Genomic DNA, 57,671 nt, shown 5'->3' with positions numbered 1-57,671 from the left:
CTTACAGTGCTACAGCCGGTGGATGCCGTCACCGTTACGGTATATGTATTTGGCGATAACCCCTGAATTGTGTACACACCAGTGGGCTGAGCTGTCAGCGGGTAGGAGCCAATCAGGGGGGGTGGCGTTACGTCAATATTGAAGTTGGTTCCTACTGTTACATCATTTGCATCCTGCTGTATGTCAACGGTAAACTCACCATCAGCCTGACTTAAGTCGCAGGTAGTGTTTGAACTAACTGTTCCTACAAGGGTAACCACAGGAGGCTGTGCATCAATCCCTACTTCTACTACCTCGTATACTATACAATTTTTTCCGGTATAAGTTTCCTCTGCCTCGATCAGATAGTATCCGGGAGCGAGGTTACTAAAGAATGGTTCGCTTCCGGGTGTAACCCCTGCAAAAGTGCCGCCTATTTGATTGGCAGGAATAGGGTTAGCGCCACTGTAAAATTTAACATCAAAAGATGCCCCTGGGGGTGCCGTACCAGGAGGTGTTATGGTAAAGGATACTTCTCCGTCTCCCGTGGTATAAGGACACTCTGCCGAATTTTGAACTGAAGATGTTATTTCGTGAGCATCAATAAATGGAAGGAAAATGGTTCTTAGCTCAGAACACCCGTCATCAATGTATGTTACCACCACTGTGTATGTACCTGTCCCTAAACCTCCTATAAACTGTGCTGTTGATATCGGCAAATCGGCAAATTGCGGAGGGTTAGTAAAAAAGTCGATATTATTATTTAGAGGTGCGCCTTCATACCACTCGTAGGTATAGTCAGCCGGGTCATTTGAAATTCCATTGTCCGGCTGAGCTGTCATTTGTCCATCATTAAGATCACAGGCAGTTGGGAACACTATGGGATTAATATCGATAACAATGTTGGCCGTAAGATCTTCAACTTCCGTAACGACCAGCGGTGAGATACATTGTGTTGTGTTATTGACAGCTACAACAGTGTAATCCCCGGGTATTAAGCCAGCATACAAGCCATCATCAACAGCCGTGTAATCTGCATTAGCAATTACAAAATTTTCATTAATGGCATCATTTCCATCGTACCAGTAAAATGTGAACCCTGCAGACACCCCTCCTACATCAGCGGTAAGCTGCCCGTTTGGTGCTCCGCAAGTAGTCACATCACTATTCTTGTTTACATTAACTACAGGTATTGTAATTAACTCAGGCAAATAAACTACCTCCTCATTTATACAACCGGTTGAAACCCTTTCAACTTCCAATCTGTAGTAGCCGCCTGGCAGTTGAGTAACAAGTTCTCCGTTAGTTCCCCCTACAGTACCTAAAGATAATGATGAGGACGTGTTGGTAGTATTATCATATTCATACCATGTAAAGATATAATCGTTGGGATCAGCCGGGTTTCCTCCCCCGATAGCCGTTTCATCTATGGTAGCTTCCAATTCTCCACTGGATCCCACGCAATACGTTTGATCTGTGACAGCAATATCGATTGCCGGAAGATAAAGTTGGTCAGAGATCGTGATCTGCAAGGGATCCGAGGTACATCCCAGGTTGGCGCTGCTTACCGTTACGGTATAAGTTCCACCATTTATGCCTGGCAAAGTTTCCGAGGTTTCCGGCAGCGTAGTTCCAAATGGATCTACCCATGTAAATGTATAATCAGGATCTCCCAAAACAGAGGCTGAGAAATGTGAGGCATCGACAGTGATGCTACCGTTATAACCCAGCGACACATCGCATATAGTATTATTCACTGAGTTGTTCAACGTCACCAGGGGTAATTCCTGAGCATCCGGAAGTATTGTTGTAACGGTATTTCTACAACCGGTAGCATTATTGATCACTTCAACTGTATATACCAAGGCTCCTTCCAATGCAGAATACGTGTTACCGGATTGATCAGGGGTACCTGTCACGGCATTGCCATTATACCAGTTAAAAGTATACCCGGTCGTAACTCCTGCCACACCCCCTATTGGAGATTCATCTACCGTGGCTGTTAACTGTCCGTTAGCTAAAGAAGCATCGCAAGCCGTATTGGGTATGGAGGCTACATCTATCTCAGGCAGCAGATCTTCATTATCTATAGTTATTCTTACAGGATCAGACGTACAACCCAATACAGTGTTGGTAACGGTGACTTCATAAGTTCCCCCAGGTACGTTGGATAACACTTCTGCAGGCGCTGTTGAGCCACTCACCTGGCTCAAAACATTATTTCCGGTAGCGACATCGATCCAGGTAAATGTATAGTTAGAAAAATCACTTACAACTCCTCCATTATTAAAGTCATCGACAGATGCTGTAACACTACCATCATAATTCACCCCGGCAAAAGCGGGGTCACAAACCGTGTTATCAATACCCGACAATGATAATATTGGCAGCAGACTATTGTCATCAAGAAAAACTGTCAGTGTGTTACTACAGCCGGTTGCGTCATTAACTACTTCTACTGTAAAATTCTCATTACCCTGGTACCCCGTGATCGCGCTGGAAGTACTAAGCAATGTACCGGAAGCAAAGTTCCCTTGATACCATGCAAAAGAATAGCCGGTAGTAACACCCCCGATATTAGCGCTTAATGATCCATTGGCAAGTGTCGCATCACAAGCAGTGTTTGGAGTTTCCACTACGGAAATAACCGGCAGATCATCCACATCATTCACGGTCACCTGTACCGGGTCAGACGTACATCCCAGCACTGTGTTGGTGACAGTCACTTCATAATCGCCTCCCGGAATATTCGACAACACATTGTCAACCTCACTGGATCCTGCCACCTGAGTGAGTACATTGTTTCCTGTATTTATATCAGTCCATGTAAAACTGTAGATTGAAAAATCGGTTACCGCACCCCCATTATTTTGATCATTGACTGAAGCTGTAATACCACCATTGTATGTAACAGAAGGATCAGTTCTGGAAGGGTCGCAGATATCGTTATCCTGGGGAGTGAGTGAAACCACCGGCAAGGATGACTCGTCAGGAACAGCAATAGTCATAGTGTTACTACATCCCGTGGAGTTATTGATCACCAGTACTGTATATTCATTATTGTTAAAAGCGCCATCCAACTGCTGAGCAATTTCTCCCTCTGAACCTGAAACAACCGAAACAGGTGTACCTGAAGCAGTATTACCAACATACCATTCAAAGGTGTACCCCGTAGTAGCGAAAATTCCACCTCCGAGGTTAACGCTAGCCGCAGCCTCTCCATTGGGCGTAGTGCCTGCACATGTAGTCATGGGTGTGATCACTACCTCAACATCAGGAAGATCTTCCACATCCAGCACCTCAATAGTCACAGGGACAGAAGTACAGAAAAGATCAGTTCGGGTTACCTCCACGGTATAATAACCGCCTGGCAAGGTACTCAGCATAGGATTGTTGTTGTCGGTAACAGCAATTACAGGATCAGAAGTAGTGGTGCCATCGTACCAGGTGAACTCATATAGTGGATCCGGTAGCGTAATTGGATCCCCTTTGAAGGTAACCGAAGCTGTAACTTGTCCATTGTAATCCGAAGAAGCCAAAGCAGGGTCACATATAGTATTATCACTCTTGGTCAATGTCACTACAGGAGTATTCACATCCTGGCTGATAATGTACTCTTCTGTTGAGAAGCAATTTGTAGCGTTTGTTACCTTGACAGTATAAGGTATTCCTCCACCTTCAACATTTTCCGCACGTTCTCCATTAACACCTGATGTAGAGGTGTGAAGATTGGCAGGTAATGTATTCTGCCCTCTAAACCACTCGATAGTATAGTTAGCGGGGCTATCACCACCATTAATCACTACTTCCAAAATACCATTGGGTTGCAAGGGATCGCATGAAGTTTGCGGGGCTATTTCATTGATCACTGGCACCGGGTAATCCCTTTGATCCGTTACCTGCACAATTTGTGGCGGGGAAGACTCGCAGCCAGAAATTATTTCATGGGCAATCACCGCATAATATCCTGCCGTGAGGCCACTTCTTGTAGCCCCTGAACCGGTAGCTGGAGGAAGAACACTACCTAATGTGCCCGTTCCATTGTTATATATGTACCACTCGAAGGTATAATCAGTTGTATCCTGTAAAACTGCATTGATAAATGGCTGAGCAGTAACCTTACCGTTGGTTAAGGCGCTGCAATCTGTAATATGTCTTACCACACTGGCAGTCACATCAGGCTCGGTAGGCCCGTTGATAGTCTGGGAAACCCTTTCGGTACAACCATCCTTGATCACATCAACGATCCATTCTCCTTCGGTAAGATCGCTGGCAATGGGTCCCGTAACACCAATGGAGTTTAGATTATTGTCATACCACTGGAAAGAAAATCCGGCCAGTCCGCCAACTATGGTTACTTCAAGTTCTCCATTCGGAGGTGAGCAGTGGGTTTGGTGAGAGTTGATCAAAATGGTAACATCAGGATCTACCCCTTGCCTCAATACTGTATCTACAACAGGCAAGCTGGAACAGCCTTTAGCCAAGTTGGTAACCACGAGTGTATAAGTACCTTCCGGCAGATCCATGAGCCGGTCGATGGTTCCCTCAGGCGCGGGGACAGCATTGGTTGTATCCGATCCGTAGTACCACTGAAAACCGTAAGGGCTGTAGTCGGCAACTTCCACACCATTTCTTTTTACCACACCACGAAGCTCGCCAGTGTCAGGCGCAGCGTCATCGCATTTAAAGTTGTCCGAAATATTCTCAATTTCAACCGTAAATGGCTCCGGGATAATATCAACAGCATAGATGTTGTTATCGAGCTTACATTCAGCAAAACCGGTAGAACTAGCGGTTGTATCAACGGGAAATTCGGTGCCATCATCGTTCAGTACGATGTAGAGTCTGGTCGGCTGGCCACTATAATCAAAGGTAACACCAGCGGTGGTCATTGTATCACCCACCTGAAGGCCCAAAACATTCAACGCATCGGCATGCAATAACGTAGCCGGGTTACCGGTGTCAGGGTCAACCGCTACAGTTGGGTTACCTTCCCAAAAGCTTACTGGAATTTGAGTAGAAATGGTCAGGGATCCGCTATTAACAATATTAAACAATACTTCCACGCCCAAATCGCCACAAGTTGGGGGGATAACTTCTACAGCGGGAAAATAATCAGGATCCAGAGGGTCCAATTCTCCCGGAGCATGTCCCACAAACGAAACATCCGGAGAAGGATAGAACGGACACCCATCAGGGCCAATAGAAGGCACCTGGTTCATAAAGGTATTGAATGGTCGCTGCGGACCGGGAAGGCCATTAGCGCATGGACTATCTGAAAAGACTGTACCCATGTCAAACTGAGGGCATGGTACCGACAGGTCATCAGCAATATTGGTTACGAAATACCCGGATTGGTTCCAAACCTGGCGAGTGGGTAGCCATGTATTATTTTGTGAAAAGAAACACCTCAATTCACCCAGGGCCTGCTGTTGGATGGGTGCAGTAATATCAAATGAATTGTTTGTATTACAGGTAGTGCACAGATCTGTCGCACCATCACCGTCAACATCAGCGATGATGGGTCCCTCCGTCATAGTGTGTGATTGACAGGATGAACTCCAAAGCACATTCTGTCCGGTTTCTCCATCGATCACCACCAGTTGTTGTGAGTCACGATAAACTATTTCCGGACTACCATCATTGTCAAAATCAAAAACAGTTGTAGCCACTATACCGGAGCGAGAATCATTAATGGTTCTTCTCCACTTCTCAGATAACTCACCGGTATTGGGGTCTACTTCAAGTGCAAATAATTGATTCCCGGCAATGAAGGTAATTTCTAATTGGCCATCACCATCTATATCACCTAGGTTCGGACGGCTGGTTCCCCATGGCCAGCCATTAGCATATACCGGATCATCAGGCAGGAAGCTACTGACAGTGCCATTGGTTACATCCCAAAAGAAAATGGCTGTGGGACCGTTTTTGCTTCCCTCTGCACCTGATAGCACCACATCGAGATGTCCGTCTCCATTCATATCAGCAACGCTGACACTACTGTAATTGTCGAATCCATACTCATTAGGATCAAATATCTCTTTGGGAAACCACTGATCACCTCCTAAAGTGTTCATATCAATAATCACACTCATGTCGGGATATGATAGTATCTGATTACCCATTACTATCTCCAGGTTGCCCCCTTCAAAAATATCGATAGCTACCGGAGCGGAAGTCACTTCTGTATTCCAGTCTCCAATATTCCCATCAGCCAGCAGTGTCCCTGTAGCGGCATCATACACATGGTCCTTCAAAATAATCTCTGCATTGCCATCGCAGTCCAGGTCGGAAATGGTCATTTGACCGGGTCTGTCCGGCCCTAATGAAACGGCATCAAAAAGCGGAACAAGGCTTGCATTGGAGGGGCTTGCATTGGCACGGAAGCCGACCAGGAAATATTCACTGGGCTCGTCATTAGCGTTTTTTCTTTTGCTGACTATGGAAAATATCTCAGCAGGGCAGCTACCGTCAATATCGGCAATAAGTACTTCAAGTTCAAAAAAGAAGTTTCCATTAGGAAATATCTTGGATCCCGGAGTTTTAAAGCTCTGAATGATATCACCTTTATCGGAGCCGTCCGGCTGATCATCCGAAGTAGCCACCACACGTATGGTCTGATTCCATTTAGAGGTGGTCACCACGTCAGGAATACCATCGCAGTTCACATCCCCAACAGCAATTTTAGACTGGGTGTCTACAGTATTTTGTCCTGAATTGGAAGGGTTTACAAAGTCAAACGTTCCAGAAGAGGGGTCAGGTGTAATGGAGCAGTCGCTGTCACCATCACCGATGAAAGTAAGGCCGTAGAAGCTGGCACAATCTGCGTCAGACTTATCAGTCCCTCCGTCACCATCATTATCAATACCATCAGCGCAATTACAGCCCCTTTCAATATTAGCAGCATACTGACAATCCGGATCATTACAGTCGATCAATCCATCACCATCGTCATCAATGCCATTATTACATTGCTCTGTCTGAGCAAAAGCAACACCACTGAATATTACAAACAGGATGATGCATACACGGTTGAGCACCCTTTTCATATAAAAAATCATTAAGGTTAATAACAACAGCCAACATACAGACAAAAGAAAGGGTAGACTCTTTTGCCATTTATACCTTGGCCACACCATTTGGTAACTATCCAGTGTCTATAAGAAAACTCACAATTTATCGTCATTGCGAACGAAGTGCGGCAATCCCCTCTTCGTTGTGCGCATTAATAGGTGATCGCTTCGATTCCTCCCTGTGGCAAGCCCGGAACAGACTGCGATGACGACAAGAGTTTTCTTGCAGACACTACCTAGTGTTTCCTTACAAACATTACCTAACCACCAGAACGGTACCTGTTTTAGGTTTCAGGGTCTCACATCCAAAAACGTAGTAGTACACACCCTTGGGGAGTTCTCCTCCCTTGTATGTAGCATCCCAGTCGTTGTTGTAGCCCTTCTTCCTAAACACGAGCGCTCCCCGTTCATCGAAGATGCTCATGGTACAATCCGGATAGTCTTGAATATTTTCAATGGTCCAGGTTGGATTAATGGTGCTATTAGGGGAGAAGGCTTTGAGTGGGGTTATATTCACTTCTCCTCCAGCGCTTACGATTATGGTAATTTCTGCAGTTGCGGAACAGCCATCGGTGAGTGTTCCTGTAACAATATATGTTGTAGTTATTTCCGGTGAAGCGATCGGGTTGGCAATATCAGGATCGCTTAAGCCGGTATCAGGGGTCCACAAGTAGCTGTCTGCTCCTGTTGCCGTCAGTTGCGCCTGATCACCCTGAGAAATGGAATTTCTGTCTGCCGTCACCTGTACATCGGGTACGGTTCCGGAGGTTATGGTAATATCTGATGTTGCATCACAGCCATTGGTATCATTTACCGTAACGCTATAAGTGCCCGCTGTATTAACAGTAATGTTATTCGAAGTCTCCCCGGTATCCCATAATATAGAATTAAAAGTACCAGTTATACCTAATGTTAACTCTTCATCAGGGCAAATTTCTTCACTTGACGCTTCTATTACCGGGGTCAATGGGTCACGGACGGTTATTCCTCTGCTTTGGCTATGAGTGCATCCGGTAATCCCGGTATAGGAAATCGATAACTGAACAGTATAATTTCCAGAAGAGGCGTATACGTGGGTTGGATTTTGATCTGCTGATGTATTTCCATCCCCAAAATTCCAGCTATATACTACGGGGGCAGTGCTATCTATTGTTGAATTATTGGTAAATGTAACTTCGCTGTTACTACATGCTGATGCGGGAACCGAAAAGCTGGCAGTTGGCGATGAGTATACATTTACCTCAATAATATTCGTGATTAAACTACAATTACTATTATTATCATCAATCAAGACACTATATTGTCCTGATTGAGTGGCGGAATACGAACTGGAAGTGGCCCCGGATATGGGGTTATTATCCCGTAACCATTGATAGCCAAATCCCGATCTGGATTGTGTACTTAAAGCCACGGTATTGCCTGCGCAAACGCTACTGGTTCCAGCTACAGAAGCTGTGAATTGCGGCAGGTCAACTACTTCGACCATTGTTGTAGATTCTGAGCTTCGGCAGTCTCCCGATTGAATGGTAACAGAATAGATGCCGGCTACATTATTACTTACACCGGTAATAACCGGATTTTGAACAGTGGATGTAAAACCGTTTGGTCCTGTCCAGTTGTAAGTTGCTCCATTTACAGTATTTACACTCAAAGTAAGCTCCCCACCTATACAGGCAGGTCCGTCATTACTTGCAGTTGGTGCACCCGGAATTGTGCCAGTTCCGTCTGCAATATTGATACTCGCTGTAGTATTACATGCCCCGGATTCTGTAATTGCCGTAACTTCATAAACTCCAAAGCTTGTTATGTCCAGGGTGTTATTCGTTCCCGCTATTGGCGTGTTATCTTTCGTCCAGCTAAAGGTGGCAGAAGGAGACTCCGGTACTGCTAAAGTTATGGTTTGCCCTGAACATATCGCCAAAGGTTGATCATTAAGGAATTGTGGCGTGTAACAATTTGTATTTCTTATTAACCGCACATCGAAACTTGTTGGTGGATTGGTTGCGTTTTGTGCGGTAATAACAAAGTCCGGTTTTGCATCACCGTCCAGGTCATTGACCCATACATTCCGTGACCTGTTGCCTATATCAATATTATGCTTTGTAAATGCCAGTGATCCACCTGAAGATGTATTTTGGAGCACTGCTACAAGGTTTTGGTTAACGCTGGTAGTCACTATATCGAGAGATCCATCACCATCTACATCACCGGTAGATATACCCCAGGGGCCATCATTAACAGTAAAAGGCTGAGGAGCCGCAAAATTGATGTTACCGGGGTCTGAGTTATTGGGAAATATAAAAACCTGGTCTGCAGCATTACCTATCACTGCAATATCCAACTTACCATTACCATTGAAATCACCTGTGGTTAAATTCAGCAAAGATTTACCTGAGAGACTCAAAACTTCAGCCTGTGCAAACGCAATAGAGCCTGTGCCTGTATTTCTAAGCACAAAAACATCATTACCAAAAAACTGACAAACGATAATATCAAGTCTGCCATCACCATCTACATCCTGAACATCCAGACCAGTAGTAGAGCTTGCTCCGGCTATGTTAAGAACAATAGGTGTCATGTTAAAACTAATGGTTGCTGTGCTGGTATTTTCAAATATGATCACCTGACCTGCTGCAGAGTTGGTGACAATAATTTCCGGTTTACCATCTCCATTCAAATCACCATGTGTCACCCTCCGGCTTTGCACGTCCGTAGCCATAGGTAAGGTCAGCATAGTTCCAAAGCTAATGCCAGCAGCGCTTGTGTTGGGAAGGACAAAAACATTAAACCGCGTAGTTCCACCTCTGCTCATATACAGGTCAGGCTTGCCGTCTCCATTAAAATCGGCACATTTTACATTAACTGTGGGTTGCCCAACGTTCACTGAGGTACTGCTAAATGAAAAATTTTCAGTGGTACTTTGGTTTTCCAGAATTAGCAAGTTGGTGGCATTATCAAATTTGGTTGATATTACATCAGGAAGGCCATCTCCATTAAGGTCGCAAGTACAAGGGTCATATACTTGCTTTGCATCAGGAATAATAACAGGGGGGGCTAATAAAGCCGGATCAAAACCGCTGCCGCTATATACCGGATAAAACTTCTCCATACTCTGCACCGAAAGACCTGTAGCCAGATTAACAACTGTGATGTTATCTGCCTGCGCTCCGGCAGGTACTGTAGCAATAATCAGATTATTAGCCACAGAAGCCACAGCACCTTTTGCGCTTCCAAACCAGACCACAACATCAGCCGGGTTAGTTCCAAAACCACTGCCTGTAATTATCACATCTGAACCTATGAAACCATGGGTAGGATCAATATTAGTAATAGCAGGCTGTGCATTAGACCTGCCCCATACCATTGCGAGTAAAGCTACTAAAACTACTAACTGCTTCATTTTGTTGGTTTCAATTAATTATTGCACAGATATTACCCATGCCCTTCTAAAAAGTGGCAACTTTCTGTGCTTGTCACGCTCCTGTCTGGCTTTGTCTATATCATCACCACGATATATGTAAACATACCAGTACCCTTTACCAGTAATATATCCAAACTTCGATTGGTAACCTTTAAAAAATAATTCATCAGAATATTCCTCTGCATGTTCATAACTATTGAAGGCCCCTACTATAACATACTCACCCTGAGTCAACTCCAATAGATGCCCTCCACGTTTCACCACTACTCTTTCATCTGTGGATTGCTCCTCTACAAGGTTTTTCTTAGGTGTTTCAACCGCTCTTTTTTCTTCTGCCAATTGCTGTTCTTTTTGATCCTCCATTTGCTTTCTTATTTCTTCCTGCTTCCTGGCTGCTTCTACCCGCTCTTCTGCAATGCGCTCCTCCTCAGCTAATTTCTGCTGACGCGTCTCTTCAGCAATTTTTGCCTCTTCAGCTTTTCTGGCTTCCTCTGCCTTCCTCACTTCTTCAGCTTTTCTGGATTCTTCCTCTTTTCTGGCCTCTTCAGCTAGCCGTTTTTGTTCTGCTTGCTCTTCGCGCTTCCGGGCTTCCTCTTCCCGCTTCTGCTCAATGGCCAGTTGCCGCTTCGACTTATGCACCGGTTTAGATGTATCTACAAAGGAATAATACACCCTGTCCTTGCCCCTTATGCCCAGAAGCAGGTTCAGTTGAATTTCATGTGTGGGGCTGTTAAGCTCATTAATACCCGTATTTTTCAAACTGTAGGCATACCCCAAGCCAAAGAATTTCTTCAGTTTTATACCACCAAACGCAGTGATACCAAAGTCCTGCTTATACGATCCCCCCAGCCACACTACATGGTTGAGATGCAGCACACCGGATGCTTCAAACTGGTGTGGCAAAACATCGCTGTAACGGTAAAGAATGTAAGGTTCGAATGCATGTTTGTCATCACCAAAGTAGAAACGGTTAGTGAGAAACAGAATGGCATTTTCGAAAGGTTTTACCTCTCCCAGGCTGAACTCTTCACCAGAAGTGTATTCATTACCAAACAAGTTGGGAATAGACACTCCAAAGTTTACATGCTTTACCTGAAGTGAAATACCTGCATTACCTATGAGGTAGATGTTATTATCCAACAATAGCTCTTGCAGAGCAGGATCAGTAATATTTTCAAGATCGGTAATATCCACACCGTTGTAAGCGGCTCCTCCCGATATTGCAAACCTCAACCGCACTAATTTTGATAAAGAGATACCATAAGATGTGGTGATATACCCACTTGTTGTATTCAGGACACTGCGTTGTGCATTAGCTACATTCAATCCAAACCCCATATTTTTACCGGTAGGTGTATGAAATGAAAAGTTGCTGATTACAGGAGCTCCCTCAATGTCGATCCACTGCTTTCTATACGTTAAGAAAAGAGAAGGCTTTCCATCAGTCCCGGCAAAGGACGGGTTAATGGAATAAGGATTCATAAAGTAATGGGTCAAGTTACTATTATCCTGCGAAAAGGATTTAGTAATAGACAGAAGAATAAAAATAAAAAAAATTGCAAATTGAAATCTCAAATGCATGAGTCAGTTTTAAAAGTGCCTTAGAAGTTAAAAAAATTTCTTCAATATATATATAGATTAGCTGTGTTGAAGTAACCAAACTTATTTTTAAATTGGCAATTGATTCCCATGTAGTTATACTTTTTTTCAGACAAATCTTGCACATGCAAGTTTAAACATGTTTTAGGTGATAAATCGGATTTTATTTGTTTGCACTGCTCTCCTCTTCCTGGCAACTGTTGAAGTTGCAGGGCAAAAGTTTAGTATCGGTCCTCTTGCAGGAGTACATGCTTATAAAGTCGCCTTTCATCATGACGAAGAACAAAGCCTCTTCGACTCGACAATAAAACTGGGATACAGAGGAGGCGCCTATATTGAATTCCCGTTGGAGAATAATTTTTCCTGGGCAACCGAAGTTTCTTATGCAAGAAAAGGTAGAAAGATTACATATGATGCTGAATCAATTACCAATGACGCAGCTTATAACTTTTTCGAAATATCCGTGCTTTTAAGAAAGAAGTACGATTTAACCATTTCTAAAGGTGTCCCTGGTAAATTTTTCTTTAACGTGGGGCCAAACATCAACTATTGGATCAATGGTAAGGGTACGCTCGATGCTGCTGTAGATCTTGATTATGCAGTCAAATTTCAAGAGTCGGACGGTAATATCAGGGTAAATGCTATAACCGATGCCAACCGCTGGTTATTTGGCCTCGAGGCGGGTGCGGGTTTGGAGACACGCGTATACGATACTCAGTTTTTCCAATTTGAATTCCGCTTTACTTACGGGCAGACGTACCTGGGGGGTAGAGATAGCTCCGAGATTCCCATTCTAGCCTTCCAGGACAGTTTGCGATCTAACTACCGAGTCATTAGCTTTATTGTGCGTTATGGCATTGATATAGATTTGAGAAATGCCAAAAAAGGAAAAAGTACAATTAAACACAATTAAGAATGGTCACCGAACCACTGAAAACGCTTTTTAACAGAGACCTGCACCAACTTAAGACGGAGATAGAGCTATTTCAAAAGACAGACCATCTTTGGGCTGTAAAAAACGGCATCAGTAATTCGGCTGGAAACCTATGTCTTCACCTTTGCGGCAACCTGCAGCATTTTTTTGGTACCGTTTTGGGCGACACGGGTTACGTGCGTCAAAGAGAAAGGGAATTTTCCACCAGAAATATGCCCACTCCTGAGCTTCTCCGGGAAATTGAAGAAGCCCAAAAGATTGTGAATCAGGTACTAAGTACATTGTCGCCATCAGATCTGCAGGAGATCTATCCTGTATCGTTGTGGAATCAAACTTTTACTACGGAATTTTTTATCATACACCTCCACTCCCACCTCAATTATCACCTGGGCCAGATCAACTATCTGAGAAGGATGCTTGAACCGGCATAAATCACCGCTGATGTTGCTAAAGCAATCCAATAGATGTAAATTTGCCCCTTCAATGAGAAAAGTAGCATTCTATACTCTTGGCTGTAAGCTCAATTTTTCAGAGACTTCTACCATTTCCCGCATGTTTGAAGAAAAGGGATACAAAAAGGTAGAGTTTACTGATACCCCCGATATTTTTATTATCAACACCTGCTCTGTTACTGAAAATGCTGACAAAAAATGCAGAAAGATAGTCCGGGAGGCAAGAAAGATATCTCCTGATGCATACATCACCATTATAGGGTGCTATGCGCAGCTCAAACCAAAAGAGATCTCTGAAATACCTGGGGTTGATGCCGTACTTGGCGCTGCTGAAAAATTTAGGCTGCTAGAGTTGCTGGATGGCTTTGTCAGAACTGAGGAGACAAAGGTTTTGGCTTCGGAAATTGAAGGAGCAACTACTTTTAACAATGCCTTTTCTATCAATGACAGGACACGGACCTTTTTGAAAATACAGGACGGCTGTGACTATAGTTGTACTTTCTGCACCATTCCGTTGGCACGAGGTAATAGCCGGAGCGATACTATTACCAATATTATTCAATCGGCTGAAGAAATAGCAGCCACAGGTGTTAAAGAAATAGTACTAACAGGAGTGAACACCGGAGATTTCGGCATTCGCAATGGCAAAAGAGAGGATAAGTTTATAGACCTTATCCGTGAGCTTGATAACGTACAGGGGATCGACCGGATCCGGATCTCTTCCATAGAACCCAACCTGCTTCACGATGAGGTTATAGAGTTTGTGGCTCAATCGAAGCGCTTTGTTCCGCATTTTCATATCCCCTTACAATCAGGGTCTGACAAGATCTTGAAAATGATGAGAAGACGCTACCTGAGTGATCTTTACGTGAGCAGGGTGGAAAAAATCAGGTCAGTTATGCCTCATTGCTGTATAGGGGTGGATGTAATAGTAGGTTTTCCTGGAGAAACGGATGAAGATTTTCTTGAGACATATCGATTCCTGAATGAATTAGACATTTCATACCTTCATGTATTTACCTACTCCGAACGTGCCAATACCCCTGCCCCTGACCTGGCAGAACCTGTTCCCATGAAGGTGCGGCACGAACGCTCCCGAATGTTAAGAACACTTTCTGAAAAGAAGAGAAGGAAGTTCTATGAAGAAAATTTGAATAAAACCGAAATAGTACTATTTGAAGAGGACATAGAAAATGGAATGATGCATGGCTTCACCAACAACTATATACGCGTAGCCGCCAAGTATGATCCCGTATTGATTAACGAACTCAAGAAAGTCAAACTGATTTCCATTAACACATCTGGTTATGTTGAGGTTGAGGATGCTGAGCAAGTAGTATTAACTCACTAAGCACTCCAAAAAAAGCACTAATAACATTTCTCCCTCATGCCTTTAAAACCCGGCCACAAAGCTCCTAATTTCAGCCTCCCTTCTACCGGTGGTCAGTTCACCCTTGATACAGATGCTTCTAATCAGCCAGTGGTTTTATATTTCTACCCAAAGGATTTCACTCGTGTATGTACAAACGAAGCCTGTACTTTCAGGGATAACTTCGATTTTTTTAAAACATTGGATGTGCTGGTGTTAGGGATCAGTACGGATCCTGTAGAAAAACACCAGGCATTTAAGTCCACTCATCAATTGCCATTTGAGCTACTAGCTGATGTTGATGGAAGGGTGTCCAAAGCATACAAAGCTCACATACCTTTTTTAAATCTTTCCAGAAGAGTTACCTATCTTCTGGATAAAGAGCATGTGGTGGCCGCTGTTTATTCAGATTTTTTTGAGGCGGAAGGTCATATTGAAGAAATGATTGCTCAACTCAAATAGAACAACCATCAGGTAAGAATTACACCATCTTTAATTTCGAGTTTTCTGTCTGCCATATTTGCTAATTCCTCATTATGTGTCACTATCACAAATGTCTGCTCAAGCTCATCTCGCAGCCTGAAAAAGAGCTGATGCAGCTCTCTGGCGTTTTTAGAATCCAAATTACCGCTAGGTTCATCTGCAAATACTATCGAGGGATTATTGATCAACGCACGGGCTACTGCCGTACGCTGCTGCTCACCTCCCGAAAGTTCAGACGGCTTGTGATCGGCTCTTGCCGAAATGCCAAGGATCTTTAGCAGCTCATCAGCCCTTTGTCTTACTGAAGATGCATTTCTACCGCTTATAAAACCGGGAATACATATATTTTCCTTAGCAGTAAACTCTGGCAGGAGATTGTGAAACTGAAAAATGAAACCTATGTGTTTATTGCGAAATGCCGATTTCTCCTTATTGCTCATGGTATCGATGTTAGCACCATTAATGGTCAATGTGCCAAGATCAGGCTTATCCAGGGTTCCAAGTATATGAAGCAATGTGCTCTTTCCGGCCCCCGAAGCCCCCACTATTGATATAATTTCCTTTTTCTTAACATGCAGATCTATCCCTTTAAGCACCTTCAGGTCGCCATATGTCTTTGTTATCCCTTTTGCGATGAGCATATATTTTCAATTGTGAAAACACTAAATAACGTCTCTAAGAAAACACCAATGTCCGCGTTACGCTCGTTCCAAAAATGCTCTCGTACCTCAGTACGCTCCGCTTTTTAGAACTTCACAAGCCTTGACCTTGACGTTTTCTTAAAGCCACTTAGAGTTTTCTTACAAACACTAAATAGAAAGCCAAACATAACAAAATTGAATATAGAATTCCCGCTTAGCCGATTTTAAATCCTTAACCCTTGAAATATAAAACCAAAAGAACTACTTTCGTGCAAAAATTTCTAAGCATGAACATTCACGAATATCAAGCAAAAGACATATTAAAAAAATACGGAGTACAGATTCAGAGAGGAATTGTTGCTGACACTGCTGACAAAGCGCTGAATGCAGCAAAAGAACTTCATAGTGAAACCGGAACAGATTGGTATGTAATTAAAGCTCAGATACATGCCGGAGGAAGAGGTAAAGGTAAAATCCAGGAGACTGGCTCCAATGGTGTGGTACTGGCCAAATCACTTGATCAGGTTACTGAAAAGGCTAAAAATATCATAGGTGGCACACTGGTAACGCATCAAACCGGTGATGAAGGGAAGAAAGTGAATAAAGTGCTAATAGCTGAGGATGTTTACTATCCTGGCGACTCAGAACCCAAAGAATTTTACTTAAGTATTTTGCTTGATAGAGCGAAAAGTTGCAATGTAATCATGGCTTCTACTGAGGGAGGTATGGACATAGAAGAGGTTGCAGAAAAGACTCCTGAAAAAATTGTAAAAGAGTGGATAGATCCGGCTGTTGGACTTCAGGGATTCCAGGCCAGAAAAATTGCCTTTGCCCTAGGGCTTGAAGGAAATGCCTTTAAAGAGATGGTGAAGTTCATCTATGCACTATACAAGGCTTATGAAGCTACAGATTCATCAATGTTCGAGATCAATCCCGTGTTGAAAACATCTGATAACAAGATATTGGCTGTGGATGCCAAAGTAAACCTGGATGACAATGCACTTTTCAGACATAAAGATCTGGCTGAGCTGAGAGATCTTTCAGAGGAGGATCCTGCTGAGGTAGAAGCCGGAAGATCAGGTTTGAGTTACGTAAAACTGGATGGTAATGTGGGTTGTATGGTAAACGGAGCCGGATTGGCAATGGCTACTATGGATATCATTAAGTTATCCGGTGGGGAGCCTGCCAACTTCCTTGACGTAGGAGGTGGTGCTAATGCCGAAACTGTGGAAGCAGGGTTTAGAATTATTTTGAAAGATCCTAATGTAAAAGCAATATTGATTAATATCTTTGGGGGTATTGTTCGCTGCGATCGCGTGGCCAATGGTGTGGTAGAAGCATACAAAAAGATCGGGAACATTGATATCCCCATCATTGTTCGCCTACAAGGTACGAATGCCGAGGAAGGCGCCAGGATCATTGAGGAATCAGGGCTTAAGGTGTCATCAGCTATACTGCTGAAAGATGCCGCTACCAAGGTGAAAGAAGTATTGTCATAAACTATAGTATATAGTTGATGCACTCGTAGTTCAACTGGATAGAATACCAGATTTCGGCTCTGGGGGTTGAGGGTTCGAATCCTTCCGAGTGCACTGAATAGCTCTGCAAATATGTAGGGCTATTTTCATTTTAGCATTTATATTCCAAACCAGAATTTCTTTTTACCGTTACTATTTTTTATAATTAACCACATAATTACTAAATTGTAGTTAATTGAGTATAATTGGACCATGAAGAGAATAATAGCTGTACTCAGCATTGCCCTTGCAGGAATAGTAGAACTAGTTGATGCTCAAAGTTTTTATAACTTCAGAACGGGGAGAGATGTAATTGCTTCGGTGGGAACGGGTACATCTACTTATTTTGGTGATCTGAAGGATCCGGGGGATTACATGGATGCCAAGCCTAATCTTAATATTGGTTTGCAGTATTTCTTTCACTCCCGAATTGCAGGTAGGGCTGAGCTTCACTGGTTCAGGTTGCAGGGTGATGACAGTGACTCTGAACTCACGGGAAAAACCAGAAGGAATTTATCCTTCAGATCTGATAATTTTGAGCTTGATTTAATAGGTATTGTCAATGCTTTTCCCCAGGGAGCAAGATTTTACCAACGACCACAGTTCAACCCATATGGATTTATTGGTATAGGTCTGCTTTATTTTAATCCTAAAGGCCAGGTACCACAGACAGACTGGAATGAAGATCCACTGCCAGATGCAGGTGACTATATCGCCCTTCAGCCACTGCGGACTGAAGGGGTGGATTATAACAGGCTGGCCATTGTTATTCCTTTTGGAATTGGGGTTAAATATAAGGCAAACCCCTTCATCAATATTGGGCTTGAAGGAGGCTATAGGTTAACATTTACAGATTATCTGGATGACGTAAGCACTGTTTATCAACTACATTCGTCTATTGAGGACCCGTTGGTTCAGGCAATGGCTGACAGAAGACATGAAATAGATTTACCACCTTTAGGAATTGACGAGGGACATATACGAGGAAACCCGGCTAATAACGATGGATATTTTCTATTTAATATAAAAATTGAGTATTATCTCCCGGAGAATATTCTATCTGTCAATTCCAAAAACCGAGGCAAGGGGCCCAGACGTAACATTCAACGTAGACGTAGATAAATCCCTAGAAACCTTCATTAATCTCAGTTCTACGCCACAGAAGAACTATTATCCAATACCTGATACGGAGAACTGTTACTCTTGAACTCTGGTACAATTCTTTTCATAATTGCAACTATTTCAAAGTTATCTTTTCTGTCAAGAGCTGCCTGGTGTAAATCTTCCGTATTCTTTTTTATTTCATCGTAGTCGTACTCCAACACCTTAGCTATCATTATTTTGCTATGATGGGTGGAAATAGTATTTTCCTTGCTGGCCAATAATTCCTCGTATAACTTTTCTCCCTGTCTTAGGCCTGTATAGACAATCTCAATATCTTTATTGAGTGCCAACCCAGACAACTGTATCATCTTTTTTGCTAAATCAACTATTTTAATTGACTTACCCATATCAAAAATAAATATCTCCCCTCCCTTTCCCATAGCTCCAGCCTCCAGTACAAGCTGACATGCTTCAGTAATGGTCATAAAATAGCGGGTAATTTCAGGATGAGTAACCGTCACCGGTCCTCCCTGACTAATTTGTTTTTGGAAAAATGGGATAACCGATCCGTTAGATCCCAGAACATTGCCAAACCTGGTAGTCACAAAAGAGGTAGCAGTAGTTCTATCTAGCTGTTTCAGGTGGTTGTTAAGCGACCTGACATAAATCTCTGCAATACGCTTAGAGCATCCCATTACATTTGTTGGATTGACCGCCTTATCGGTAGAGATCATCACAAATTTCGATACATGATGTTTAACTGCAAAGTCAGCCAAATTTCTTGTCCCAATAACGTTACACAACACAGCTTCCGATGGGTTCTTTTCCATCAACGGTACGTGCTTGTACGCTGCTGCGTGGAAGATAATCTCTGGTTTATAATGAGAGAATATATCATCTATTCGACCTTCATTTGTTACGTCTGCCACAAGAAATTCGATGTTATCATTATTTCCCAGTTCTCTTTCTATTTCATAAAGTGCAGACTCAGCCTGATCTATGACAATTAATTGCTCAGGCCTATATTGTATTACCTGTCTAACCAACTCACTGCCTATTGAGCCCGCTGCTCCCGTGATACATACACGTTTGTTTTGGAGTTGATCGCAGACGGCCATATTATCGAGCTGTATAGATTCTCTACCCAGCAGATCTTCGATATTAATTTCTTTAATCTGATTAAGGCTCAACTCCCCCTTAACCCAATCATCTGCCTGAGGGACAGTACGGACCTTTACATCCTGCTCAAGGCATATGTCAACAATTTCATTTTTACGGTCTACTGACAAGTCCTTTACTGCTATGATCAATTCCTTTACCGATAACAAATCCAAAAGGGAGTTTAACTCCTGTCCGCTATAAATGGGGGTACCATGGATATTTTTACCAACCTTTCTGATATCATCCTCTACAAACCCAACAACACGATACTTGGACCCATCAGTACCATCGATCACCTGTTTTGTAACCATGCCTAGTTGCCCCGCACCAAACACCAATACTCGGATTTTAGACATAGTACTTCCCCTGTAATAAGAAAAAACATTCTTAATCAGAAGTCTGTACTGAAGGAGAAGTAAGAATGAGGCGAGGAAAGCAATAAGAATAACGGAATATGGAATCAGATTTTTGTTGTAGTTATAATGATACACAAGGTTGACAACGCAAGTAGTTACATGTGTTATAACCAGTGTATTAAACACTCTCAACATGTCCTGGATGCCGGTATATCTAACAATGCCCGCATAGCTCCTGGTTACTAACAGAGCCAACAGGCTTGCTAGCATATTAACACCCATACCGAGGTGGTAGTTGAAGTTTTCCAGCTCCTTAACTTCAAAATTAAACCTGAGAAGATAAGCCAGATAGGTAGCACAACCTACAACAGCAATATCAATGAGGATAATTATCCACCTCGGAAGTATTCGAAGTTTTAGTAGAAAATGCGTTATCAAAATCTTAGGTCCTTATTCCAACTCAGCGCTTGCGATGTTGTTTTACTATCTTTCTAATCCCCAACGCTCCGCCCGCAAGAAGTAGTAACTCTACTCCACCAATAGGCACAGGTTTTCCTCCTCCACCAGGGTCGCCTGGTTGCGCTCGCAGTGAAAATGTAAAAAATAAAACGAGTATAGACACAAAAATGCTTTTCATCTATTTCTTAACTATTCTTAGAGGTATAACACCATCTGAAGATTGAATATTAATTATATACAACCCTTCTGGTACTTCCGGTAAATGTAATATATTTTCCCCAATGCTAAAATTGTTTCGGTCGATATTCATAAATACTCGTCCTTCTACATCCAATAGCTCAATTTTGTGAACTTCCACCCACTCAGGGATAATGAAATGAAGTTCACTACTAAAAGGATTGGGGTAAACTTTCACACCACGGTTGGCTATTTCATCTTCCAGGCCCGTAACATTAAATACTACATTGTCGGAAGATGCAGAGCATCCATTTTGTGCTACAGTGACAGAATATGTTCCTTCAGCAGTTACCTCCAGCGTTGAGCTAATGGCACCTTCAATAACCTCACCATCCTTATACCATTGGTTGCCTTCCGTATAACTTGAAGTAAACACATTACCATTAACAGAAATGGTAGGTTTCTCTATGTTTACTATCTCTGCAATTACCTCCACCTTATCGCTCTCACAACCCAACGAATTTACAGCCGAAACAAAATAAGAGGTTGTATTGCCAATAGGTGGAGTAGTAAAGCTACCAGTAGTGTTGCTTTCCAGCGGGGTAGCAGCGTCTGACGTTGCATACCAGTTATACAAACCATCAGTATCAGCCAAGCCCAAAGCTTTCAGCACCACTTGTCCTTCCCCACAGTTCATACCTCCCTCAGTGGAAGTTATCTGGTAATAATCTTTCACCGAAATTGTAGCATTCTCCTCCAGGTAAGAAATTCCACAATCCATCTTATTGGCCTCAATGGTAAATGTATTTTCGCCTACGATGAGTACCTCAGTATTTAACCCTATGTTAAGCGTACTTCCATTTCCTGTGAATGTTTCCGAAACAGCAATACCATCTTTATAAATTTTATAAGAGGTATAAATATCTGAATTGTCTATGTTGATAGTGGCACCCTCTCCCTCACATATCTCAGAAACAGATGCTGACACCGGAATTGTAGTATCTACCGGGCTTATTGTGAAAACGACCTCAAACCTTTCTGCTCCGTAGCTTGCCGCATCTGCCGTAACATTAAACAAATATTCACTGTTATCACTTAAAGCAATTGATGTGCCAAGGAAATGATCATTTAGAACAACATCATAGGGAAGATTAAAACTGTTCAGTTCGGTAAATAGTAGTTTGTATTGTCCTTGAGCTACATCAGAAACCTTTAATTTAACTGTTTTGGCACAATCAATAAAAGAAACTGTGTTAATAGTGTAGTCATGAATTGAACTATCATTAAAAGTTGACAGGTTTAAGTAGTCATATTTTCCAGCCGAAACCTGATTGCCATTCTTTCTTTTAACAGCATCGTAAGCAAAGTCAGTGGTATCGGTAGCATCTTCTACAAACCAAACGACAGATTCGTCTCCCTGAGTTTCCGTACTGTTGCTCAGAGTTATACGAAGAAAATTCTCAGGACTTGAAGTTCTAAGGAAATGATTCTGATTACCGGTCTTGTCTGCCTCTGTCAGGCTAAGCGTTGTGGCAGATGTAGATTGTATCCAGAAAGACTGGCCCATAGCGATTTCTCCCGTCCAACCTACAAAAGGCGGGTTGGTAGTTATAGAACCATTATAAGCGGCAAATACACCGTTTGCAGTTCTAATAGAAACAGTGCTGGCCAAACCCGTCTGAGGAATAATATTATCCCAATCAATAGCGGAGGGATACGGATTTCCCACCAGATTATACCTGCCTGAAGCGTCTGCTGTCAAAGGAATATTCACGGCACCTTTACCCATTGTTCCCCTCACTGAAAACGTAAAATCCGAAGGATTGTAGATATAGGCGGCATATCCTGTTCCATTGGTAAGGGAAACTGTACTTGTAGCGCCTCCGCCTCCATCGACCGCGGTCCAGGCGTCTGATGCCGCATCATACACATAGACAGAAGCTGCAGTACTGTGAGTAACATTAGGGTCCTCAGCAGAAGTAGTTGCGTCTGAAAAATTACCAGTTATGGAAAAGTCATCGCGCCACATTCCCAAATTGCCGTCAGTTATTGGAGTGGAAATATATCGCCAGTCGTCCGGTCCGTCCAGATACCTTTCGACAGTAATATTTCCTGTAAAATTACCTTCTACACCAGTGAGATCAGCTATCCGGGCATCATCGTTGGTGACACCCCGAGATCTGACCACAAAAACACCCGAACCACCACCATCTGCATCGAATACGCCAGATCCGCTAAGAGTAAAAACCCCCTCAAGGCGAGCTGTCCCTGTAACAGATACTCCGTTAGAATTACCTACTGTCATGCTGTAAAAAGTACTGGCAGAGGTACCTCCAATTGTTTGTGCAATGGAACCCCCGAACACTGCAGTTCCATTATTGTGATTAAATGTACCTCCATTATTGGTGAAATTACCTTCTATGTTGAAAGTTGCAGGGCCAGTTAGCGTACCGGCAATTATAACACTATGGAAATCAGTAGTATTGGAGCCTAAAATAGATGTTGTTCCGTTAAAAACTATTTCACCGCTATTGTTGCTAAACGTACCATTGTTGGTAAAATCCCCAGCTACGTTCATACTCCCGGAATGGGCTGTTAGAGATCCACTAATTACGACATCGTTAAATGAACTGGTACTACTGCCGCTTACCGTAGTAGTACCTCCAAAAGTGGTTGTAGCCGTACCAGCATTTAAAGTGCCGTTGTTCACCAAATTCCCATTGATATTAAAATCAACCTGAGGCGTAAGCGTACCTGATACAGTTATCCCATTAAAGGTCATAGTAGTATTTCCTGTAACTGTTGTTGTTCCACTAAATGTTACCGAACTTGAAGTTAAAGTAGAAGCTGCATTGCTAACAATATTTCCCTTAAAATCGATAGTGTTGGTTCCCGCGTTAAAAACTCCATTCGAAAGAGTTAGAATGCCATTTACAGTTAAATTATTGCTTAAGTCCAGTTGGCCTGAGCCCTGCTTGGTAAGATCATCGAGGGCCGTTGTCCCGGTGGGGAGTTCGGGCCCTGAAGATATTGTTGTACTATTGTTGTAAACCACATCATAGCTCGTGACAGCTACCGGAGCATTATTCATACTGCCATCGGCCGTCCGCGTTATGACTCCATTTGCAGCCATGGTGATCGTACTAGTATTATCAAAAGTACCCGCTGTCAAGTTTAAATTCGTGATGGTCAATGTAGCACCTGTTGAAAAAGTGCTACCAGCCCGATCTAGAGTTAACGTGGTCAAAGCTCCGGACATTCCAACTGACGCAGGTAACGCACCTGTTCCATCTACAATTAGCGTTGCAGAGGCATCGCACACCAGAGTTCCAACGGTTCTGGAAAATGGTCCATTAATATTGAACGTATTTCCGTTTAGAGTGATGTCACCATCCGTCTGGGTAAAAGTACCTAAAATAGTTAGATTCGACCCGAGTGTGACATTCCCCGATGAGGATCTATTCAAAGTAAAATCGTTCAGTGTTGTAGTGGTTGCAAATGATAAAGTTCCGAAATTCCCTGTTCCACCTATAGATAGATTTGAAGATGCTCCCCCTTCCAGAGCTCCTGCTGCCACGGAAATATTGCCATTTATCGACAAAGTATTTCCTCCGATTAACAGGTTGCCTGATGAGAGAGTTAAGGTTCTTCCTGTTGAAATTGTTACTTCCCCACTTAGGGAAACACCTGATGCATTATCTATTTCAAGATTCACATCTGTAGGAAAGCCGTCTCCCAAAGCCTGTGCACTTGCTCCATCATAAATAATTGTGGACCCTGCAGTAAAAGTTCTTAATCCTCCTTGCTGGATATTACCACCAGAGGTTCCCGTTTGTAAAGCTCCTGAAGCATGGGTAGATCCTAATTGCAAGATTGATCCCGCTCCTAAATTAAAGGTCCCACTTCCAGTAAGTGCAAAAGTGTCAAGGTCAAGTTGTGAACCAGCCGTCACATTGAAATTAACAGCATCTGCAAAAGTACCTCCACCTGTAAATGCAGTCACTCCATCAAAGTTAACCGTTCCGCTTCCTGTACTTCCCGACTTTCTTATAGTACCGCCAGTAAATGTAAAGTCTCCATTAACTGTTAATGTTCCTGAGCCTGAACTAGCGGCCAAATTGACAACCCCGGTTCCGGTTTTTGAAAAGTTTCCCGAAACATTTAGATTGGCATTCCCTGTGGCAGTAAAAATCAAAGCAAAAGAGGCCTTCGAAGAGGAAATGCTCACATTCCCACCAACATTAACTGTAGCCGTACCTTGTGTGGTTAAATATAAACCTGCATCATTATTTACGTTAAGATCGCCATCGACACTTATAGTTGCAGTTGTGCTTGTAACTAATATCAATAAATTATTATTCGTATCATTTATGGTCAAATTACCATTAACATCAGTAAGAGCTGCATTCAGAAAAATAGTTGTAGATTGAGCAGTACAATCCCATGTGAAGTGATGAAAAGATTGGTTTAATCCAGAAGGCACTGAACCAGCTATACCTGTCACCAAACATGTAGAACCTGTATTCCATGTTCCGGAAGGAATGGTTCCTCCATTTAGATTATGTTGATAGGTACCTCCACTAAATACTTCAAATCCTAGCGAACCATTTGCTATCTGTCCTTGATTTTCTACAATAGCATTATCATTAACATTCAGTTTTCCATCTGAAAATGTAGTTATAAAATCTGCCTCAGCAATCACCAGATCATCTCCTGTACCATCTGCAATTATCAAAGTTCCATTTACATTTAGAATACCATCTCCCTCAACAGTGGTTTGATCAATTGTGATAGTTGTAGATACCGGTACTGTAATAGTATGAAAAGCCTGAACAGTAATGGCCCCATCGGCATTTGTCGGGGTAGAGGGAGCTGGATTCACCCAACTACCGCCATCGAAGCGTTCCCAGGTATTTACATTATCCCAATCACCAGAGCCAAAAGATCTAAAATCACCGGCAGATTGCCCAAACGAAAATAGGGGCAAACAAGAAATAGCAACAAGAAATAAAACAATATTTACATCTCTTATACTGCAAGATACAACTCTGTTTATTTTGGTATACAACATGTAGTTCGTTATTTAAAGTACAAATTACGAATTTTAAGTTTATAAAATGAATACCTTGCCTGATTAAATAGTAACCTTAAATAAGCCTGTTAACTTATTCATTATTCGTTCCTTATCGCTTGTTGTCAAATTTGAACCAGAAGGCAAGCAAATACCCCTGTTGAACAGCTCTTCCGAGGTTCCATTTGTATAAGCGGGTGCTTCCTTAAAAACAGGCTGGATATGCATAGGTTTCCAAAGGGGACGAGTTTCTATGTTGTATTTTTCTAACCCTATTCTAATATCTTCTCTGTCCACGCCTAGCAGATGCTTATCTACCAGAGCTGTGGTCAGCCATCTATTGGAAAAATGTCCAGCAGGTTCTCTCAAAAATTCAATACCTGATAAACCGGAGAATTTCTCCTCATAAAACTTAAAAATGCTTCTCCTCTGTCGTACTCTTTCATCGAGAACTTCCATCTGCCCACGCCCTATTCCCGCGCTGATGTTACTCATCCTGTAGTTATATCCTATTTGACTATGTTCGTAATGAGGAGCATGGTCCCGGGCCTGTGTTGAAAGAAACTTAGCCTTTTCAACATATGTATTATTGGCGGACAAAAAAGCTCCTCCCCCAGATGTGGTAATGATTTTGTTTCCATTAAATGAAAGCACACTTATATCTCCAAAAGTTCCTGCTTTACGGCCTTTATATTCCGCACCAAAAGCTTCTGCTGCATCTTCTATCAAGGGTATCTCGTACTTCTTCCCTATCTGGATGATCTCATCCAGTTTTGCCGGCATGCCATACAAATGAACCACAATTATGGCTTTCGGCTTTTTTCCTTTCTTAATTCTGTCTTCTATTGCCTCTTTTAGCAACTCAGGATCCATATTCCAGGTTTCTCTTTCCGAATCGACAAAAACCGGAACCGCGCCCATGTAAGCTATAGGGTTACAGCTTCCTGCAAAAGTAAAGGAACTACAAATAACCTCATCTCCCCGCTCAACCCCTAAGATGATCAATGCGAGATGAATAGCTGCTGTACCGGAGCTTAGGGCCGCGACATGGATCCCCGACATGTACTTGGAAATATCCTGCTCAAAGTGATCAATATTCGGCCCCACCGGAGATATCCAATTGGTGTCAAAAGCCTCGTTAATATATTCCAACTCCATTCCCCCCATATGAGGAGACGACAGGTAAATTCTTTCACTCATTTTGTGTCATTTTTTGTAGTTTCAATCTCAGAGTACCTCTCCTGATAAAAAAAAGCTGGTATCAACAAGACCATTAGAAGCGGGTTGATAACCAGTCTGTGCAAGAAAGACACCAAGGGCCCATTATAAGGGGTATTATATTTAATTACAAGATATGGAATCAAAATCAAAATTATTCCTATTAACTGCAAATAAAAAGCAAAAATAACATACTTCCTTTTCATATAGAGGCCATAGATGAGCAGTATCATTAAAAGATCATTAACAATGAAACGGAAGGACCTTCCCGCAATAAATAATTGATAGCCGGACAACCCAAAGGTGCTAAAAAAATGTTGTATTTCACGTTGCAGAAGGTACACCATTATCAACCCCATAAGGCTGAGTGAAATCAAAGCAAAACGTCTCATATCCCACTGTTTTTCTATCATGTATTTTTGATTACATAGAGCTTATTGAGCCAAAAATACCACAGAACAAATATTACAACATAGAGTATGGCAGTGAATAAATACTTATGGGCAAAATACATGGCATCTGGCCAATGAACAGAAATCAAAAATAACAATAAGATCCTGAGAACGTTAAAAATGTGTATTATAATTAAGCCCAATGGAATAAACCATATCAGCCTTGGTGATAGCTTTCCGAATGACAAGAGGAAAGAAACAAATATGATAATTACATTCAGTCCATTACACCCTTCAAAGATACTCAAAATCACATCCTGCCCATCCAGGATTAGGTTAATTGATGGTTGATATTGATGGTCGGCATATTCAATCCGGTACTGAAACAAGTTAAGAATTGAAGTAGACTGCACCGACACCCACCGTGTAACGGGGTCAGGCAGGGGAGAGTAAGCATCAATGAAAAAGCCGTATAACAGGTTTAGTATGAGGTAAAACCCCAAAAATTTAACCAAAAACAGTATGGTAGGTTTAAATTCTCTTATTAACGACATATTACAACTCCCTTGCAGGTACTCCGACCACTGTGCTGTGCGATTTTACATTTTTTAAAACCACGGCTCCGGCTCCTACCACAGCACGCTCTCCTATACAAACAGCGTTAATAATATTTGCCCCGGATCCAATCAATACGGATTTTTTAATTTTAACTGCCCCTGCCAGGTTTACTCCTGGCATTATAGAACAAAAATCCCCAATCACCACATCATGGCCAATAGTGGTGTTCAAGTTTAAAAGAACATGTTTACCTATTTCAATATCTGTTGTTAAGATACATCCTGCAGTGACAATGGTTCCCACACCTATCTGCACATCGTCACCATTTCCGATTTCTGCACCCGGATGGATGAGCGTTTCGTATCGGATAAAAGAATTGGTTATTGATGATATGATTTGTTCTTTGACTTCCGGTGCACCTATACCAATCACAAGATGAATGTTTTCCTCCCATCTATTAAGATCAGCTAACCCGCCTATCACATGATCTCCCCTGACGTTATCATCAAAATATCCAAGAAAGTCATACACCGGCTTGGCTTGATTGATAGCATCTATTATGGTTTTTACCTCCTTTCCAAGGCCCCCTGCTCCATATATGGCTATTTTTTTCATGTACATTTGATTTTCAATGGTTACATACTTACGCATCGTAGTACATTTAGCGCGCAAGCAGGGAGCAACCCAAGGTACTTAGGTTATGTCTCGCCATCTTCTCAGCCTGGACATACACCCCGGGTTGACCGCTTTGGCTGATATTTATTCATGTTGTTGTATCTTTACTAACCTCCCGGGATTCCCTACCACTACCGCGTAATCGGGAACATCAGCAATAACAACTGTTCCTGCGCCAACTACCACCCATTTACCGATAGATATATTCGGAATGATAGTCGCTCCCGATCCTACGAGAGTACCTTCTCCAACGCTAACGCCCCCACAAAGTGTCGCATTAGGTGCAATATGAACAAAGTCACCTATTGTACAATCATGATCTACTGACGCAGAGGTATTGACTATGCAGTGCCTGCCAACTTTCGTGGATGGGTTAATAACGGCACCAGCCATAACAACAGTTCCCTCAGCAATATCATTCGGTTCGGCTACTGTGGCACCGGCATGTAAAGCAGAAGCATAAATAGCACTACGTAACCTTTCCACCACATTTTTTCTTATTCCATTGTCTCCAATTGCCACAATACATGGATTACATTCAGACGTATGATCTTCTGTCACTCCCACTATTGGTAAACCGTTGATACCGCCCCCTGATTTATTATCATCAAAAAGACCCAGAGCATTTATCCGGTTGCTTTTAAGTATATCTAATATAACCTTCGCGTGACCACTAGCTCCAAAGAGATACATTATTTGATATTAGTTACTGGTTTTAATTGTTGAGTGTTGACTACCTTTAAATTTCTCCATTGTAGCCACATTTTCTCCACTAATTCCCTCGGCCTTCAAAACCTTAATCAAAGTCAGGAATAATATCTTCAAATCTAACCAAAAAGATTGATGATCGACATACCAAACATCTAACTCAAACTTCTTTTCCCACGAAATTGCATTTCTTCCATTTACCTGCGCCCAACCTGAAATTCCAGGCCGCACATCATGCCTCCTTCGCTGTTCATCACTGTACAACGGCAAATATTCCAGTAGCAATGGACGGGGGCCAATAAATGACATTTCCCCCTTCAAAATGTTAAGAAGCTGCGGAATTTCATCAATAGATGTTTTTCGAATTATACGTCCTACCCAGGTCAACCGCTGCTCATCAGGCAGCAGATTGCCATATTCATCTCTTTCGTCCGTCATTGTTTTAAATTTAAACAGCTTAAATACCCTTTCATTCTCTCCAGGGCGCGGTTGAATAAAAAAAACTCCTTTTAAGCCATTTTTATTGAAAATGCCGAGTAAGACGCAGCAGATCAAGAAAATTGGGGATAGTGCCAGCAAAGCAATGAATGCAACGATTTTATCTGCTATATGTTTGAACATCCTATACATTCACATGCTTTTTGTATTCCTTGATTATTTCTTTCCAAACATATTGCTGGTCGAAATTCGCTCTGACATAACTTCTGGCTTCTTCAGCTAAGCGCTTCCTAAAATCTTCATCGGAAATTAGCCTTTTCAGAGCCGCCACAAGTTCGGCTACACTTTTTGTGGGTATTAACAACCCTGTCCTTTCATTCAAGATAATTTCGTTGCATCCATTAATATCAGAAGCTACGCAAGGTACTCCCATGGCACAAGCCTGAAGAACAACATTTGGAAATCCCTCTCTATAACTTGGAAATGCAAAAATATCGCTGATATACAGGTACGGACGTATGTCACTTTGAAAACCCACTGAAATAATATCCGGGTGCTCTTCTATGAAGGTTTTCGCTTTAGAGCTAATAGGATTCAGATCATCTTCATACGGTCCGACAAGCAATAGCTTCGTCTTCTTCTCTGTTCCCTCGTTTACTTGTTCGAACGCCTCGATAAGCTCATTTATTCCTTTATCCGCTACAATTCTACCTATAAAGGTAATAATCAAATGATCCTTTTTGATACCATACGTTTCCAATAACTTTATGCCGTTTTTTTCAACCTCAGTTGTCACCTGAAAATAAGTCAGATCGATCCCGTTTGAACTTCCTCTGCCGATCACATGAAGCTTTTCCCGGGAGGCATATATTTCTCTCACAATAAAATCCCTCAGACGAAAAGAGTTAGGGTAGACACGTGTAGCACTTCTATAAGTGATTAATTCGACCCACTTAAGTAGTTTTCTTTTGAAGCCCCTGGTTTCCATTAAAGGCATCCCGGCGACAGTGTGTAGCCGATGTGGGACGCGACAAAACCATGCTGCCAACATACCTATTAATCCCGCTTTTGGTGTATGCGAATGTACTATGGTAAACCTCTCTCTCCGGATGAACAGAATCAATTTCCACAAGCACCAGATATCCTGAAAGGGAGTAATTTTTCTGGTTAATGGAATAACATAGTGAGGGACACCCTCTCTTTCTATAATTTCAATAATTTCAGGGCCCTGAGCGCTGGACGCTACCACATCAAATCCATTGGAGCGGATATACGAAAGCTGTCCCTTAAGCAAGACATTAAGGGATATAGGTACAGTTGTTATTCTTAGAAGTTTAGGTTTGAGCTCCATTATACAATAATTCTGCTATTTCACCCATATTCCTACTCACCATACCAAACTCTTCATGAAGCCTTCTGAAGTGGTTGGCGATCTCGACTAAACCATCGATATTCTGCTGTGTATGATTACCAAAGTTATGAGGATGCCACCACAAATGATATACTTCATTATTTTGAGCCGCTACCAACATTTCCTTTTTTATTTTTTCGATTTTCAGCCTGTTTAAAACAAACTCCTTTGGTCGATAAGGCCTTAAAAGACGGCTCGCTGGCAATAGAAAAACTCCGCTTTCAATTGTGATGGCATCAAGAGAATAAGAAGTTTTTCCTCCAATCGACATATACGCATCAAGTCCTCTGTTTAGACGCTTCCACATTGACTCGTTTTGAGTGCCATTGATCTGCCACCACCAGTCAATTGGATTTACTCTCACAATCTGTATTCCCTCTTCAGCACAAACAGACAAATATTCCGGGTTATATTGGTTTCGTGGAAAAACCAACGACTTCAAGGTAACATCCCAAGCTACAGCCGCTGATCTGGATGCCTGAAGATCATGCCTGAACTGCTCGGAACCTTGTCCGATTTCATTGCAATAATAATGTGAAAAGGTATGTGTGCCGATCTCCTGACCCGGCACTTTTTTTATTGCATCGATTAACGAACCGGCATAATGAAACGGGTCAGTTGACTCATTCTCCCCAATACCGGCCTCCCTGATGTAATTGTAAGCTGATAACTTTTTCACCTCATACTCCGGGAGGACCTGCGGAACATGTTCCAGAAGTTCTCCTTTGGTTATGTGCATAAGCAGCCCCACTGTAGCCCAGGTGACGTGAATATTACTTTGTTCGAACAAGGACAGCAAAGTGGGAATACAGCGTCTGGTATTCAAAAAATAATTTTTATAACGTTCATTTAGTGGCCATTTTTCAAAACCACCCCAATGAAGCTCAAAGTCAAGTGAAATAGTTAGAATGCCTCTCATGGTGTAACATGATAAATTTCAGCCCTCGCTTGTGATCTTTTCTTTTTGCTCACCCACTTCTTATACTGAACCATTTTTTTATCGCTCAGGAACTTGAGAATAATAAAAAGGAACAGCATCATAACCTGACTCTTTTGCCTAATTGCTATACCAAGGTTTCCGGAGATTTGCGCCAGCGCGATGGATACAGTAATGAAGCTAAAAAAAGCAGTTTTGATCAGAAAATCACCCCTAAGTAAATATAAAACGCCCCCCTTAACTATAAAATAAAGAGTGATCAGTAACAAAAAAACGTTTTCAAAAGAAACAACAATTCCCAAAAATCCCGGGGCATCAAAGAACAAAGGCCTGTATAAAAAAGTAAAAACCTTCTCAGGAAGGGAGTAATCTCTTATATCCACACCTGACGTTGCTTTCGAAAGCTCTTTTGCCCGGTGAGCCAGATCTAACCCCTCTTGTAGTTCCTCACCTTCTTCAACACCCACCAATGCCAACACATCCTGATAAACAAAAAAGAAGGCCCCGACTGAAATTACAATAACAGCAAACCTGGTTCCCCAGCCTACACCTCTCGTACTAAATGCAAAGCCAATGGCAGTAGAAGCAAGTATTACAAACATTATATGTGGCCGAATATGATAAGTAATCAAACCGCCAATAATAATTATTATCCATCTTTTCTGCACATTATTTAGTCCATAGAAGAACATGCTGATCCCCAGAAATATGAAAGAACCTTTTCCAAAAGACCCTGACCAAAAGTGTAAGTTTGGCAACAGGAAGAATATTGTAAGTAAGTTATAGCCAAAAAACCTTTCCTTAAAAACGACTTTTTCCTGAAAAAAAAGGTAAAAGTAGATAAAACCGAAAAAACCGAAGATAGAAAAGAGTGCCATTATAGCTTCGTAACTAAAACCCAGGTACTTAATAAACGGGTACCCGGTGAATTCTATGAATCTTGTACTGACACCATAGAAATCAAACCACCCCGGCCCTCTGTAATCTTCTATGACTTTTCTATAATAAAATTTTGAATCAGAAGACTCAAATAAGGCATATGTATAGTAAACAGCTGATAGAAAAAAATGATAAAAGTATAGCCTCTTCAAAAAGACATTACTTTCGAGAGACTTAGGTGACCTGGCAGGGATAATTTTATCGATGTAGGCACCAGCTATGAAATAGCCTAAAACTATTATAAAAATTCCGTAAAGCATTAATTAAAAGAGTTCCATATCTCCAAGACACGGTGTCCAACTATTGAAACCGGCAAATGCAGTCAGATCCGTGAAATTTAAGGCACGAACGGTAACAACTGGTCCTATTTTAGCCGATAACCTTAGCATCCCAGGTAGCTTAGCTGCGTTAAACCCATCTAATGTCATGTAATCAAAGCTAACTTTAAAAAAAATATATCGCAAGGCGGCCTCTATGGCGGGTTTGGTCCCAATTGTCTCAACCACACGCAGTTCACTACCATATGCAGTCCGCTTCAACCTAAAGACGATGAGTGCATTATCATTTCTATATCCATAGTATTTCACCATAGGCACATCAATGTACCTCCAGGTCAAGAAAGCTTTGGTTTGGGGAGTGCGCCAGGTAAGTGCTTTGTCACTTACCAAAGAGTCGTCAAAGTGAGATAAAACCGGTACCAAATCAAAATCAGAAGTATTAAGCTCAAGAAACTCAATCGGCCTGGCATGCCTTAACTTATTTAAGATTAAGGTGACTGGCTGCTTTATGCACATTTTTACGGGTAACTTTCCCGCCTCTTTCCACCCCATCTTAATGTAACCGGGCATACTTTGAGAATTGGGTGTGTTAAAAACAAAATCAACACCTTTTTTTCTACACTGCTCCAGCAACTGAAGGGTCAATTTTTTAAAAATACCTTTTCCCTGATGGTCGGGGTGAGTGGCTGTATCTACGGCTCGAATAGCAGAAAGTGTTTTGCCTTGCCTCATCCACTGCCAATTCATAAAAGCTCTAACGCCAATAAGTTGCTTTCCTTCCAGGGCCAATATCATCGGAGAAGCACCGAATGGATTTCTTACGTGCTTCCATTCCCAGTATGCTTGCGACTTGGGCATCAATGACTCCCCAAGGCTTGTTCTCAGGAGCTCCACTATTTTCGGTACATCTTCATTTGTTGCTGCTCTGAATTCCATCTATTTCTCATTTACGGCTTTTAAATAACGTGCCTCTATTCTTTCTACCATATTTTCCAAACTAAAAGATTCTACAACACGCATACGGGCATTTTCTCCCATTTTTTCTACCGCTTTTTGATCAGCCGTCAGTTGTTCCAGTAATTCTGGCATTAGTGACCAATCGGAAACATTTACCAGAAGCCCTTCGTTCCCTGAGTGAATCACTTCCTTCACCCCTCCGGCATTTGTACTCAGGATAGCACATTGGCAACTCATTGCTTCTAAAAGCGCAATTGGTAGTCCTTCAAATACTGATGTCATCATATAGATGTCCATTGCGGAAAACCAGTCAACAGTATTTGTCTGCAGCCCCGGCATAACTATTTTATCTTCAAGTTTTAACCTTTTTCTTTCCTCGATTAGCTCATTTTTTAATGGTCCATCTCCAACAATTACTCCATAGAGTGAATGGTTTACCTCGGCAGCCTTTGAAAAAACCTGCAACCACTCCTTCAAGCGCTTCTGAAACCTGAAAACTGCAATAGTTCCCACCACAGTGGCATCTTCGGGTATATTATATTTCTTTCGCACGCTTAAACCTCGCTGTTCATTTCGCTGAAACTTATTAGTATTGACTCCGTTAACTATGACCTCCACAGGAATACTGGGTTTGAGATTGTCATAAATTGATGAAGCTACATCCTCTGAGACAGCAATCACGGCTGATTGGTAGTTAAAAGATAACTTGTTTAGCCAGTAAGTTATCTTATGGTATCGTTCCTGCTTGTTATGCTCCGTATATAAAACCGGAACACCGGTTTTGAAATGTACTATTCGCGCCAAAAACCCCGCCCAGGGTAAATGAGCATGGATAACATCTATGCCATGTTCCTTTACATATGAGATAACATGACGATACTGCGTTAATATCTTAATGTTATTGCTGGCTTTAAAACAATGCACATTAGCTCTGTTTTCCAACAAAGCAGGCACCATCTGATCTTTCCAGGGCAAAAAATAAACGTAGTTAAATTCAAATCTATCACGATCATGCAGTGGAAGCAATTCCGCTAATAACATTTCTGCTCCTCCACGTCCGAGTGACTTAATAATTTGAAGTACTTTAATCTTTTTCACTAATTACCTTATCCTATTTGAGTAAATCTATCCATTGCTGTATAACGTTATTTAATTCAAATGAAGTTATGCTGCTTTTTGTGGCATTTCTAAGTTTTTCTATTGTGTTGGAGTCAAAAGCAATCTTGTCCAACATCTTAATAAGTGCAGCCTCATCGTTGGTTGGAATCAAATAACCATTCACATTATTTTTAACCATATCCGAAGGCCCATAAGTGCAATCTGTAGCTACAACCGGTAAAGACAAAGCCAAAGCTTCCAGAATAACGTTACAAAAACTCTCCTTAATAGATGTGTTAACTAAAAAGTCTGCCTGTTTCAGAACCGGGTATGGATTCTTCAGGTAACCCAAAAATATTACCCTTTCGGTGATATTTAAAGAAGAAACCATCCCATGTAATTTTTGCTTTAGTCTCCCATCACCAATAATAACCAGCTTATACAGGTTTCTAACTTCACTTTTGGCGAACGCATTTAACAAAAGTTCGAAGTTTTTATCTTCACTAAGTCTGCCCATAGCACATATAAACTTGTCAGCGGAAATAAAAGCCGCCGGTGCATCTGCCAAAGTGGTAACTTTTACAACGTCCAAAGAGTTCGGAATAATAACTAACTTCTCTTTATACCGAGCTCTTTCCATCGACACGGCATCATACATTCCGGTGGAAGGTACAACCACCTTACGGATAAATGGCCATTTAAAAACAAAGTCTGCATATCGGTGCTGCTTTTTACTCAGGATATAAGGATTAGCATCGAATCTTGCTATTATTTTTCTATGGAAAGTAAAGCAAGCAAGAAAACTACTCACACGACTGAAGGCAATAACATAGGCAGGCCTCACCCGGAGACATACAAAAAATAATTTTATAAAAAGGGCGTAAAATTTATAGAATTTATTTTGGGAATTTCTTTTTCTTAAGATATGAATTTTATCATCTGGAATATCATTGGGTAACTCTATGATATTTCGTTGTAGTACATAGTGCACGTCATATCCCCGCTTTTGCAACTCGGCTCCTGTTATCACTGTTACACGTTCAGCTCCTCCTGTTTTCAGTGAACCAACAACTAAGAGTATTCTTTTCCCCATTCCCTAGCTTTTCAACAGTTTCTTCAGTTTCTGAAGTAAACTTACGTTTAGTATCTTATACTTTACAAGAAATATGATGATTTCACTAGTAAAATTGACCTTGCGCTTATATCCAGCCAGTAGGGTCCGGTAGAGTGTAGTACCCTCATGATCCCTCCTGATTTGTGATTTGTATAACATTTTGAGCAAAAACATAAACATGGCCTGGTCCGATACTTTTGTTTGATTTTTTGTTATGAAATACTTTGTTGATTCATGTTGCAGCTTACTACTTATTCTATCATCGGAAGCTATATGAAGGGTGGTATCACAGTAATTGGTATACCCAACATTGTAGTGATAATCAACATTAATAAAAAGATCCCAGTCTTGATGTTTTTTTAAGTTATGATCAAAGGATATGCTTTCCAAAACCTGACGTTTTATAACAAACGTAGATGTTCGCGCATCAAACGGTGTATTTAGTAGTAAATGATCACGCAAAGGCCTGTCAGGGGTAATTTTAAATTTTTGAGGTGACACTTTACCGTTCTCATTTAGCTCTATTGAGCCTATCACCATATCCAGACCTTGTTCGATGAGCATACCTACTTTTCTGGACAAATTATCCGGCTTCATCTCATCATCACTATCAAGAAATGCAATCAATTCAGAACCGGCATGCTTCCAACCTCTGTTACGGGAAAATGGTGCTCCCTGAGATTCGCTGTTCCTCAAATAAATTACGTCAGGATATTTTTTCTTAAGTATCGGACCAACCTCCTCTGCAGAGCCATCGTCAACAACGATAATATTGCTCACTGGGTAGCTCTGAGCTTTAACAGAGGCAATTGCCCTCATTAAAGCCTCTTGCCTATCCTTTACAGGTATTACTACGCTTAAACTAAGAGGCTTATTAGTCATAGAACAACCGGTCTAGAGTATTAATTCTATCCTCGTGCTTTTCGGCATCCGCCGGGATAGTGTCGAGTTTCGCAAGAACTTCAGTAAAGTCGTCTTTTGGATAGCAGTAGATTAGTTTCTCATCGAGAGAATCAGTAAAATATGACATGCCTTTTTCACTTAAGAAATAAGTCGGAATCTGAAAGTAACCAGCCTCTATGGCCACACTTGAATAGAAAGTTATATGTATGGCGGTATGTTGTAGCAAATCGGTCAAAGGTGTGTGAGAAGCCTTCCTGACATCCACTTTTTCAAGTAAACCTTCCCTGGCAAAAAGGCTTTCTATTTTATCTATTTCATCTATCTGCCTGGGGTGGAGACGAGCATACCACTTTTTATTACCAGTGTAGCCCTTAATCAAAGAGAGAACATAATCGGGCAAAAAGTCATCAATAGGCTGCAGGCTCAACAGAATAGTATCATTTGATACTTTCTTTGCACGCTCTTCAAACCATTTATTTGATCCTAAGAGTATCTTATCTGCATCCTGTCTCCATTCAAGAATGGCGTTAAATGAACTGCGGTCCCAAACATAGAAATGGGTGGGTAAGAATTTGGCGCGACATAAAGTATCAAGGGGCCATTTTGCGTATGCCATGTGCTGCTTTCCCTGGACGCCATGCTGCAGATCGATGGTCTGAAGTCCTAGGCGATTGGCTGCTAACATAAAACTGAAACATTTAGCATCATAGTAGCACACAACAAACAAATGTTTAACACCGGATTTCCTAAGCACCATTTGGAAATAATCGGCCTGAAGAAAAATTAGTTCAAGCTTTTTTATAAAGCTTGTATCTATTGAGAAGTTGATCTCGTAAACTTGAAGAAGGTTGTTTAGTGCACTAATATCGCCTGTCAGTTTATAATTTGACCTGCGGAATATTCGTTTCATTAATGAAAAAAAGTACACTTCCTGATGTATTGGACGTAAATTTTTTCGATAATTTATGTCTTTATCATATGCGTATTTCCCCGTAAATTCAAAGACTCTAAATTTTTTTCCTTTATCCGTCAAATATCTGAGTACAGGATCGATAATACGATCATAGACACGTCCATTTTCCACTACCTTGTAATGGCTTGTGGTAACCAAAGCGACTTCGTGCTTACCAGGGGTTAAGTTAAGGACCTGATTTTTGAGAAAGTGCCAACCGCCTGCTAATAAAAAGTTCAACCTCTTTAATGGAGATACTCTTCCTCCTGAAGTCGACTTCGTGGAGCTCAGGTAAATAGCTATGCGAATAACAGGCCAGACGTCCTCTTCTCCGAACCTGTATCCCGTGATATCCAATTGCTTTTCAATGGCTGATATTTTATCGCTGATATTGGTCATGAGTTTAAGAAAGCCTGTATGCTATATTGCGGTCCATCCACCATCAACTATCAAATTTTGTCCTGTTATATATCGGGCTTCTTCAGAAAGCAGAAAACTAACAGCCGGAGATATATCTTCGGGCTTTCCCATTCTTTTCATTGGAACCTTATGCTCATACGCTTTCACAAAAGCTTCGGGTTGATGATCATAAATCCCCCCAGGTGACACACAGTTAACCCGAATGTTATGTTGCCCGTAAAAGGAGGCGAGATATCTCGTAAAATTGATCAGACCACCTTTGATTGCAGAATAGGCTGCAGGTGGTTTTATTGTCGTATTTTCATAAATGGTAAAGTCATTCCCAACGACACCATATATAGAAGCTATGTTAACAACTGCTCCTCCCGATGCTTGTTTTTTCATTGCTTTTAAAACTGTCTGGCAGCAGGCCACATAGCTATTCATCTGAATATCAACATTCTTCCTCCACGAAGTCAGGTCATCTTCCTCAAATGCCACTCCCCAGTCAGAGGTTCTTGGATACGCATTATTAACCAATCCGTCAATTCGCTCATAGTTTCTTAATACAAGATCTACGCTTTCCCTGATGGAAAGATCATCAGTTACATCACAGTGAACATTATGATCATCCAGGTTACTTTCGATGCTAACATCAAAGTTAATGGCCACATAGCCTTTTTTCCTCAGATCATGTAATATTGCTCGTCCAAGTAATCCGCAACCTCCTGTAACAATAACTATTCCTTTATTATCACTCATTAAATCCCAATTTAAAATCCAGTTTGTTATTGGACAACACAAAATCCATGAAATAAAAATCAATCATTTCATCCAGATCAAAACAGATGTGGGGGGAGACATATACTTCAGTTTTATCTGTGACAATGGATTTGTAACCATAATCAAAAAAAGTATGTCTCATGATATATAGCATCCCATTGGAAGCATATACCTTCGGAGATTTTTGACGGGCGAGGATATTGTCTGAAGTGGGTTTTGAAAGTCCCCAAAAGCCATCCTCTTTTTTCTCCCACATGTTGTAGTAAGGGTTTTTGGTTACCGGGCTCACACCCACGATTATATGCGCCTCTTCATTAGCAATCAATTTTTCCAAGGCAACCTCTATGTCATCGAGGTTACGAAGCGGGGAAGTAACTTCCAGGTCGATCACATAATCATACTTCTTCTGCCTCTTTCTTTCCTCAAACTCCTTGACATCGCGGATTACTCCAATTTTCCCTGCGCCATCAGTAGCCAAATCCTGCGGCCGGGTATATTCGGCTTTAAGGCCATATTCAGCTGCAACATCTTTATACCTGGCACTATCTGTAGATAGAGCAATATCTGCACCGTATTTATCCTTAATTTGACGGGCCAGCAATATAGAATAGGCGATTAGAGGCAGCCCGTTTATAACTTTGATATTTTTGTCAGGGATGCCTTTAGACCCTCCCCTTGCACATATAGTTACTAAAATTTCCATTACAAGCTTAGGTGGTTTATATCTTCCTGGGCCTTTTTAAAATCCTCCGGGTTGCCGATATCCAACCAGTACCCCCTAAGAGGATATGAATTGACCTTCATTCCATTATTGATCAAGTGCTCCATAAGGTCCGTGGCGTTATAGAAAGATTCTTTAGGTATGTACTTCAACACATGCCTCTTCAACAGGTAAATACCACCATTGGAATAGTAGGTATATGTAGGCTTTTCTTTAAATGAAAGTACATGGTTATTACTGGTTTCCAGAACCGCATATGGTACTTTTACGGCATATGGTATAGTAACCACGCTCAGATCCGCCTTACTGTTTAAAAAATCCAGGAAAAAATCTTCATAATCCAGGTCTGTAAGTAAATCTGAGTTGGTGACAAGAATATTGTCGTGTTGCAAATTAGATATTTTACTCACTGCTCCTATCGTACCTAATGGCTCATCTTCCCAAATGTATTCTATTTTAATATTCTTACTATCTCCGTCACCCAAATACTCCTTAATCTGGTCTCCACGATACCTTATCGATATCCATACATCATCTATGCCATAGCTAATAAGCCTGTCAAGATTATGTTCAATAATGGGTTTATCACCTACATGCAGTAATGGCTTTGGTATTTTATCCGTCAAAGGCCGCAGCCGAACACCTCTTCCTCCCGCCATTATGATCGCATCCACCGGCAAATAGGATTTAAAAAACCGAAAATTAATAATATTAATAACACGGTTATTACCATCTAAAACCGGAAGAATTCTAAACTGCTTATTTCTGAACTCTATTACTTTAAGGATATTGTCGTCTCCCTTACGAACAAATCGAGGGTTGGGCTGCAGGAAATCATTTACCACATTATCTAAATTGAGGTTCTTCAAAAAGCCCCTGCGAATATCTCCATCAGTAAGAGAACCAATTAACCGTTGGTCCTGGTCTACTACAAAAAGTATTGCATCAGCAGCCAATTGATTTAGCTTGGCCAGTGCACTCTTGATTGGGGAACCGGTCAATATTAAATGTTTTTCTATATTCTGCACCTATCTAAAAATTTCTTTTAATATTTTCTTTACTGCCCCTCCCTGGTAATAGATATTACCACCCTCATACTGCTGCTTCTTCTCGATCTGACCAACAGCATTTAAAATTAGTTTTTCGCCAAAAGGCACATGAACCACATTGTCTCCTGACATTCTTCCCTTCTGTCGATCTCCCAAGTTTATGACATATTTTTGAAATGAGGCCGCTTCAATAATACCACTTGAAGTATTTCCCAAAAGAAATGAAGAGTATTTCATACAGGTAAAATAACTTTGTGTGCCGAAATTTTCCACCAATTTTAATTCATTTACATACTTCTCCCTAAAAGTCAGAATTCTACGTCTTAATTCAGTGCCAAAAGTATCAGCATTGGGCATGGTAATTATCAATTGATATTTCTTAACAAGCTGGTTCAACGCGTTAATCAACGCGTCATTACGCTGCTCCATGTGCTTTATATCAACCGTTTCCGGATGAACGGTTATTAGTATACTTGGAATGTTTATATCTATATTCCATTTTTTAAAAAACTCTTCTTTGGATAGCAGGCATAAGTTTTCCAGGTTATCCAATCCTAACGCCCCAACGGTAATTACACGGTCTCTTGAACCTATAATTTGAGCAATTCTTTCACTAAAAGAGTCGTGAGCTGTGAAATGCCAATGTGATGCGAGACTAATTGCATGCCGGTATATATTGTCTATAGCGCCAAGCGTGGTTTCTCCACCATGCAGATGAGCAAACTTAATTCCATAAGGTATACCGGAGGTAACAGCCGCAAACATTTCATAACGGTCGCCAAGGCAAAAAACCGCATCAAAGTCTTGAGCATGATTTTGCCAGAATTCGGCAAACTTAAGGCTTGTGAGCGCTACAGCGGTAGATATGGAGTTTGCATCGTCATTGATTAACAGTGAATTGATCCGATAATCTACTGAAAACCCATCTTCTAGTATTTGATTGACTGTGTGCCCATGAAAAGGGGAAAGATGTGTACCAAAAGCAATAACACTTAGTTGACATTCTTTATGTTCTTTCAGAGCCTTCAATAAAGGTTTATATATACCGTAATCTGCTCTGGAGCTCGTTAGTACTGCAATATTTTTCATTCGTCTAAGTCCTTCCAGATTATCTTGTTTCCAGCCGCAATATCCCGAACCACTTTTTTACCAATTATCAAATCTACGTCCATCGGGGATATTCCATCACCCGGGCGCTTCATAACAATATTTTCTCTTGTTATTATTGCCCCCTTTCCTACGCTTTGCTTAATATGAATGCTCTTTCTTGCCGCCACTTTATTAGCTACCTCCGACTGAGAAGGAGACTTTATACCGCTACCACCAATAGCCTTTTCAATATTTCTTACGGCCATAACCATCGCTCTTAATTCCATAGGCTCCAGGGATGCTTTATGATCTGGTCCAGGCATATTTCTGTCCAGCGTAAAATGTTTCTCTATCACCCTGGCCCCCAGGGCTACTGCTGCAATGGGTACCTCGATACCCAATGTATGATCAGAATATCCTACTTCAATTTCAAAATCCTTTTTCATACTCAACATCGCCATAAGATTAACATCTTCCATGGGAGTAGGATACTCCGTATTGCAATGCAACAAAGTAATTGAACTTTTTTTGAGTCCTCCGTTTATCAGTACGTTGACAGCAGCTCTCACCTCCTCCATATCCGCCATGCCGGTAGATAAAATAACCGGTTTTCCTTTTTTGGCCAGATGCTGTAAATAAGGCTTGTTGGTAATCTCCCCGGAAGGAACCTTAAAAAAAGGAATGTTAAGAGAATCATTCAGAAAATCTATGCTTTCTTCATCAAACCCAGTAGAAAGAAAACCGATATTCCTGCTCTGAGCATACCTGGAAAGAACCATATGATCATCTTCACTCAACTCCAGGCTCTTCAGCATAGTATATTGGTCATTGGACTGTTCCGGTTCATTTTGTACCTGATATGATGCTTTTTTTGCATCTTTTGCTACCAATCTGTCGGCTTTAAAAGTTTGGAATTTTACGAAGTCTGCTCCTGCATCGGCAGCAACATCAATCAATTCTTTGGCTTTTCGCATATCTCCATTATGATTGACCCCTGCTTCTGCTATAATAAGGACACTATGCTTTACCTGATCGTTCTTCTTCATTGAATTCACCTAAAGATTATATATTTCCGGCTTATAGCGTGCCAGGTTCTCACTATTTTTAAACCAGCTTATGGTTTCTGTCAAACCTTGCTTCAGTGAGTAGTTCAACTCCCATGAAGTATACCGCTTTATCTTCTCGTTTGATCCAAATAATCGAAAGACCTCACTTTTTTCCGGCCTCAAACGCTGGCTATCGGTAACTATTTCGGCTGCTGGATTTATCTGATCAATTATCTCCCGGGCGAGGTCACCAATTGATATTTCAGATTGTGTTGCAATGTTTACCTCGTGCCCCAATAATGCTTCGGTTTTTGCTATTTCGACAAAACCATTAACAGTATCTTTAACAAAGAGCAGATCTCTTGTAGGTGTGGTATCCCCGAGTTTTATCTGCTCTGCTCCGTTGAGCAATTGGCTAATGATTGTTGGGATAACTGCTCTTGCAGATTGACGGGGGCCATATGTATTAAACGGGCGAATTATTACTACCGGCAATTCAAAGCTTCTGAAAAATGATTCGGCCATAAAATCTGCTCCAATTTTAGAGGCGGAATAAGGGGACTGCCCCTGCTTTGGGTGCTGTTCAGTAATAGGCACAAACTGTGCGGTCCCGTAGACTTCAGAAGTAGAAGTTACCAGCACCCTTTCAATATTAAGGTCACGAGCTGCCTGCAAGACGTTTAGAGTACCCTTTATATTTGTGTCGACATATGAATCTGGCGAGTGATAACTGTATGGTATTGCTATCAATGCAGCAAGATGAAATACGACCTCAATGCCTTTCATCGCTGTTCTTACTCCATTAGGATCCCTTATATCGCCGGTGAATATCTCCATTTGATCTAACTTATCTTTGGAAAACGTATCCAGCCATCCCCAACTGTTGAAAGAGTTATAGTAGGCAAATGCCCGTACGTGACATCCCTCTTCAAAAAGCCTTTCCGTCAGGTGACTTCCAATAAAGCCATCTGCACCGGTAATCAATATTTTCTTTCCTTTCAATTGCATTGCCTTCAAATAAGATCAAACTGGTTTTAACTTCCTATAAATGGATTTCAAAAAAAAGTAGAATAACGATTTGGCAGATCTGTTCATCGTGTAGCCACTCCGTTCTTCTCTGTTAATTAAAGCCTTAAAGTTATTAAATCCTACCTGATCATCCGGGAAAATCTTGTAGAAGGTTTTCTGTTGTTTCCGTAACATTTTTGATAAACCCTGCTCATTGAGCTTTAGCAGACCTTCCAACTCCTCGCCTGAGGTTACTTTTTCAGCCAGTCCTAAATGTGTATAAAAAGATTCCAGCCCTCCTTCACTCTCTACCGTCTGACTGAAGGGTACATGAAATTTATGAAATTCAAGAGCTGGCACCCCCATAGCCAAACAATCTGTGACAGCAGAGGACCAAAAGGACAAGTTGATGTCGGCAAGACACGCCAGCACAAATGTATTGTGGTATTGAATTGTATACCGGTTGGAATCATAGCCCGACAGAAAAGATTCTAATGAATTTATATTTTGTCTTGGATGCGGCTTTATGATAACAAAATGATTGGTACTATCAAATAACACTTTTAAGGCCGTGCGAAACAGGTACTCAAAGTTTTCGGCGTTCAGGTAAATACGATGTACATCTCTGATTGTGAAAAGTACGACCATACTCTTTCCATCGGTAGTAGCAGGGTTCTTAAGATTTGCTTCAACATAAGAAGATACGTAGGCCCTCCACCAGGATGTATAGCCTAATGCCCCGGAGAAAACTAACTTACGTTCGGGAAACCGTTGCCTTAGCCACGGCTTGTCAAATGGGTGACCATATAGTACATAATCAGCTACCTCATCCTCCTTTTTATACACATAGTTCTCATTCCGCCCTTGCTCTTTGTATCCAAGCAATGCATATGCATGTGGAAAAAAAATAAGTTTTGCATAGGGACAGCAATGTCGAATCTTCACCACTATATTACTTGAACTTACCGGGGTGGTGTCTTTAAGTATCAAACTTACCCTTTTTCTCTTCTTTAAAAGAAAAGAAAAGATTTCGCTCGGTTTGAGTATGGAAGCATTTTGACTGATCTGATCATAGAAAAAAGTGTCATTGACTGTTTTATCATAAATTTTGCTGTTAACAAAGTAAAAGTAGATGTCCAGATCACATTCTTTCCTTGCTTTGATCAGGTAAGGAAGAATAAAATGAACCTCTCCGAGTGAATTATTAACTACCACTAAGATTATTTCCCGATTTCTCATTGCAACGTTTCGAAGGATTCGATATAGTCGTGATTGGCTTTCAACCTGTTGTTGTTGTAAGCATAAAATGCTATATTATTTTGTTTTGCAGCTTCATAGTCATTGATAGAATCTCCTACCATAACGGTAGCTGCAGGATCATATTTATATTCTGACATAATATGCCTAATCAATTCATTCTTGGGAGTAGGTGAGCCCAGTATAGACTTGAAGTATTTATTGATACCCAGGCTTTCACAAAGGATATTAAGCTCTTGTCCATCGGAGCCTGATACAATATGCATGTTAATTCTCTGATAGTTCCTTTTAACAAATCTCAGGCTATCATCAATCAAGAGCTCTGGCTTTTTTAGCTGGTCAAGCATTATGCCTGAAAATTGATCAGCCATTTGCTGTACCCTTTCTTCGGTAGCAAATTCCCCGAGTTCCCTCTCAATGAAGTAGCGAAACTTAACATACCTACTGAGTCCCCCATTTTTTCTGTGGAAATCCAAAAGATTATCAACTTTCTCTTTTGGGTAATCTTTAAGTACTAATTCAAAGCCCCTATCCCTCACGGACATCGAATTCAATAGCACTCCATCAAAGTCCCAAAGTATTGTTTTAGCTCTGGTAAAGTTTTTCATATATAACTTCCGCAATTTTAAAATCCTCTTCCCAATCGATATCTATAGACTTCAACTTGCCCATCTCAAATAAAAAAGGCTTTGCCCCAATCCTGTCACTTTGATTTATGTATACCTCCCTTTTTGTAATAAACATGGCATGATTCACTTCATAAAGAGGCTCCAGGTCCTGAGTACGAGGCCATTTCGTACCTCCACCACTATAATTGTATATCTTTCCCTCAGGTTTTGTGAGTAAAAAGTTTTGAAAGGGTAAGACGCTAACCAATGAATCGTACCCGTTTTTTATAGCTTTGAAATACATCCCGATCCCCTGATCGTAATCAGATCCGTCTACAAAGGGTGTTGTAACATGCCCCCAAATGATGTGCTCCGTTTCTACTATAGAAGGTACATATTTTATCAGATCAACCAAAGGGGTGGAACTTAAACAAAGCTGTTCCGGACGGGGTACTACAACTATTTTATCTTCCCGAGGATCAATTTCTCCCGCAATCCTCATAGAGGCTTCGTCATTAGTAGAAAGCACTACCTTCTCAATCGACCTGGTGTCCATTAACTGCCTGAGCTTCAACTCCAGAATTCCCCCGGAAATGGACGAAAATGGCCTGGTATTTTTATCAATTACCCTTTCACTTCCCTTTCTGGTAGGCAAAAAAAATGTTATGCTTTGATTACTCATGTTAAAAAAGAATAAACAGAGCTCACCGGAAGCCCTTTATAGTTGGTAGGGGTTATAAACTTCACATCAATTTTATAGGCCTCAATAAAGGCGCTGAACAGGTATTCATTCTCCTCCGATAGGCTTCTTTCCAGTTGAGTTAGTGTCGACTCCTGGTAACCATCATATCCGGTTATTACTATTTTCTCCGCCCCAAGCTCAATTGACGTTTGCAGCGCCAGTGCTGTGTGGGTATCGGTCAGTTTGTTAGTAAAATCAATTTTGGCCAACTCATAGGTGCCCTTTTTCACGGCATCAGGAATATATGTGCCCATTTTTCTTGGGAATGGTGGCAGTATACATGCCCCTTTAAAGTCACCAAAATCTTCAAAAACTTTTTCGAGCCTATGTCCTTCACTACCTACAAGACAAAAAAACTGATCAACAGACAAGTCGCGGTAAGCTTTTGCATTTTTTGAGCTGGCATGAATAATACAGATGTCCTCCTGCGACTTAACGTATTCCTGAACTGCCTGACTGTGCTTTATCGCATTGGGTCCTCCTCCGACAATAAGTACCTGTCTGTACTTCTTTGGAGCTTCAAATACCGGTAAATGTTCGTTGTCCTGAACACCACTCTTCTGATTTTGCAGAGCACGAATAATACTGTTAAAGGAATAGAATCGTTGTGTTACCCATTCCATTACATTTTTTTGAGGTAGTGAATTTGCTCCGGAAACCATATAAGGCAGATTTGTTCCCCACCCGTGCTGTTCCTGTAATTTTTCAAAGTCTGAAACTACATTACTCAAAGCATTGAAGTTCACCTGTAAATTATCCCTAGAATTCAGGGCCGTTAACAGCAATTCTGTTTTTAAATTGCCAGCACCCCGTCCCATACCAGTTATGGTAGCATCCACAATGTCTGCACCTGAATCTATTGCAGTAAGGGTGTTTATCAGGGCCAACTCAAGATTATTATGACCATGAAAACCAATTTTGCATTCCAGCTTTTCTTTCACCATGTCAATAGTCTGGCGGACATCTTCAGGATATACACCACCATAGGAATCAACAAGATAGAAGTAATCAAGAAGGCCATTAGCCTCTGGCAAAAAGTCAAGAAAGCATTTGTTCCCGCTCCACTTCGACATATACATTACATTGAAGCTTAACTCAAAGCCCATACTTCTCACCTCCTCAGCTAATGAAAGCGCACGCTTGAAATTGGCAGGATCAACCGCGATTCTTATCATGTCTATATAACCGAGACAAGGAGAAAGCAGGGACCGGGCATCGACTGCGCGAACATCCTTTTCATTCAGTATTATCGCCAGTTTCCTTTGAGATTGCTGCCTGATTTTTTCAAGGACGTATGTGGGACAATAGAAATACTCCCCAAAATACTCTGTCATCGCATTGCTCCTGTAGCCAATTTCCAAATAATCCACAGGAAGATGATTAAATGCGTCTATATAATTTTGCACCAATTCATTCTCAAAATCCCACTGAGTGTAATATCCTCCATCACGGAGTGTACAATCCAATATCTTCATTTATTCTTCTCTTTAGATCAACTAATTTAGAATTTTCCAATGACCTTTCCACTAAAGAGAAAGGTGTACTTCATCAGAAATGTCAATCCACTATTTTTGTAAAAGTATACTCGTTTACCTCGCGTGAAAATATCTTTTGATTTCTATTTAACCTATCAACCGGCCAGTCCCACCATCTTAGCTTAAGCAACTCTTCAATGATATTTTTATCAAAACGATACCTGATCACTTTAGCAGGGTTTCCTCCTACTATTGCGTAGGGTGGCACATCTTTCGTCACCACACTACCTGCCGCCACGATAGCGCCATCACCGATACTAACCCCCGAAAGTATTATTACTTTGGCACCAATCCACACATCGTTACCTATTTCTATAGATCCTTTGCTTTCCAACTCATTTCTGCTATTCTCCTTAAACAGGTTTTTTCCGATGTAGTAGGTAGACATGCGATTGATAGGGTGATTATATTCCTGCATTAAAACATCTCTGGCAATAGAACAGAATTTACCTATGCTAACATCATGTACTTTCGCAAGTATCTGTACACCAGGACCGTTAATAGTAGTATGACTATTTATCGACACATTTCCTGTTATTTCCGCGTATTTAATGATACAATTTTCACCAACTGTAACATTTCCCCTGATATTTGCCCCCTTTAAAAAAGCTTTTGGGGATACATTTCCCTCAGCCGATAAAGAAATCGTATTCTGATTTTGAAGGAAGTTAAATAGCTTTCTGAGCCATGTTGAATTCATATTACGACATTTTATCTTTCAATTAATCCAAGCCTTTCAGGGACCTGTTCATTTTAAAAATAAAGAACATCCCGGTCAAAGCCATAACTACGGAAATTAATAGTTTCAGATAAAGCGGGTATTCAACAAAATAAATTGCTAAAACTGTCAGCAGAACGGTTAATGCAATCCAAAATGCCGGATAATAATTTACCGAATTAATTTCTTTGAATACTTTATAGTAAAACCCGGCATACCCCATATACATTAAAGCCGCAAATGTTGTATATGCAGCCATTTCAAAACCAAAAAGTGGTATCAATATGAGATTCAGCAAAACATTAAGAATACCTGCAACTAAAGTTACCCGCCATAGCACATTGGTTTTTTCTGCAAACATCAATTTGGCATTTGCACCGAAGTACATAGGCCTGTAGTTGTAGGACATTACGATGATAATTCCGAGTGGATACATTGCTGCTAAAGTTTCATTGCGAATGAGAAAAGCAAAGACTTCTTTCATCCATATACACAAGCCGAAAGAAGTGACAAAAAAAATGATCTGAAGAATAATCACGAGCTTCTTAGCCGCTTCATCATTACCTGCCTTGTACATTTTATTCAACAGCGGTCCTACAGACATGGCGCTGGCGTTACCCAGACTCCCCATAATACCGCTAACGGTATAAGCCACATTGTACTTACCCAGATCGCCCGTTGATACCTTCAACAAATCCATGACAAGGCGATCAGAACTGTTTAACAGATACCCTGAATAGAAATGCGGTATTGTAGGCAAGCTTACTTTCAGAGAGTGCCGTATTAGCCTCCACTTAAAATTAAAAATAGGAGTAATCTTCAATATAAAATTTACGGGATAAAAATAGGATAAGCTGGTAAGAATGCCAATGATGCAATTGGTCCAAAACCACCCCATATATCCAAGTTTCATATAGCTAATAAAAAACACATTTAACAGAACCGTACTAATACCAAATACTATATTTCGTACTGCTACCTGCCTCGGCTGCTGATTCATCTGGTAATACGTCCTTCCCAGATTCTTTGTCTGCCCGAACAAAACCAAAGGTGCAACATTTAATATTACAATGAGCCACCGATCATGGAAAGCTTCCTCCGGAACAGCGAAATAGATAATCATTGCCAGTATGGCCGCATATACGAAATTCCATAAAACCAGAAAGCCATACACCTGGCGCCAGAGCCACTTATAATGTCCCGGAGATTTAAAGAAGCTATTGACCAATACTACTTTAAGACCAAGTGCGGCAAACACTGAAACAGCTGTAGTATAGGCTGTTATGATACCCGAGATGCCATAATCAGTTGCAGTAAGATCCTGAGTAATCAGGGGAAGGGCTAAAAAATGTGCTACTTTGCTTAGTTGGTCCCCTAACCCATAAATTGCTGTATGTGAAAATAATTTCTTAAGCATTCAGCCTCTTGTAACGGATAAGCCTGGCAGGGACCCCGCCAACAATGGCATTTTTTTCAACATCTTTGGTGACCACAGCATTCGCTCCCACAATGGCATTATCACCTATTTTGACCCCCGGATTAATAAAAGCATTTGCACCAATCCATACGTTATTACCTATTTCCACACTCTTGCTATAGCTTTTTTTCTTCTCTTTTTCCCAATCACCATCAGGCACTATTGAGGTGGTATATATTCTTACATTATGACTCAACGCACAGTTATTCCCGATGGCAACGTGGTGGCCATCGGCAAGTTGCACTGTAGAAAAGCTCCCAATATATGAACTATCCCCCGCTATGAATGCACCGTTACCATAGAGTTGCACTCCTTCTCCATTAAACCGGAAAGACCTGTTTATTTTATATTTTCTATAATATGCTTCATAACGTTTTTTGTTATAAATGCCTCTACCCTTTTTATAAAGGTAGTAGATAATGTTTTCCATCAATCTTTTTATCATAAACCGATAGCTACACCATTTTCAAAGATTAATTTACTACCAAATATACATTATCTCTCCATGGAGCAAGGTCAAATGTTTAATTACTCCGCTTCAATAGGTTCTCAAATTCCGGAAATCTATTCCTATAAGTCATACTGGTGCCTTTCACGCTTCTTACTTCGCGTGAAGGAACACTATCTATTAACCTGATCAGCTCGCGACTACTTTTTTCGTGCAATAAAAACACTTTCTCTTCCTTGACATAGTCATCGTAATAACTCAGACCCGGGGCCGGAAGAAGAACGGGTTTAATCCCTAGCTGAACAGCTTCGATAATGGTACCGGAAGATGGAGAGATAAGAGCTGAACAATTTCGTAAAGATATGCTCAACGGAACCTCCGTTGAGTCTTCCACCACCACATATTGGTCAATCTGCAACTCCCGGAGTTGACGCTCCACCTTATTTTTTTTAGTAATTTGACGGGGATGCAGTCGAAAAATCCACTTTTTTGATGTTCCATAATGGAGAATGGTTTTCACCAGATAGTCATCTACCTCAAGATCAGCCATATTGTAAAGCACATAATCTTTATCCCTGGCCTCCCCTTCCATCAGACAAAGAGAGTCCTCCAGCCAGGGATTTCCCATGGTTATCGCACGGTGAAAGCCCGAAGAACCCGCCCAGTTATTGATCAATGCAGAGCTACTGTCATCCCATGTCCAAAAATATCGTGGTAAAAGCTTGTACCCATCTTCTGGCACGGATGTCCATCTGTCATAAGAAAAATGGCCTCTACCCATCCCGCCATGTTGCAAATCGATAGTATTGATTCCTAACTCGTTACATGCAGCCAGCAATGGATAGTATAATGATGAATAGTAACAAAGCACATAACAACTTTCAATATCTGACTTTTGGAACAGGCGTTTTAAAAACTCCTTTCGGTCATGAAAATTAGTCATACCTTTTCTTACGGTTGCCGGACTAAAACCCTTCAGAAGTTTCTGTGTATAATCAAAATTTTCAAGGACGTACTGATAAAAGTCTTCATATCCGCTAAGTTCGATGTTATAGTGATTTCGTTTAATCAGCTTAAGACGCTTCAGGCTTTCGTAAATAACGTAAATGGCGGGTAAACTAAACCAGGCTTCATTATGTGGATATTCCTTCTTACGCAGGGAAGTTCCCCGATCCAGAATGACTGACTGCTGATCATTACTTTTAAAGTCATTTATTGCCAGGTCAAAATACTTATTGTATAACTTACCATTAGCGTTTACACGATGAGTTTTAGCCCCTAAAAACAGTCGCTTGGCTTTTCTGATTCTTTTTTTTAACCGAAGAAAATGAAACGGCAGGAAAAAAATCAACTTGCTGTACCGCTTGATCAGCTTCTTTTTAACACTACTTTTTTTACCCGTTGCTGTAGCATTAAAGTTTTGCCGCTGGGTAAATGCCAAAGCTGTACGCAGGAAAGGCCAGAAATGAACTCCATTAATTTTCCATTCATTCACTGGAAAATCTCGCTCTATCACGATAATTTTTTCAAGAATTTTCTCCGGGTTATACTCTTGGTGTTCCATTCTATCCACTAATTCAGGTCTTACTACTTGTTGTCGGCCCGTGGTATAAGCCTACTCAGCAAAAGATCTACCTTTTTAAAAATAAATTTATGCCCACCCTCTTTCATGTGATGAAAGTCTTCTGTTATTCCATCTTCAGGAAAATCAGAATTATCTATAAATATGGTATTTTCCTCCAAGATAGTATTGTATAAATTTATTCCGGCCTGGCAGGAATTATACCAATGCTTACCAGCGGCAATTCCAGAAACTTATTCTTTATTCTTCTTATAGTTTTTTGAAAATTGTCCCTGCTTGTATAAGTAAGCTTCCTGGCCTTTCGCAAGCGTCTGGAAAGTCTTTTTACCACTTTTTCCAACCCCAGTCTGGAAACAACTTTTTTCTCAAAATTTGTAAGCGCCCGCGGGGCGCAATCAACAATACCTGCATGTAGTATGATCAATTGCGGGTTAGCATGAACATAGTAGTTTAATGCTCTATATAATTCCGCAATTGTAGCTCCACCTATTCCCACTTGAATGAACTCGATATCCTGCCTCGACCTTTTAAGCAGACTTACGTAAGTGTCTTCCCACTCCACTTTGCCCCCCTGGTAAGCCCTTGGTAGCGATAAGGAATCTGTCAGTATTAATACCTTCATCAGCAAAATATTCGCTCAATAAATAATTTCAGGTGTTAACCGGGTTCCCTTTTCTATATCTTTCTTTGCCTTTTTTCCTAAAACGGAAGGCAGATATTTGGGATGCATACCAAAGCCTGGCCTTATCGACCTCACATGCTCCTGCGTTATTACCTCACCCTCCTTAAGGTCTTTCACTACATATAATGACCTCGAAAAGTCGCGGCCCTTCGTTTGCTTTTCCGTAAGGGTATAATCCACATGTCCTATAGATGCTTCGGCTTCCCTTACAGCTTTGACCATGGCTTTAAACTCAACTTCATCAAGGGAAAAAGATGCGTCCGGACCTCCTATGGACCTGTCGAGAATAAAGTGTTTTTCTATAACCTTTGCCCCTAACACCGTAGCAACTACCGGCACTGTTATACCCATAGTATGATCGGACAAACCACTAATTACACCAAAACGTTGTCTGAAGTCAGGGATCATCGCCAGGTTTGCTTCTTCAACCGGTGCAGGATAGCTTGATGTACATTTCAACAGTACGATCTGATCATTATCTTTTCTTTTGCACGCATCAAGAGCCAGGTTGATGTCCCCCTCTTCTGCAATACCTGTAGATATTATTACAGGTTTTCCTTTCGAGGCCACATACTCTATCAGTGGAATATCTGTAATCTCAAAAGAGGCTATTTTATAAGCAGGCGCGTGCAACGACTCCAGCAGGTCTACTGCTGTAGGATCAAAAGGGGACGAAAAACAAATGAGGCCTTCCTCTCTTGCCACCCTGAAAAGCTCCGGATGCCACTCCCACGGGGTGTAGGCTTCCTGGTAAAGATCATATAAATACTTCCCATCCCAGATCGTACCCTGCTTTAGCCTGAAATCATCATTACGGGAGTCTATGGTTATGGTGTCAGGCGTGTATGTCTGCAGTTTAATAGCATCCGCTCCCGTTCTTTTTGCCGCTTTTATTGTTTCGATAGCGTTCTCTAACTTCCCGTTGTGGTTGGCCGAAAGCTCGGCAATAATAAAAACACGGCTACTATCAGATATTTCAACATGCTCTATTTTCATCTTATCCTTCCAGAGTGTTTTATGAATTTAATCGATCCTGGTTGTTCTATATCGCTCTCTCCTCTCTGAAATCCCAATCTTTCAAAGATTCTGATCGATGGAATATTGGTGTCCATTACATATCCAACTATCTCCTCAATTTGCCGTTGCTCTTTCGTCAATTGTCTGATCCCTTCTGCCAGCAAAACGCGTCCCAAACCCTGGCCCTGATAATCCACATCTAAAAGATAGTTAATTACGGCTTTCTCATGAGATAAATCAAATCTTACAGATCCTACAAACCGCTCTTTTATCTTCGCCAGATAATAAAAACACTGATCAGAGTTGACTTTGCTTTCAAACCACTTGCAGTGTCCCTCCCAGGTAATTTCATCGCTGGAGAATGACAGAGAGCGTATATTTTTATCTGTTGCCCACTTGTAGGTGACCCGGGCATCGTCCATCGTTGCTTTTCTCAATGTCATTTGCTGCTGCAGTGCACACTCGCGAAATAATTTGCTATAGCGCTCGTGTGAATGACCGTCAAATTGCCGGAGTTGCTTACTTCTTATCTTCTCATAAAAACCCGGGCTGCAATCGAAATCATTTACATCACTGATGTCCAGTGCAGTTCCTGAACTCAACAATCCCTTATAAAGATATTTCTGATTTTCTGCGGTCTGCACCACGTATAACACCCCCCCCACATGAGCATACTCCAGCGCCATAGTGCTGGAAGGTAATACAGCCACTCCTGCCCGTTGCATGAGTTTGCTAATAGACCTTTTATCCAGGTTTTTATGAATGTTAAATCGCTGATGGTCACCGCATTCAGCTTTCAGCCCCTCGATATGTTGATATGCACTTCCCACAATAATGTCCACCCTGTCAAATCGCAGAAAGAAATCCCGATACTTTTGCACTATTGACACCGTCTTGTTATGCGGGTCTGCGCCTCCCATACATAGCAAAATATTATTTATTCTTTCACCAAAATTGTACGAGGAAGGAGCAAAAGTATTGGAGACCAAACTGTACTTCCCTCCCAGGAACCAGGAGGTGTGAAGCGCTGTATCTTCAAATAGAGCGGGTTGAATCCCCGGGCAATGATTGATAACAACATCGGCTCTGATCCCCGGTGCAAAAAGGTCATCAATATAGATTATCAACGCTCCGAGTGCATTCAGGCGATCCACATACGTAGCATCGAATGAATAACCATCCAGGATCACCAGGTCCCGCGCATTAACTGTAGAAAAAAAATCTTCTTCATCTTCAATCTGAACAACCTCTACCCTGGCGTCAGGAAACGTAGTATCGAACAGTGTCTTATCCCGTACGTAAAATGTGATTTCGCGGGATGGCTCCACACAGGTAGCAAGAAACAAGCACCGCGACCAATGCCCCAGCCCGGTCTCTTTGCCTCCATCCGCTCTTATCAACAGACGCCCCAAACTACCTGACTTTAAATAAAGGCTCTAATACCTTACCCTCAATAACACTTTTTATATTACCGCTCTCCAGGCAATTTTTCATCACTGCAAAGAAATGGTCGTACGCATTTAACAATACCCTTACATGGTCGTCATTATGCGCGTAGCTGATATTATGTGTACCGATTATGTATATGCCTTTCTTAAACATTTCCTGAAGAAACAGCGTCTTGATTTCCCATGAGGTGAAGGATTCAGTATCCTTAATGGTAAAAAAAGACCACACCGGATACCCGGAGACACCAAAAATATCCTGCAGCCCATGTTTAGAAATCAAAGCCGATACTCCCTCAATGATTTGCTTTCCAACGCTATTCAGATGCCCGATCACATCGTGAGAGAGGAGCTTATCGAGCGCTGCGTTAGCTGCGGCCAGCGACAACAGTTCACCTCCAAATGTGAACGAGAAGAAAACCTCTTCCATCAGCTTCATTATATCAGCTCTGCCTGCAAGCGCTGATACCGGATAGCCGTTTGCCAGTCCCTTACCAAAGCATGCGAGATCCGGGGTAACACCAAAAAACTCCTGGGCCCCGCCATTGGCATATCTGAAGCCGGTAATTGTTTCATCAAAAACCAACACGGCACCATGCCTATGGGTGAGCTCCTTAACTTGCTGAAGGAAATTATTCTTCGGTTCAAAAATATTTACAGGCTCCAGAATGACCGCGGCCACCTGATCCTTAAGATCATTAAATAATCGCTCCAGGGAGTCGATGTCATTATACTGAAACGTATGGGTCAGTTTTCTGGTAGCTTCCGGTACCCCCAGATTTCTACCCGTGCTTCCGATATACCAATCCTGCCAGCCATGGTAGCCGCATACCAATACATGATCACGCCCGGTGTATGCTCTTGCTATACGCACTGCACCTGAGGTAGCGTCTGATCCGTTTTTTCCAAACCGCACCATTTCCGCACAAGGCACCATCTTTACAATTTTCTCAGCTACAACAAACTCCAGCTCATTCGCCAAAGAAAATATTGTGCCTTTTTCCAATTGCTGCCTGACCGCCCGGGTAACATCAGGATCATTGTACCCCAACGTGACAGAAGCCAGCGAATTGACAAAATCAATGTAGCGGTTGCCATCTACATCATACATATAGGCTCCTTCCGCATGTGACGCAAAATAGGGAGATGTGCCATACGGCAGTTGCGTTTTGCTTTTACTAAAAGTCTGTGAACCTAATGGCACTGTCTTTAAGGCTCTCTCCAGATATTCCTGAGACGTTTTATATCTGCTTTTTGTCATTTTTTAATGATTTAATATACCCCTCATTTCGCAAAATACTAGCATTAATTGATCCTAAATCATTTTCTAAAATATACTCGGTATATTTAAGCCATGTTTGATCAACACCCAATTGCCCTATTAAAACTTCAGTCAACCTCAAATCAGCAGGCTCATCTACAGTCATCCGCACTTTGCTATAGTCAGTTCCGCACTTATAACTAAACCCCTTGAATAACTTTCCTCCTTCAATGTTAGTATTCTTTCTTATATAAGGGGTGACGTGTTCCATCTCCGATTGTAACTTTGCATCTTCCCAGGCCATTTTCAACGACTCAAAGGAAAACACTTCAATATCTTGTCCATCAGGAAACAAATTTTCAAATGTGTTGGTACCGTAATCGGCTTTAGCCTCTAATGTCTTCTCGATAACAAGATCAATCAGTTCCGG

46 protein-coding genes, 1 tRNA gene and 1 pseudogene (2 of these 48 cut by a window edge) are annotated in these 57,671 nt (G+C 41.4%); 7 read left to right on the top strand and 41 right to left on the bottom strand.

Features of this window, described 5'->3' with window-relative positions:
• The 3 genes from C900_RS15585 to C900_RS28525 all read right to left on the bottom strand — a co-directional run.
• Positions 1 to 7,028 carry the 5' portion of a T9SS type B sorting domain-containing protein gene (locus tag C900_RS15585; protein WP_185113975.1) on the bottom strand. Its footprint begins 4,483 nt before the window's first position, so the window shows 7,028 of its 11,511 coding nt (coding positions 1-7,028); it begins with the start codon at positions 7,026 to 7,028; the stop codon falls past the left edge of the window.
• Positions 7,029 to 7,308: 280 nt separating this feature from the next.
• Positions 7,309 to 10,452: a T9SS C-terminal target domain-containing protein gene (locus tag C900_RS15580; RefSeq protein WP_040496895.1), complete on the bottom strand. Its 3,144-nt coding sequence runs from the start codon at positions 10,450 to 10,452 to the stop codon at positions 7,309 to 7,311.
• A gap of 18 nt (positions 10,453 to 10,470) precedes the next feature.
• On the bottom strand, positions 10,471 to 12,054 hold the full coding sequence (locus C900_RS28525; RefSeq protein ID WP_009580994.1) for a PorP/SprF family type IX secretion system membrane protein: 1,584 nt from the start codon (positions 12,052 to 12,054) through the stop codon (positions 10,471 to 10,473).
• Positions 12,055 to 12,220: 166 nt separating this feature from the next.
• Between C900_RS28525 and C900_RS15570 the strand changes: the two genes are divergently transcribed.
• From C900_RS15570 to C900_RS15555, 4 genes are read left to right on the top strand one after another with little or no spacing between them, the layout of a single operon-like run.
• Positions 12,221 to 12,985: a porin family protein gene (locus C900_RS15570; protein WP_009580993.1), complete on the top strand. Its 765-nt coding sequence runs from the start codon at positions 12,221 to 12,223 to the stop codon at positions 12,983 to 12,985.
• A gap of 2 nt (positions 12,986 to 12,987) precedes the next feature.
• Positions 12,988 to 13,437, top strand: coding sequence for a DinB family protein (locus tag C900_RS15565; RefSeq protein ID WP_009580992.1), 450 nt, complete (start codon positions 12,988 to 12,990; stop codon positions 13,435 to 13,437).
• Positions 13,438 to 13,489: 52 nt separating this feature from the next.
• A complete protein-coding gene (gene mtaB / locus C900_RS15560) occupies positions 13,490 to 14,809 on the top strand; it encodes a tRNA (N(6)-L-threonylcarbamoyladenosine(37)-C(2))-methylthiotransferase MtaB (protein ID WP_009580991.1) in 1,320 nt (439 codons plus the stop codon).
• Between the two features lie 36 nt (positions 14,810 to 14,845).
• The gene (locus C900_RS15555) at positions 14,846 to 15,289 is read left to right on the top strand and encodes a peroxiredoxin (protein ID WP_009580990.1); all 444 of its coding nucleotides are present in this window, start codon (positions 14,846 to 14,848) and stop codon (positions 15,287 to 15,289) included.
• Positions 15,290 to 15,297: 8 nt separating this feature from the next.
• Here C900_RS15555 and C900_RS15550 read toward each other — a convergent pair whose 3' ends face one another.
• The gene (locus C900_RS15550) at positions 15,298 to 15,951 is read right to left on the bottom strand and encodes an ABC transporter ATP-binding protein (protein WP_009580989.1); all 654 of its coding nucleotides are present in this window, start codon (positions 15,949 to 15,951) and stop codon (positions 15,298 to 15,300) included.
• Positions 15,952 to 16,238: 287 nt separating this feature from the next.
• Here C900_RS15550 and sucC point away from each other — a divergent pair, with 287 nt between their 5' ends.
• The 3 genes from sucC (at position 16,239) to C900_RS15535 (ending at position 18,590) form a co-directional block, all read left to right on the top strand.
• Complete coding sequence (sucC, locus tag C900_RS15545; protein WP_009580988.1) at positions 16,239 to 17,450, top strand: ADP-forming succinate--CoA ligase subunit beta; 1,212 nt, start codon at positions 16,239 to 16,241, stop codon at positions 17,448 to 17,450.
• Positions 17,451 to 17,469: 19 nt separating this feature from the next.
• Positions 17,470 to 17,543, top strand: a tRNA-Arg gene (locus C900_RS15540).
• Between the two features lie 138 nt (positions 17,544 to 17,681).
• Positions 17,682 to 18,590, top strand: coding sequence for an outer membrane beta-barrel protein (locus C900_RS15535; protein ID WP_009580987.1), 909 nt, complete (start codon positions 17,682 to 17,684; stop codon positions 18,588 to 18,590).
• Between the two features lie 29 nt (positions 18,591 to 18,619).
• Here the strand turns inward: C900_RS15535 and C900_RS15530 are convergent, their stop codons facing one another.
• From C900_RS15530 to C900_RS15360, 37 genes and pseudogenes are all read right to left on the bottom strand, one after another.
• Positions 18,620 to 20,527, bottom strand: a complete 1,908-nt coding sequence (locus C900_RS15530; protein ID WP_009580986.1) for a polysaccharide biosynthesis protein — start codon at positions 20,525 to 20,527, stop codon at positions 18,620 to 18,622.
• Positions 20,528 to 20,549: 22 nt separating this feature from the next.
• The gene (locus C900_RS29935) at positions 20,550 to 20,726 is read right to left on the bottom strand and encodes a hypothetical protein (RefSeq protein ID WP_009580985.1); all 177 of its coding nucleotides are present in this window, start codon (positions 20,724 to 20,726) and stop codon (positions 20,550 to 20,552) included.
• Positions 20,727 to 25,796: an Ig-like domain-containing protein gene (locus C900_RS15525; RefSeq protein WP_009580984.1), complete on the bottom strand. Its 5,070-nt coding sequence runs from the start codon at positions 25,794 to 25,796 to the stop codon at positions 20,727 to 20,729.
• A 63-nt stretch (positions 25,797 to 25,859) separates the two neighbouring features.
• On the bottom strand, positions 25,860 to 26,996 hold the full coding sequence (locus C900_RS15520) for an aminotransferase class I/II-fold pyridoxal phosphate-dependent enzyme (RefSeq protein WP_009580983.1): 1,137 nt from the start codon (positions 26,994 to 26,996) through the stop codon (positions 25,860 to 25,862).
• Positions 26,993 to 27,361 carry an exosortase F system-associated membrane protein gene (locus C900_RS31045; protein ID WP_425401996.1) on the bottom strand — a complete coding sequence of 123 codons (369 nt, stop codon included), beginning with the start codon at positions 27,359 to 27,361 and terminating at the stop codon, positions 26,993 to 26,995. The genes C900_RS15520 and C900_RS31045 overlap by 4 nt, the downstream gene beginning before the upstream one ends.
• 62 nt (positions 27,362 to 27,423) lie before the next feature.
• A complete protein-coding gene (gene xrtF, locus C900_RS15510; RefSeq protein WP_051052861.1) occupies positions 27,424 to 27,960 on the bottom strand; it encodes an exosortase family protein XrtF in 537 nt (178 codons plus the stop codon).
• A gap of 1 nt (position 27,961) precedes the next feature.
• Positions 27,962 to 28,615 (bottom strand): acetyltransferase, encoded by a 654-nt coding sequence (locus tag C900_RS15505; protein ID WP_009580981.1) that lies wholly within the window; start codon positions 28,613 to 28,615, stop codon positions 27,962 to 27,964.
• Between the two features lie 108 nt (positions 28,616 to 28,723).
• A complete protein-coding gene (locus C900_RS15500) occupies positions 28,724 to 29,332 on the bottom strand; it encodes an acetyltransferase (protein ID WP_009580980.1) in 609 nt (202 codons plus the stop codon).
• A gap of 9 nt (positions 29,333 to 29,341) precedes the next feature.
• Positions 29,342 to 29,968, bottom strand: coding sequence for a sugar transferase (locus C900_RS15495; RefSeq protein WP_342662398.1), 627 nt, complete (start codon positions 29,966 to 29,968; stop codon positions 29,342 to 29,344).
• A 1-nt stretch (position 29,969) separates the two neighbouring features.
• Positions 29,970 to 31,136, bottom strand: coding sequence for a glycosyltransferase family 4 protein (locus C900_RS15490; RefSeq protein WP_009580978.1), 1,167 nt, complete (start codon positions 31,134 to 31,136; stop codon positions 29,970 to 29,972).
• A complete protein-coding gene (locus C900_RS15485) occupies positions 31,120 to 32,115 on the bottom strand; it encodes a polysaccharide deacetylase family protein (protein ID WP_009580977.1) in 996 nt (331 codons plus the stop codon). Before C900_RS15485 ends, C900_RS15490 begins: the two co-directional genes overlap by 17 nt.
• Entirely contained in the window at positions 32,112 to 33,332 is a 1,221-nt protein-coding gene (locus C900_RS15480) for a hypothetical protein (RefSeq protein ID WP_009580975.1), read from the bottom strand. Before C900_RS15480 ends, C900_RS15485 begins: the two co-directional genes overlap by 4 nt.
• A 3-nt stretch (positions 33,333 to 33,335) precedes the next feature.
• Positions 33,336 to 34,286: a GNAT family N-acetyltransferase gene (locus tag C900_RS28520; protein WP_009580973.1), complete on the bottom strand. Its 951-nt coding sequence runs from the start codon at positions 34,284 to 34,286 to the stop codon at positions 33,336 to 33,338.
• The gene (locus C900_RS15470; protein WP_157494048.1) at positions 34,287 to 35,405 is read right to left on the bottom strand and encodes a glycosyltransferase; all 1,119 of its coding nucleotides are present in this window, start codon (positions 35,403 to 35,405) and stop codon (positions 34,287 to 34,289) included.
• A gap of 13 nt (positions 35,406 to 35,418) precedes the next feature.
• Positions 35,419 to 36,498 (bottom strand): glycosyltransferase, encoded by a 1,080-nt coding sequence (locus tag C900_RS15465; RefSeq protein ID WP_009580968.1) that lies wholly within the window; start codon positions 36,496 to 36,498, stop codon positions 35,419 to 35,421.
• 3 nt (positions 36,499 to 36,501) lie between these two features.
• Positions 36,502 to 37,401, bottom strand: a complete 900-nt coding sequence (locus tag C900_RS15460; RefSeq protein WP_040496893.1) for a glycosyltransferase family 2 protein — start codon at positions 37,399 to 37,401, stop codon at positions 36,502 to 36,504.
• Positions 37,394 to 38,773: a hypothetical protein gene (locus C900_RS15455; protein WP_009580964.1), complete on the bottom strand. Its 1,380-nt coding sequence runs from the start codon at positions 38,771 to 38,773 to the stop codon at positions 37,394 to 37,396. Before C900_RS15455 ends, C900_RS15460 begins: the two co-directional genes overlap by 8 nt.
• A 21-nt stretch (positions 38,774 to 38,794) precedes the next feature.
• Entirely contained in the window at positions 38,795 to 39,535 is a 741-nt protein-coding gene (locus C900_RS15450; protein ID WP_009580963.1) for an SDR family oxidoreductase, read from the bottom strand.
• Complete coding sequence (locus C900_RS15445; RefSeq protein ID WP_009580962.1) at positions 39,528 to 40,259, bottom strand: acylneuraminate cytidylyltransferase family protein; 732 nt, start codon at positions 40,257 to 40,259, stop codon at positions 39,528 to 39,530. Before C900_RS15445 ends, C900_RS15450 begins: the two co-directional genes overlap by 8 nt.
• Complete coding sequence (locus tag C900_RS15440; protein ID WP_009580961.1) at positions 40,259 to 41,278, bottom strand: nucleotidyltransferase family protein; 1,020 nt, start codon at positions 41,276 to 41,278, stop codon at positions 40,259 to 40,261. The genes C900_RS15445 and C900_RS15440 overlap by 1 nt, the downstream gene beginning before the upstream one ends.
• Before the next feature lie 27 nt (positions 41,279 to 41,305).
• Positions 41,306 to 42,415 (bottom strand): UDP-N-acetylglucosamine 2-epimerase, encoded by a 1,110-nt coding sequence (gene neuC, locus C900_RS15435; RefSeq protein ID WP_040496891.1) that lies wholly within the window; start codon positions 42,413 to 42,415, stop codon positions 41,306 to 41,308.
• Positions 42,412 to 43,461, bottom strand: coding sequence for an N-acetylneuraminate synthase (gene neuB, locus C900_RS15430; RefSeq protein ID WP_009580959.1), 1,050 nt, complete (start codon positions 43,459 to 43,461; stop codon positions 42,412 to 42,414). Before neuB ends, neuC begins: the two co-directional genes overlap by 4 nt.
• Positions 43,462 to 43,470: 9 nt before the next feature.
• Positions 43,471 to 44,469, bottom strand: a complete 999-nt coding sequence (locus C900_RS15425) for an NAD-dependent 4,6-dehydratase LegB (protein ID WP_009580958.1) — start codon at positions 44,467 to 44,469, stop codon at positions 43,471 to 43,473.
• A gap of 15 nt (positions 44,470 to 44,484) precedes the next feature.
• Positions 44,485 to 45,708, bottom strand: a complete 1,224-nt coding sequence (locus C900_RS15420) for a glycosyltransferase family protein (protein ID WP_009580957.1) — start codon at positions 45,706 to 45,708, stop codon at positions 44,485 to 44,487.
• The gene (locus tag C900_RS15415) at positions 45,705 to 46,334 is read right to left on the bottom strand and encodes an HAD family hydrolase (RefSeq protein ID WP_040496890.1); all 630 of its coding nucleotides are present in this window, start codon (positions 46,332 to 46,334) and stop codon (positions 45,705 to 45,707) included. Before C900_RS15415 ends, C900_RS15420 begins: the two co-directional genes overlap by 4 nt.
• Positions 46,312 to 47,016, bottom strand: coding sequence for an acylneuraminate cytidylyltransferase family protein (locus C900_RS15410; protein ID WP_040496889.1), 705 nt, complete (start codon positions 47,014 to 47,016; stop codon positions 46,312 to 46,314). The genes C900_RS15415 and C900_RS15410 overlap by 23 nt, the downstream gene beginning before the upstream one ends.
• Complete coding sequence (locus tag C900_RS15405; protein WP_009580954.1) at positions 47,013 to 48,551, bottom strand: aldolase catalytic domain-containing protein; 1,539 nt, start codon at positions 48,549 to 48,551, stop codon at positions 47,013 to 47,015. Before C900_RS15405 ends, C900_RS15410 begins: the two co-directional genes overlap by 4 nt.
• A gap of 82 nt (positions 48,552 to 48,633) precedes the next feature.
• Positions 48,634 to 48,927 (bottom strand): annotated as a pseudogene (locus tag C900_RS31040) (CatB-related O-acetyltransferase); the annotation flags it as partial.
• A gap of 406 nt (positions 48,928 to 49,333) precedes the next feature.
• Positions 49,334 to 50,746, bottom strand: coding sequence for a lipopolysaccharide biosynthesis protein (locus C900_RS15395; RefSeq protein WP_009580952.1), 1,413 nt, complete (start codon positions 50,744 to 50,746; stop codon positions 49,334 to 49,336).
• Positions 50,739 to 51,251, bottom strand: coding sequence for an acyltransferase (locus C900_RS15390; RefSeq protein WP_221408139.1), 513 nt, complete (start codon positions 51,249 to 51,251; stop codon positions 50,739 to 50,741). The genes C900_RS15395 and C900_RS15390 overlap by 8 nt, the downstream gene beginning before the upstream one ends.
• A gap of 79 nt (positions 51,252 to 51,330) precedes the next feature.
• Positions 51,331 to 52,818, bottom strand: coding sequence for an ATP-binding protein (locus C900_RS15385; protein ID WP_040496888.1), 1,488 nt, complete (start codon positions 52,816 to 52,818; stop codon positions 51,331 to 51,333).
• A 23-nt stretch (positions 52,819 to 52,841) separates the two neighbouring features.
• Positions 52,842 to 52,997, bottom strand: a complete 156-nt coding sequence (locus C900_RS29930; RefSeq protein ID WP_009580949.1) for a hypothetical protein — start codon at positions 52,995 to 52,997, stop codon at positions 52,842 to 52,844.
• 17 nt (positions 52,998 to 53,014) lie between these two features.
• On the bottom strand, positions 53,015 to 53,458 hold the full coding sequence (locus tag C900_RS15380) for an SGNH/GDSL hydrolase family protein (protein ID WP_009580948.1): 444 nt from the start codon (positions 53,456 to 53,458) through the stop codon (positions 53,015 to 53,017).
• A 15-nt stretch (positions 53,459 to 53,473) separates the two neighbouring features.
• Entirely contained in the window at positions 53,474 to 54,514 is a 1,041-nt protein-coding gene (gene pseI / locus C900_RS15375; RefSeq protein ID WP_009580947.1) for a pseudaminic acid synthase, read from the bottom strand.
• The gene (locus C900_RS15370; protein ID WP_009580946.1) at positions 54,511 to 55,947 is read right to left on the bottom strand and encodes a bifunctional UDP-2,4-diacetamido-2,4,6-trideoxy-beta-L-altropyranose hydrolase/GNAT family N-acetyltransferase; all 1,437 of its coding nucleotides are present in this window, start codon (positions 55,945 to 55,947) and stop codon (positions 54,511 to 54,513) included. Before C900_RS15370 ends, pseI begins: the two co-directional genes overlap by 4 nt.
• 1 nt (position 55,948) lies before the next feature.
• A complete protein-coding gene (locus C900_RS15365; protein WP_009580945.1) occupies positions 55,949 to 57,241 on the bottom strand; it encodes an aminotransferase class III-fold pyridoxal phosphate-dependent enzyme in 1,293 nt (430 codons plus the stop codon).
• Positions 57,222 to 57,671: the 3' portion of a cytidylyltransferase domain-containing protein gene (locus C900_RS15360; RefSeq protein ID WP_009580944.1), read on the bottom strand. Its footprint extends 315 nt past the window's final position; the window shows 450 of its 765 coding nt (coding positions 316-765); its start codon lies beyond the right edge, outside the window; it ends in the stop codon at positions 57,222 to 57,224. The genes C900_RS15365 and C900_RS15360 overlap by 20 nt, the downstream gene beginning before the upstream one ends.

It is taken from the genome of Fulvivirga imtechensis AK7 (assembly GCF_000331535.1).
GTDB lineage: Bacteria > Bacteroidota > Bacteroidia > Cytophagales > Cyclobacteriaceae > Fulvivirga > Fulvivirga imtechensis.
Note: the sequence above shows the minus strand (reverse complement) of the source record. Positions and strands in the feature narration are given on the sequence as shown.

What these genes read in the sequence shown, in the direction of transcription:
- C900_RS15555 (WP_009580990.1), top strand. Translation starts at nt 14,846, where the DNA reads ATGCCTTTAAAACCCGGCCACAAAGCTCCTAATTTCAGCCTCCCTTCT.
- pseI (WP_009580947.1), bottom strand. Translation starts at nt 54,514, where the DNA reads ATGAAAATAGAGCATGTTGAAATATCTGATAGTAGCCGTGTTTTTATT.
- C900_RS15500 (WP_009580980.1), bottom strand. Translation starts at nt 29,332, where the DNA reads ATGTATCTCTTTGGAGCTAGTGGTCACGCGAAGGTTATATTAGATATA.
- C900_RS15380 (WP_009580948.1), bottom strand. Translation starts at nt 53,458, where the DNA reads ATGAAGGTATTAATACTGACAGATTCCTTATCGCTACCAAGGGCTTAC.
- C900_RS15420 (WP_009580957.1), bottom strand. Translation starts at nt 45,708, where the DNA reads ATGAGAAATCGGGAAATAATCTTAGTGGTAGTTAATAATTCACTCGGA.
- C900_RS31045 (WP_425401996.1), bottom strand. Translation starts at nt 27,361, where the DNA reads ATGGTGTACCTTCTGCAACGTGAAATACAACATTTTTTTAGCACCTTT.
- neuB (WP_009580959.1), bottom strand. Translation starts at nt 43,461, where the DNA reads ATGAAGAAGAACGATCAGGTAAAGCATAGTGTCCTTATTATAGCAGAA.
- C900_RS15535 (WP_009580987.1), top strand. Translation starts at nt 17,682, where the DNA reads ATGAAGAGAATAATAGCTGTACTCAGCATTGCCCTTGCAGGAATAGTA.
- xrtF (WP_051052861.1), bottom strand. Translation starts at nt 27,960, where the DNA reads ATGTCGTTAATAAGAGAATTTAAACCTACCATACTGTTTTTGGTTAAA.
- C900_RS15505 (WP_009580981.1), bottom strand. Translation starts at nt 28,615, where the DNA reads ATGCGTAAGTATGTAACCATTGAAAATCAAATGTACATGAAAAAAATA.
- C900_RS15495 (WP_342662398.1), bottom strand. Translation starts at nt 29,968, where the DNA reads ATGTTCAAACATATAGCAGATAAAATCGTTGCATTCATTGCTTTGCTG.
- C900_RS28520 (WP_009580973.1), bottom strand. Translation starts at nt 34,286, where the DNA reads ATGGAATTCAGAGCAGCAACAAATGAAGATGTACCGAAAATAGTGGAG.
- C900_RS15520 (WP_009580983.1), bottom strand. Translation starts at nt 26,996, where the DNA reads ATGAGTGAAAGAATTTACCTGTCGTCTCCTCATATGGGGGGAATGGAG.
- C900_RS29935 (WP_009580985.1), bottom strand. Translation starts at nt 20,726, where the DNA reads ATGAAAAGCATTTTTGTGTCTATACTCGTTTTATTTTTTACATTTTCA.
- C900_RS15405 (WP_009580954.1), bottom strand. Translation starts at nt 48,551, where the DNA reads ATGAAGATATTGGATTGTACACTCCGTGATGGAGGATATTACACTCAG.
- C900_RS15410 (WP_040496889.1), bottom strand. Translation starts at nt 47,016, where the DNA reads ATGAGTAATCAAAGCATAACATTTTTTTTGCCTACCAGAAAGGGAAGT.
- C900_RS15455 (WP_009580964.1), bottom strand. Translation starts at nt 38,773, where the DNA reads ATGACCAATATCAGCGATAAAATATCAGCCATTGAAAAGCAATTGGAT.
- C900_RS15480 (WP_009580975.1), bottom strand. Translation starts at nt 33,332, where the DNA reads ATGCTTTACGGAATTTTTATAATAGTTTTAGGCTATTTCATAGCTGGT.
- C900_RS15445 (WP_009580962.1), bottom strand. Translation starts at nt 40,259, where the DNA reads ATGGAAATTTTAGTAACTATATGTGCAAGGGGAGGGTCTAAAGGCATC.
- C900_RS15450 (WP_009580963.1), bottom strand. Translation starts at nt 39,535, where the DNA reads ATGAGTGATAATAAAGGAATAGTTATTGTTACAGGAGGTTGCGGATTA.
- mtaB (WP_009580991.1), top strand. Translation starts at nt 13,490, where the DNA reads ATGAGAAAAGTAGCATTCTATACTCTTGGCTGTAAGCTCAATTTTTCA.
- C900_RS15565 (WP_009580992.1), top strand. Translation starts at nt 12,988, where the DNA reads ATGGTCACCGAACCACTGAAAACGCTTTTTAACAGAGACCTGCACCAA.
- C900_RS15365 (WP_009580945.1), bottom strand. Translation starts at nt 57,241, where the DNA reads ATGACAAAAAGCAGATATAAAACGTCTCAGGAATATCTGGAGAGAGCC.
- C900_RS15490 (WP_009580978.1), bottom strand. Translation starts at nt 31,136, where the DNA reads ATGGAGCTCAAACCTAAACTTCTAAGAATAACAACTGTACCTATATCC.
- C900_RS15550 (WP_009580989.1), bottom strand. Translation starts at nt 15,951, where the DNA reads ATGCTCATCGCAAAAGGGATAACAAAGACATATGGCGACCTGAAGGTG.
- C900_RS15465 (WP_009580968.1), bottom strand. Translation starts at nt 36,498, where the DNA reads ATGGGGAAAAGAATACTCTTAGTTGTTGGTTCACTGAAAACAGGAGGA.
- sucC (WP_009580988.1), top strand. Translation starts at nt 16,239, where the DNA reads ATGAACATTCACGAATATCAAGCAAAAGACATATTAAAAAAATACGGA.
- C900_RS15425 (WP_009580958.1), bottom strand. Translation starts at nt 44,469, where the DNA reads ATGCAATTGAAAGGAAAGAAAATATTGATTACCGGTGCAGATGGCTTT.
- C900_RS15390 (WP_221408139.1), bottom strand. Translation starts at nt 51,251, where the DNA reads ATGATAAAAAGATTGATGGAAAACATTATCTACTACCTTTATAAAAAG.
- C900_RS15580 (WP_040496895.1), bottom strand. Translation starts at nt 10,452, where the DNA reads ATGAAGCAGTTAGTAGTTTTAGTAGCTTTACTCGCAATGGTATGGGGC.
- C900_RS15385 (WP_040496888.1), bottom strand. Translation starts at nt 52,818, where the DNA reads ATGGAACACCAAGAGTATAACCCGGAGAAAATTCTTGAAAAAATTATC.
- C900_RS15525 (WP_009580984.1), bottom strand. Translation starts at nt 25,796, where the DNA reads ATGTTGTATACCAAAATAAACAGAGTTGTATCTTGCAGTATAAGAGAT.
- C900_RS15395 (WP_009580952.1), bottom strand. Translation starts at nt 50,746, where the DNA reads ATGCTTAAGAAATTATTTTCACATACAGCAATTTATGGGTTAGGGGAC.
- C900_RS15415 (WP_040496890.1), bottom strand. Translation starts at nt 46,334, where the DNA reads ATGAAAAACTTTACCAGAGCTAAAACAATACTTTGGGACTTTGATGGA.
- C900_RS28525 (WP_009580994.1), bottom strand. Translation starts at nt 12,054, where the DNA reads ATGCATTTGAGATTTCAATTTGCAATTTTTTTTATTTTTATTCTTCTG.
- neuC (WP_040496891.1), bottom strand. Translation starts at nt 42,415, where the DNA reads ATGAAAAATATTGCAGTACTAACGAGCTCCAGAGCAGATTACGGTATA.
- C900_RS15485 (WP_009580977.1), bottom strand. Translation starts at nt 32,115, where the DNA reads ATGAGAGGCATTCTAACTATTTCACTTGACTTTGAGCTTCATTGGGGT.
- C900_RS15460 (WP_040496893.1), bottom strand. Translation starts at nt 37,401, where the DNA reads ATGACTAATAAGCCTCTTAGTTTAAGCGTAGTAATACCTGTAAAGGAT.